The sequence below is a fragment of the Pseudoalteromonas sp. Angola-30 genome (assembly GCF_028599215.1).
Classification (GTDB): domain Bacteria; phylum Pseudomonadota; class Gammaproteobacteria; order Enterobacterales; family Alteromonadaceae; genus Pseudoalteromonas; species Pseudoalteromonas atlantica.
Window position 1 is genome coordinate 1 of record NZ_JAQREI010000024.1, and the last position, 50,953, is coordinate 50,953.

Sequence of the window (50,953 nt, forward strand, 5' to 3'; positions counted from 1 at the left end):
TAAGGGGCGTGAGCAGGACGCGGAAGCTTTGCTCGGTTTTTACTTATTCTTACAGGGATGTAAGTCATTAGAATAACGCAGGAGCAGTTATCGAGCCCACTAGGTTACAAACCTCGCGCCGCGATTTGATCGCCCCTAGATTGAACAAATCTCAATCCGCAAAGATCAACACGCCCTATACACGTAAATTTAAAACACCTAAACATACTGCTATCCGCTTAAAGCGCTATGGCATCTAGTTTATTTATGCACCCTAAGGAACCCTATGTTTGATTTAATAAGCAAACGCAGCGCTAATTTAAAAAATGATGTATTAGCCGGCTTAACCGCTGTGCTTACGCTCATTCCCGAAGCCGTTGCGTTTACCTTTGTAGCGGGAATTGACCCAATGATGGGGCTTTATGGCTCGTTTTTTGTTGGCTTTATTACCGCCGTGTTTGGCGGCCGCCCTGGTATGATTTCGGGTGCTGCTGGCTCTATGGCTGTAGTCACCACCGCCTTTATTATTATGTTTGGACTCGAGTACTTGCTGGCCGCCGTGGTATTAACCGGTGTGCTACAAGTAGTGTTTGGCGCTTTTAAAATGGGCAAATTTATTAGGCTGTTACCTCACCCTGTAATGCTTGGCTTTGTAAATGGCTTAGCTATTGTGATTGGTATGGCGCAATTTGGCCAATTTAAAGAAAACGTTCGCGTAGTTTACGATAAGCAACACGATATGTTTACCTACGCAGGCGATTGGATGCAACTAACCAGCCCTGCTATGCTTACCATGATGGGGCTAATTGCGCTAACCATGGCAATTGTGTATTTTTTACCGCGCTATACTAAAGCAATTCCTACCCCTCTTGCTGCAATAGCAGTATCTACAGCGCTGGTCACCTTTACGCCACTTGAGTCCAGAGTCTGCCAAGTTATTGCAAAAAGCCGGTGATTTGGTTGAGGTTAACATTGTTGAAGACCCTAAATACCCTGTAGCCAACGACGCTATGGCGTAACACGTCACTTAGGTAACTCACTAAAAAAGCTCAGAATTTCCCGAGCTTTTTATAAATATTGATGAAGGGCTATGAAGGTAGATAAATTAAAGTTTACTAGTCTTTTATTTTATATTAATGAGATCTATAAATTTAAAAGATAAACTGCTCGTTTTTTATCCCTAATACGTTATGGTATTTAAATAATAAATATACATAATAAAGTTAAGGAGCGGCCATGAATAACCCGCAATCAGATCATATCCCGCAAGAAGCCTTTGATTGGTACGACGAATACGCCCACGGTTTAATGGACAGACGTACATTTATGAAAAAACTTGGCGGTTTAGCTGCACTTGGGTTTTCAATGAGTGTACTTACATCAGCGCTATTGCCTAATTACGCGTTTGCAGAGCAAGTATCATTTAACGATGATGATATTAAAGCCACCTACGAAGAATTTGATTCGCCAAACGGGCATGGTAAAGGCAAAGGCTACTTAGCAGTACCTAGCAAAATTGAAGGTAAACTGCCGGTTGTATTAGTTATTCACGAAAACCGTGGTTTAAACCCATATATTAAAGATGTAGCAAGGCGCTTAGCCAAAAAAGGCTTTATTGCCTTTGCACCCGACGCACTCTTTGCGCTTGGTGGCTACCCGGGCAATGACGATGAAGGCCGCGCCATGCAAAAAACCATGGACAGAGCTAAAATTCAAAACGATTTTGTAGCTGGGGCTCACTTTTTAAAAAATCATTCTAATAGTAACGGCAAACTGGGAGCTGTAGGCTTTTGTTTTGGTGGTTATATTGTTAATTACTTAGCGGCGGTTGAGAGTGGCTTACTGAGCGCGGGCGTGCCCTTTTATGGCACACCTGCCAGTGAGTCACTGCACAAAAATATTAAAGCGCCTTTAATGATTCAATTAGGTGAGCTTGATAAACGCGTTAACGCTACATGGCCTGATTATGAAAAAAGCTTAAAAGCTAACAATGTTGAGTACATTATGCACATGTACGAAGGCGCTAATCATGGTTTCCATAACGACTCTACTGGGCGTTATGATGAGCAAAAAGCAGAACTTGCTTGGCAGCGTACCTTAGCGTTTTTTAATGAAAAACTAAGTTAATAATAAGGTAATGCCACCAGCTTAAAATGGGTGGCATTTTTTAAGTTAATTGAGCTCTGTAATGTGTAGAAGCTCACCAGATGGTCCCCATAAATAAATCACTTTACCCCACGGCTCTTGTTTTATCCCTTCAAAGCGAATATCAAAGTGAGTTAACTTACTAATAGTGTTAAAGGCTTCGTATATATTTAATACACACACTTGCAGCATTAAATTTTCAGCAAATTCTTGGTTGTAGTAACGTTGTAAAAACAAACTACATTCACCTGATGTTGCTATGCTTAAATCAGCTGATGCAGGCTCAACATTAAAGCCAAGCGCCTGATAAAAGTCGCACGATTGCTGATAATTTTTACACGGCACAAACACTCTAATATCATCAACTTGCATTATCAGTCCTTCATTAGTCAAGCACGCTTTTATCAATAATCCCTTTTGCAATAAGGGCTTTTAAAATACCGGCGCTTTTTTCTCTAAAGGCATCGCGAAGTAAGCGCACCGCCGGAGTGATTGACTGCCTACTTGGGCACACCAACCAAAGCTCTGTAGGCGTGGGTTTAAAGTTTGGCATAACACTTATGACATTACCGGCAAGTAATTCATTAGACATATCTAAGCACGATTTAACCGCCAGCCCCTTGCCCGACACACACCAGCGCCTTACTAAATCGCCATCGTTAGCCGCATGGCCACCGTGCAATTTTACTTTAAACTCTTCGCTGGCATCGCTAAATACCCATACATCTTTAATTATATCTTGCAGTTGATAAAACAGCCCTTTATGTTCTGTTAAATCATGTGGATGAGCAGGCGTGCCATGTGTATCAAGGTAGCTTTGTGCTGCGCATAAAATACGCGGTACATCGCAAATTTTAAAACCGTACATGCTGGCATCGTTAGGTTTACCATAACGCAGTGCAATGTCGACCGAGTCACGATAAAAGTCGATATTACTGTCGCTTATATTGGCGCGCAAGCTGAGCTGAGTGTGGGTTTGCATGAACTCGTCAAGCCAGGGGATCACAATGTTGCGCCCTAAATCAGAAGAAAGCGCAATACGCAGCTCGCCATCAATTATATCGTCATCGCTTTTAAGTGTATTTTTGGCTTGTTCAAGCATTGCCAATGCTTGCTGGCATTGCGGAATGTAACGCTCGCCGGCTGCAGAAAGCCTTAAATGGCGAGTGGTGCGTATAAATAGTTCAAAACCTAAAGCCTGCTCTACCCTTTTAACAGCAGCACTTGCTGTGGCGGTGCGCATATCTAAATTTGATGCTGCAGCAGTAATACTTTTAAACTCTGCCACTTTTAAAATTACCTGTAAGTCTTCTAAAAGCATTGTGTATTAATCCATTATCAACTTAATAATTTAATTATTATTTTTGGCAAAATTAAGCGCTTTAGGTTTGCTTACAGTGTATTGAGCAATCAAAAAGTGATTTATTGTCTATTTATATTTGACAATGCTTATCTATTGCGCGGTTTATCAATATAAAGGCAAATATTACACTGTACCCATCAGCTAGTCACTAACCACTATTTATTAAATTAGGACAATCTTTAGGGCGTTTATTAGTAAACCCAGCTTTTGGGCATTAATAGTATGTTTAAAAAGCAAATTTGTTTAAAGCAAGGACTCGCCCATCCAATTAACTAATATTATTTGATAAAGATTCAATCATTACCCTGTTTATTGCATAAAAATTCTCACCTATTATTCACCTCAACGCAAGCGAAGTCATTCAGGCTATTAAAATCGCTTTACTCTATTTTTTAGCATAACGGGTATCACAGTATGAAACGATTAAAAACCACCTTAGCAATAGCAACCCTGTCATTAGCCGCAAGTGCTTTTTCAAGCGCCTATGCAGCAGACGTTGGCCCCCTTGAAACGGTGACTACTTTTAATAAATATCGCGGCGCAGGTATAACTATAACACCCGCAGGGCGAATGATTGTAAGCATGCACCCGCTTGATGCACCAAAAACGCGAGTAATTGAAATTATGCCAAACGGTGCTCAACAACCTTTCCCTAACGAAGATTGGGCTGACGGCCCCGAGCTTGGCAAAGTAGGCCTTGCAGCCGTCATTGGCGTACATAGCGACAGCAAAGGTGTGGTGTGGATTTTAGACATGGGCAGCGAGCAAGTAGCCCCAAAACTAATTGCCTGGGACAGCGTTGCCAATACCTTAGTTAATACCATTGAATTAAATAAAGACGCTGTACTTGATAACTCGTTTTTACAAGACTTTGTTATTGATGAACGTAACGACAAAATTTACATTGCCGATATGTCTTTTGGTAACTTTATGGGCGCCACTAAACCTGCGTTTATTGTTGTTGATTTAAAAACCGGCGAATCAACGCGTGTACTTGAGGGCAATGCTAAGCTAATGCCAGAGGAGCGCAATATTGTCATCGAAGCCTCTCCTGTTGCATCTAAATCAGCAAAAGGTGAAACAACAAACCTACGTTTTGGCTTAAACCCAATTACCATTGATGATAAAAATGAATGGGTATACTTTGGCGCATTTACAGGCACAAGTGTTTACCGTATTCCGGCAAAAACGCTCGCTGATAGCACGTATTCAGATGCTAAAAAAGCAAAAAACATTGAAGTGTTTGGCCCTAAAAACCCAAGCGATGGCATGACCTACGCGCCAGGTGGCGGTATTTTAGTAACCGACCTTGAAAACAATGCCATTGGCTTAACGACTAAAGGCCACTACGAAATAATTGTTCAAGACAAACGATTATCATGGCCTGATAGCCTAGCAGTGAGCAATGGTTGGATTTATGTAACACAAGATCAGCTCCACCAGCACCCTGCATTTAGCCAAGGCTTTGGTAATGCAAAACCACCTTACGTATTAACGCGTTTTCGCTTTAATCAAAAATAATTAATTATTTTTATAAGCCAGCCATACCCGCTGGCTTTTTAGGAGTTAAGTTGTGCTACTGGATACCCCTATTTGTGACTTTGGCTGACAAGCACCCAACTTTACGTTAAAAACCCCGCAAGGCGAGCCTTTTACCTTAGCCGACAACCTAGGCGAAAATGCCTTGTTAATCATGTTTATTTGTAACCATTGCCCTTATGTGCAACGTATTGCAAGGCGCTTAAGCGAAGATACCGCGTTATTAATAAACGAAGGTATAAATGTGTTAGCTATTATGTCGAACGACTATAAAAGCGTCCCTGCTGACTCCCCAGCTAATATGGAAAAATTTGCTAAGCAGCACGGCTTTTTGTTTCCCTACCTTGTTAATGAAAACCAACGCGTAGGCAAACAGTATGGCGCGGTTTGCACGCCTGATTTTTTTGGTTTCAATAAACACGGGGCACTGCAATACCGTGGCCGCTTAGACGATGCAAAAATGAATGACGATGCACATCGCACTCCTGAGTTAGTTAATGCCATGCGCCAAATTGCGGCCACAGGCAAAGGTCCTGAGCAGCAAACACCCAGCATGGGCTGCTCTATAAAATGGAGTAATTCATTATGAGTACAGTACATTTAAAATTGGGCGTAACCGATTTATCGTTTCACCATGTAACGGCCTCTTTAGTGAGCCATGTTTTAACTGATATGGGCTTTAACGTTGAGCGTATTTATGCGCCGCATCAAGATAACTTTAAAAACCTTAAATCTGGTGAAGTAGATTTACTCGCCTCAGCATGGCTACCTTCAAGCCACGGTATTTATAAAGCCGATGTTGAACAAGTTATGCCACTCGTTGAGCTTGGCTTACATTATGAGCCTTATGCACACTGGGGCGTACCAGATTACGTACCGCAAAGTGCAGTGAACGAAATTAGTGATTTGTTAAAACCAGATGTGCTTTCAAAAATGCAAAAAACAATTCAGGGCATTAATGCCGGTGCTGGTATTACCCGTTTTTCTATTAATATGATGAAAGAATATGGGCTGACGAGCGCAGGATATGAGTTTTTAACCGGCACAGAGCATGACTGTTTTAGCGCGTTTGAAAACGCCGTCGCCACCCAAACCTGGTGCGTAGTGCCGTTATGGAAACCACAATTTTTGCATTACAAGCACACAATACGTGAGCTTAAAGAACCACAAGGATTACTTGGCGTTGTTGATAGAGCTGTTTTACTCCAACGAGAAGATAAACAAGCGCTGTTTAACCAAGCACAGTTAAACACCCTTGATAAATTACGCTTTTCAAATGAGATCATTGCCGAGCTTGACTATAAAGTATGCAAAAACTTACAACCACTCGATGACGTAACGCGTAATTGGCTTAATAACAATCCAATTAAAAAGTAATTTGTGCTTTGTTTTTTTTAAAAAGGCTCAATATAGACACTACTTGGCTAAAATAGCCACTTAACGGAGATAACCATGACCCATCCAATTATTAATGATTTAGAAAAACGTTATACAACTAAACGCTACACAACCAAGCGCATTCCTCAAGATGATCTAGATGTAATTTACGAAGCTATGCGTCTTTCTCCTTCATCGATTAACTCGCAGCCGTGGAAATTTATTGTTATTGAGTCAGACGAAGCTAAAGAGCGTATGCACTCTACGTTTGCTAATAAATTTCAATTTAATCAGCCGCATATTAAAACTGCATCACACGTTATTTTATTTGCTTACAACCCTAAATATAAACGTGATGACTACGCACAAGTCATTGATGCAGACATTAAAAATGGCCGTACTCAAAGTGAAAACCGCGAACAAGCGTTTGGCGCATTTGCTTTTGTTGATATGAATACCGATGAGCAAGGCAACAATGCAATGTGGACCAAAGCGCAAACTTACATTGCCCTGGGCAACACAATGCACGCCGCAGCACGCTTAGGCGTTGATTCAACACCTATGGAAGGTGTAGATGCACAGCTTATTGGTGAAGTGTTTGAACAAGAGCTCGATGGCTATATTTGTGATGTAGCGTTAGTACTTGGCTACCACGATGACACTGAAGATTATAACGCTAAGTTACCTAAATCTCGCTTAGCAAAAGAGCAAGTTATACAGGTTTTATAAAAACCTATTAAAAAAGCTTAGCGCTAATGAGTGCTAAGCTTTTATATTCATTTTATTTTTTAGCAATAGCTTGCAGTACCGACGCTAAGCCCGTGTGGTATGTGCCTTCAAACACTTCTCGCTTTAATTCTTCTAAATGTATAAAGCTAAGCTCGGTTAAGTCATCTTGTAAATCGCTTTTTGAGGTTTTAGTATCGACACTTGGGCCGCCTCCGGTATTATAATTTACTTGCTCAGGCGTATAGGCCTCAAGTAAAAACACCCCACCTGGCTTTAAACCTTTAACAGCGCGCTTATATACCGCTGAACGCACGGCACTTGGTAAAGGGCAATAAATAGACACTACTGCATCCCATTTTTCTTTTCCAAAATCAAACTTCGCTAAATCGGCGTGTACAAGCTCAATGTTTACGTTGTGCTCTTTGGCAAGCTTTGCCGCTTTTTCAAGCCCTACTTTTGAGCCATCAACCGCGGTAACGCTGTAACCCATTTTTGCTAAAAATACCGCATTTCGTCCCTCACCTTCGGCTAAGCTAATAACATTGCCTTTAGGTAATTGCTTATAGTGCTCGGCTAAAAAATCGTTTGGCTGTTTGCCATAAGCGTATTGCTGAGTGTTATACCTTTCATCCCACATAATAGCTCCCGGTATTATTTTGCGTATTCATAGCGTTGAATAAGCCTGCTTAATAATTCCACTAATAATATGTAGTGTAAATAGGTAACTAATTTTTTAATGTTATTAATATAATACTCAGCCATGCTCACGCACACTGCTAAGTGCTGGATTAAAAGGGGTGATTTTCAGAGCTAAATAAAAAAGCCAGTGACGAGGTCACCGGCCAAAAGAAGGCAATACGAAGGGAGTCGTACTGGCTGTTAAAACTTTTTCAGTATTCGTTATCTTAATAACGGCACATGAGATTCTAATGCCTGATAGTTCATCCATTGGTTTAATTGCTCTGGCCAGGTAATGGTTGGCTCGCAATATAAACCACGTAATATAGAAAAATAAATAGCGCTATCGAGCAAGCTTAATGACGTTTTACCATTTTTAATATTGAGCTGTTTTTCGGTGCCAATTAAAAATTCATTTACTTGTAAAACTATCTCAGGAGTTGATGCTATTAGGTTTACAAAGTTAAGCTCTGTCGATTGCTTGTTATCTTCCCACGCTATACGGCTAGATTCTGTTTTAAACTCTTTTAAATCCAATAATGGCCAGCGCGGCTAACCAATCTGCAATAAAGGCGCAAACGAGCCACCTTGCCACTCAATAGCCCCTTGCGTTGGCTTGTCTGATTCGCTAGAACCAGCAAGTTCAATAAACAGGCTAATAATTTCGTTACTTTCACTCATAACAGTGCCGTCATCTTTCTCAAGAATAGGTACCATTTTTTACCAATTAGTTTTGTTGGTGTTTCAGTGTCGTCGTAATCAAGTACAACGTCATCAAGCTTAATGCCTAATTTACCTGCTACATATTTAACACTCGCACAAAAAGGACAATGAGAGTAACTGTATAGTTTCATAATTAATTAAAGCCTAAAGCGGGTTAAGTACCTATGCCCGTAAGATACCCAAATAGTCAGCGCAGAAAAACCGCATTTAGGTTGAAACTTTATCTTGTAAAAATTGATAATCACGCTTTAATACCAGTCCGCATAATTAAGTGATCTATTTTGAGGATGGATAAACGTGATGATAGCAAGGCAAAAAATTCGCTATTTAGTCGTTCTAAATGAGAATTTTTTAACGCAGATAGCGACACGTTTAGCCCCTGAAAATGATTAAGCATTAATGCGGATTGGTATAAGTAGTAAATAACATAAAAAAACACGCCATAAAGGCGTGCTTAATTTACACATTATAGTTAGCGCCCTATTACGCCTTCAGCTAAAGGTTTAAATCTAAATATATAATAAGGTGCTTTATTTTGAGCATTGCCGTTATTAAGTTGTGCCGAAAGCGGCAATTGCGCAGCGCCGGTGTACATGTAACCCTCTGGTCCAATGCTTACACCATCTGGCCAAATCATGTTTTTATCGTACGTGTAATCACGGTACGTACGTGTTTTGGCATCAATAACGCCCACAGTACGCTCACCCACTATGGTTAAATATAAATTATCATCAGCATCAATACTTAAACCACCGTTTACTGGTTTTTGTGCGTATTGCTCTACTCGTTCGCCTAGTTGTTTATCGGTTAATTGCTCGTTAGCAATGTCGGCCATTTTAATACGGTAAACATACTTTTTATTAAGCGGAGCAAAGTAAAGCCATTGCTGCGCGTTATCAAGCACAATGCCATCGGCACCAATAAAGGCATTAAGTTGCTTTTGGTTATCAGTCCCTTCATCAATCATTATTGGCATTGTGTAATCGGGTAATGCACTTTCGTGACCTTGCAATACTCGCCGGCTCTTACCTGTTTTAGTATTAACGATAATAAGGGCGGCTTGCTTGCCATTTCCGCCATCCGCAATACCTTCATCAGCAATCACCAATGTATTGTATTTGCTCGATATAGCTAAATCATTAAGTTGAGATTGAGCAACCGATATAGGGCTAGGTAAATAAATAATTTTATTAAGCTTATTGTTTAGCGCATCCCATGCTATCAGCTTTGGCGTAATACGCGGCTGCGCCTGGCCTGAGTCGAGTATCCATACATTACCTCTGTCATCAGCCCTTACCCCTAATACCCAATTTAAATAGTTAGCGGGATTTTTTAAGCTGCCATCACTTTTATAAGGGGTTTGCATTTGCGCATTAGGAAATGGCACCACATCACCACTTTTTAAAAGCTCCCCCACTTTTACTTTTGGGTTATAAAAAGGGTGATAACTAAAAATAAAGCGCTTGTTTTGTGTATACGTAATACCGCCCACAGCACCGTCGGTTTGTGCGTAAACCTCAGCGGGTACCGTGTCATTTGCAAAAGCCGAGGCACTTATTAGCAAGGCTATAGCGCTTAGCCCTAATTTAGATTTATTTAAAAACATAATTTGCCCTACTTTTGCTTAATGTAATTAGCTGTGCCGTCTATCCAGTCTTGTCGAGCTGGGGCAAAAAAATCAATATCTACCGTATCTTGGGTAAAGTGAAATTCGTGCGGTACATTGGCCGGAATCACCATCATGTCACCCGCTTTCATAAGGTATTGTTTACCGCCAGAAAACACTTTAGCCTCGCCTGACATGATCCACGTCACTTGTTCATTCGGGTGTTTATGAAGCGGTACTTTGCCTCCTTTTTTAGCCACCCATTTTACAAACGTAGATTGCGTACCATGAAAATATTGGCGTGTTAAATATGGGCCCATTTGCTCTTTGGGCTGGCTGTCGAGATTAAGTAAAAAAGGGGCGTTGGTAATGTGCTGATTATAACTATCCATTATGCCCATTTGGGGTGCAGGCGTTATTTGCTGTTCAAGTTTACTCTGCGCTGCCCATACGCCACTGCTTGTTAAAGCAGTTGCTAATAAAAGCGTGTTAATTTTCATAGTTTCACCTAAATAATAAACTGTGTGCGGCTGCACTGACTATTTAGGTAAAGTTTACAGGCTGAGGATTTTTGAAAAAGCCGCCTAGGCAAGAAACATTTTCAAATAAAAACGAGTAATTAATTACTTATTACAAAATATAAACCCAGCAATAAAGCTGGGTTTTACTTAGGTAATGCTTAAAAAACCTTAACTGACCTTTAATTCTTGCATTTGTATGTACTGTACTAAGTCTTCAATCGTTACCACTGTCATGCTGTGTTTATTAGCATAATCACTTACCTGTGGTAAACGCGCCATGGTGCCATCAGGATTAGTGAGTTCACAAATAACCCCAAACGGTTTTAAACCAGCCAGCTGCATTAAATCAACAGATGCCTCGGTGTGGCCGCGGCGAACTAAAACCCCACCTGTTTGTGCTTTTAAGCCAAATACATGGCCTGGGCGCGATAAATCACTGGGTTTGGCGTTATCGGCTGTGGCAGCTTTAATCGTTGTTACTCGATCGGCGGCCGATACGCCGGTTGTAACACCGTGTTTAGCCTCTATTGTGACTGTGTAGGCTGTATTATTTTGGCTGGTGTTGTGAGTTACCATTTGCGGTAGCTCGAGCTGCTTAATACGCTCATCGCCCATACACAGGCACACAATACCGCTGCCTTCGCGGATCATTTCCGCCATTTGTTGGGTGGTTAAATGCTCGGCAGAAAAAACAAAATCACCTTCGTTTTCGCGGTTCTCGTCATCAACAACAAGTACGCCTTGGCCTTGCTGCAAAGCAGCAATGGCGTTTTCTACGCGGGTGTGGCTTTCGCCAAATTGGCTAAGTAAAGACTGAATCATTATTATATTCCACATAAAAATAAATAGATTCAGGACACTGAAAGGCATGGCAAAACACACAAACTAAATTGCGCACTTTTTGCCACTAAACAGCTTATACCAATCCGCTTAATTAAGTATTATTGCGAATTGGTATTAAACACGCAGCCACAGGCCACGTGTTTGCATACGCTACAAGCTATATTCTCTTTCATCCGGACTATAACCGTCGGCTCTGGCATCTCACCAGATCTGCTTGACCTTTATTTAATACATTAAAAAACGATTATTAAATAAAGCGCTCGCGGGCTCGTTTTATTCAAAAACTAATGAGTAAAACATACCGCCGGTGGGGACTTTCACCCCGCCCTGAGAATGTACCGTGAACTTATCTGTTCACGGCCTGCGCATTATACGCGTGTATTTATACGTTATTCAAAAATAAATGTTAAATAAGCTCAGTATTTAGTGAGGCATTGAGTACTTTACCTTGGTTAATATCGGCCGTGAGTGAGCATTTTGCGCCATTAACTAAGTTTAAATTTGGCTGCACATGGCCAATATCAGCATCTATTATTACCGGGAATAAGCACCCACCCAATGCCACATCTAGCGCATGGCGGTAATCAAATGCATCGTGATGACTTTGTGTTATTTCGCTGCGCCCTAAAATAAGGCCGTTAATATCATCAAATACACCGGCAAGTTTGAGCGACAGTAAAAATCGTGCCACGGTGGTAGGCGTAAGCTCTGAATTTTCTAGGTATAAAATTAGCCCTTCGTTCGCACTGTGTTTTTTAAAGTCGTGCAATGCTAAAAATGGCGAATCCAGCAATAATCCTACCGTATCAAGGCAGCCGCCAAATAAGCGCCCAGACATCTCTATTGTGCGCTCATCGGTGTAATTTAGGCACTGCCACTGGGTAGGCTCGCTTGGCGCTAGCAGTTCATCAGGGTTTTGTGCGTAATTGGGTTTATTTTTTTGATAATAAGCAGAAGGCCCTTGCTCAAATTTACTTCCCGACTCGTAGGTAATGGTTTCAAAAATTTGTAAGCTGTAGGGGTTTGTTTCATCTGGGTGAAGCTGCATTAGGTTGGCACTATGAAGTGTTGCCCATTGGCACTTAGCCGTAAGTGCACAGGCAATTGTGCTCACATCAGAAAAACCCACCAGCCATTTAGGTTTGGCCTCTTTTATGGCGTTAAAATCCAGTAGTGGCAAAATTTCCATTGCCAGCTCTCCGCCCATTGGCGGCATAATGGCGGTAACCTCATCGTCTAGCAAAAAGCCCATTAATTGCTTGGCATGCGCTTTTGCATCTAATTCATCACGGGGTTTATTTTGGCGTAAAAACTCCCCTTCTACTACCTCGTAGCCACGGTGTTTTAAACCGTCTATCACTCTATCTAATCGTGCATGGTATTTTTCTTTTAAGCCCGACGAAAGCGAGCAAATAGCAATTTTAGAGCCTACTTTTAAAGGCGCTGGATAAAGTATATTAGCCATGAATGTTCCTTTTAATAAAGTGATTCCACTGTGTAAAAGCCGTTATGCATTTACACATTACCTATATGAATGTACCTATATCAACACGCACACTCTTTATGCAATATGAATAAGCGTAGAGTGTGTTTAGCATTTATGCAGTCACCATTTTATTTATAAATTTTTTAACGAGTAATGGCATGCGCTTTTTTAGCAATCCAATTATGCCAATCCGTTTAACTCAGCTGTCTATTTTGAGGAGGGTGTTATATATGGGGTTTATGAGGATAAGTTGCTATTAGCTAGTTTTTAGGTATAAAAAAACCGATGCAATTGCATCGGTTTTTGCTTGTACATTACTGTGAGCTAAATATTAAAGATACTCAACGTCAATGATTTCATACTCAACGTCGCCTTTAGGCGTTTTAATGGTCACAGCATCATCTGTTTGTTTACCAATTAAACCGCGCGCAATCGGTGAGTTAACAGAAATTAAGTTATTTTTAATATCTGCTTCGTCATCACCCACAATACGGTAGGTTACTTCGGCATCTGTTTCTACATTTACAATAGTGACAGTAGTACCAAAAATAACTTTACCTGTATTAGGCATTTTAGTTACGTCAATAATTTGCACATTTGAAAGCTTAGCTTCAATTTCTTGAATACGGCCTTCACAAAAACCCTGTTGCTCACGCGCAGCGTGGTATTCAGCGTTTTCTTTTAAGTCACCATGTTCACGTGCAATCGCAATATCATTTACGATTTTAGGACGGGTAACTGTTTTTAATTCGTTAAGCTCTTCGCGCAGTAACTCTGCGCCACGAACTGTCATCGGAATTGATTGCATACTTTTCTCACTTAACACCAAGGCCTAGTGGCCTTGGTACATTTCCTTAGTTCAATCGCTGGTGTAGCTCTTGAACTGACGTCACTTTACTACGGTCGTCCGCTTGGTTAGCAGTACAGTTAGCAAATGCCGCGTTCAAGGTTGTCGTGTAGTTGGTTTTGTTTTGCAATGCACCACGACGCAACACCTTCGAATCTTCGATCGCTTGGCGACCTTCGGTGGTATTTACGATATAGCTGTACTCTTTATTCTTGATGTTATCAAGAATATGCGGGCGGCCTTCATATACTTTGTTTACACGGCGTACTTCAATACCGGCCTCTTTTAAAGCCTCTGCTGTGCCACCTGTTGCATCAATTTCAAAACCAAGATCTCTCATGGTTTTAGCAAGTTCTACAACACGAGACTTATCGCTGTTACGTACAGATAGTAACGCGCGACCACCGCGTGGTAAAGTGTTGCTTGCACCTAATTGTGCTTTTGCGAACGCTTCGGCGAAAGTATCGCCAACACCCATCACTTCACCTGTAGAACGCATCTCTGGGCCACGGATAGGATCCACACCTTGGAACTTAGCAAACGGTAAAACAACTTCTTTAACGCTGTAATACGGTGGAATTACTTCTTTAGTAATGCCTTGGCTTGCTAAAGACTGACCCGCCATACAACGCGCGGCTACTTTTGCAAGTGCAATACCGGTCGCTTTAGATACAAACGGTACAGTACGCGCCGCACGTGGATTCACTTCAATTAAGTACACTTTGCCATCTTTTACAGCAAATTGTGTATTCATTAAGCCCACTACGCCAAGCTCAAGTGCCATATCGGTTACTTGTTTACGCATAACATCTTGCACTTCTTGTGATAAAGAGTGTGCAGGTAATGAACATGCTGAGTCACCCGAGTGAACACCCGCTTGCTCAATGTGCTCCATAATACCGCCAATAATTACTTGCTCGCCGTCACAAATTGCATCAACGTCCACTTCGATTGCATTATCTAAGAAGTGATCAAGTAGTACTGGCGCTTCATTTGAAGCTTGTACCGCTTCGGTCATGTAACGACGTAAGTCTTGCTCATCGTAAACAATTTCCATTGCACGGCCACCCAGTACGTACGATGGACGCACAACCAGTGGGAAGCCAATTTCACCTGATTTAAGTAATGCTTCTTCAGTTGATGTAACTGTTGCGTTTTCTGGTTGTAGTAAATCAAGACGCTCTACTAACTGTTGGAAACGCTCACGGTCTTCTGCGCGGTCAATCGCATCTGGTGAAGTACCAATTACTGGCACACCATTCGCTTCAAGTTCACGTGCTAGTTTAAGTGGTGTTTGGCCACCGTACTGTACAATTACACCTTTTGGTTTTTCAACACGTACAATTTCTAGCACGTCTTCAAGTGTAATTGGTTCAAAGAATAGACGGTCAGAGGTATCGTAATCGGTAGAAACCGTTTCAGGGTTACAGTTAACCATGATGGTCTCATAGCCGTCTTCGCGTAGCGCAAGGGCTGCGTGTACACAACAGTAGTCAAACTCAATGCCTTGGCCGATACGGTTAGGACCGCCGCCAATAACCATGATTTTGTCTTTGTCTGACGGGTTCGCTTCACACTCTTCATCGTACGTTGAGTACATGTAAGCTGTGTCTGAGCTAAATTCGGCAGCACAGGTATCAACACGCTTGTACACAGGTACAATGTTTAACTGATGACGCTTTTTGCGAATTTCGGCTTCAGATACACCAGCAATTTCAGCAATACGTGGGTCGGCGAAGCCTTTACGCTTAAGTTTACGTAAAAACTCGGCATTTAAGCCGGCCATGCCACCTTCAGCAATTTTAGCTTCGTCTTTTAAAATGTCTTCTATTTGTACTAAGTACCAAGGGTCAACTTTGGTAAGTTCAAATACTTCTTCTACGCTCATCCCGTGGCGCATTGCATCGGCAATGTACCAAATACGCTCAGCGCCTGGCTCGCGTAGTTCACGGATGATTTTTTCGCGCGCTTTCGGGTCATCAAGTGCCACAATTGGGTTAAAGCCCGTTGCGCCTACTTCAAGACCGCGTAATGCTTTGTGTAACGATTCTTGCTGGTTACGACCAATCGCCATTACTTCGCCCACTGATTTCATTTGCGTTGTTAAGCGGTCGTTCGCGCCGGCAAATTTTTCAAAGTTAAAGCGAGGAATTTTTGTTACTACGTAGTCGATTGATGGCTCAAATGACGCTGGTGTTTTACCACCCGTAATGTCGTTTTGAAGTTCATCTAACGTGTAACCAATTGCTAACTTAGCGGCAATTTTAGCAATAGGGAAACCCGTTGCTTTAGATGCCAGTGCTGATGAGCGAGATACACGAGGGTTCATCTCAATGATAACCATACGGCCATCATCAGGGTTTACACCAAACTGTACGTTTGAACCACCGGTTTCAACACCAATTTCACGCAGTACCGCCATAGAGGCATTACGCATTAATTGGTATTCTTTGTCGGTTAGGGTTTGTGCTGGCGCAACGGTGATTGAATCACCAGTGTGTACACCCATTGGGTCAAAGTTTTCGATAGAACATACAATGATACAGTTGTCTTTTTTGTCGCGAACAACTTCCATTTCATATTCTTTCCAGCCAATCAGTGATTCATCAATCAACAACTCACTTGTTGGTGATAAATCTAGGCCGCGCTCACAGATTTCGTTAAATTCTTCCATGTTGTAAGCCACACCGCCACCGGTGCCACCCATAGTGAAAGAAGGACGAATAATACACGGAAAACCAATACGTGTTAGCGTATCGTGTGCTTCATCCATAGAGTGAGCAATTTCAGCACGTGGACATTCAAGGCCAATGTTTTTCATGGCTACGTCAAAGCGTTCACGGTTCTCTGCTTTGTCGATTGCATCGGCGGTTGCGCCAATTAGCTCAACGCCGTGTTTAGCCAGTACGCCGTGCTTATCTAAATCAAGTGCACAGTTTAATGCCGTTTGACCACCCATTGTTGGTAGTACTGCATCTGGCTTTTCTTTTTCAATAATTTTTTCTACCACTTCCCAATGAATAGGCTCGATGTACGTTGCATCGGCCATTTCCGGGTCAGTCATGATAGTCGCTGGGTTTGAGTTAACTAATATAACTCTAAAGCCTTCTTCTCTAAGTGCTTTACACGCTTGAGCACCAGAGTAATCAAATTCACAAGCTTGACCAATTACAATTGGGCCTGCGCCTAAGATAAGAATGCTTTTTAAATCGGTACGTTTTGGCATTATTACTCCAGTTAAATTAGTTATTACGCGCTTGCATCAGGTCGATGAAGTGGTCAAATAATGGGGCTGCATCGTGCGGGCCTGGGCTTGCTTCTGGGTGACCTTGGAAGCTAAACGCTGGCTTATCAGTACGATGAATACCTTGTAGTGTTCCATCAAATAACGATTTGTGCGTGGCACGTAAGTTACTTGGTAGTGTGTCTTCATCGGCAGCAAAACCGTGGTTTTGTGCGGTGATCATTACTACATCGCGGTCTAAGTCTTTTACTGGGTGGTTACCACCGTGGTGGCCAAATTTCATTTTGACTGTTTTAGCACCTGAGGCCAGTGCTAATAATTGATGCCCTAAACAAATACCAAAAATTGGTGTGTCGGTTTCTAAAAAGGTTTTAATTGCATCAATAGCGTAAGTACATGGCTCTGGATCGCCAGGACCATTAGATAAGAAGATACCATCTGGGTTTAAAGCAAGTACATCGGCGGCTGAGGTTTGCGCTGGTACAACGGTTAATTTACAACCGCGATCAACTAGCATACGTAAAATATTACGTTTAACACCGAAGTCGTAGGCTACTACATGAAACTTTTCATCATCGCTGCTAAGGGCTTTAAATCCTTGGCCTAATGTCCAGCTTGATTCGCGCCACTCAAAATTTTCCTTGGTTGAGACAACTTTTGCTAAATCCATACCTTTTAAACCTGGGAAGGTTTGCGCGGCTTGTAACGCTTTGTTTTCGTCTAACTCGTCACCGGCAATAATACAGCCGTTTTGTGCGCCTTTGTCGCGCAAAATACGGGTAAGCTTTCTGGTGTCGATGTCCGCAATACCTAAAATATTACGTTGTTTTAAGTAATCATCTAACGATTGCTCGTTACGAAAGTTACTTGCTAGCAGTGGCAAATCACGGATCACTAGGCCCTTAGCCCAAATTTGATTCGCTTCTTCGTCTTCGCTGTTGGTACCCGTATTGCCGATATGTGGGTACGTCAAAGTTACGATTTGTTCCGCGTATGATGGATCAGTCAAAATTTCTTGATAACCAGTCATAGACGTATTGAATACTACTTCACCGACTGACATGCCGTCAGCGCCGATTGCAGTACCGCGAAACACTGTGCCGTCTTCTAGGACTAACAGAGCGGATTTAGTCAAGTTAAACCTCCTAACAGTAAAAAACGGGAGTAAGCAAATGCTTAACACCCCGCCAATACCCAGAGGGATCGTCAAAACCAGATTTTTTTGTGAGCTTAAATTGTTTTACGCAGTCTTAAATGATGCCGATATAAAACGCTAAACCTTCAATCATTTTTCTTGCCTAAAACTCTTTTCATTCCCACTGAAACCCCTGGTTTTACTAGCCACTTGGGTATAATTGGAAACACGCATTTAGTAATTTTTGGCAAATTGGCTGCATTCTACATGAAGATGCTATTTAGGTCTAACGTTATTTAGATAAATACTACAAATAAGTCGCTTTAGGCAAAAATAGACCCAAACAGCTAAAAAAGTAACTAAACTACTTCAGATCTAGCACATCTTGCATATCATAAAGTCCTGCTGGTTTATTTTGTAACCACTGCGCAGCCCTTATAGCTCCTAATGCAAAGGTCATTCGCGAACTTGCTTTGTGGGTTAATTCAAGCCTTTCGCCCATAGTTGCGAAATAGGCGGTGTGTTCACCTACTATGTCCCCGCCTCTTAGTACTGAATAGCCAATTTCATTTTGCGATTTTGCGGTTTCTACTTGGCTGCGGTCGTATACCGCTACTTCATCGTGATCCCACCCTTTAGCCTGTGCAATAGATTCACCAATGGCTAATGCTGTGCCCGAGGGCGCATCTATTTTATGACGATGATGCGCTTCAAAAACTTCTATATCTAGGTCGTCACCAAATTTAGTGGCCGCTGTTTGCACTAGGTTAAGTAGCACATTAACGCCAACGCTGTAGTTACGCGCAAACACAATAGGAATATGTTTAGCAGCATTTTCTAATAATGCCATGTCTTCACTAGTTAAACCTGTGGTGCCTATAACCATAGGCAGTTTTTTATCGAGCGCTGTTTTTAAGTGATTGCGCATACCTGCTGGTAACGTAAAGTCGATAAGTACATCAACATCAGCAACCTTGCTCTCGTCGCTAAAGCTAATGGCTTTGTCGGCTGAACTGTTTACTTGATTTACATTAATACCCAATAACGATGAGCTGCTGCGAACATACGCACCACCAAGTTGTGCTTGCTCTTTAATTGTCGCGGCTTCTAATAGGGCTAAGCCCATTCTGCCGTTAGCACCAAAAACACCTATTCGATTCATTGTTATTGCCTTAATCTGATTTAGTTGGATCTGTTGTTGCTTACCCTGACTAATTTGCCGCCCTAAACTTGCTTTGAGCAATTATTAGCCGCATATAATCGCACACCGGTAGATATTATCTAAAAGTCATGCAATAGTCAGGTAAGCCCTTAATTAAATAATAATAACAATACCAGTTTACTTTAGCCATCTATACATTTAAACTTCTCTTTCGCGTCGATTTGGTCTTTGGCTTGCGGGCGCTGTGGTCATCTACTTTTTTATTAAAGAGTGATCTACTAAATTCAGCTAAAAGAGGAGTTTTGGCTGTGGTTATATTAACTGGTTATGAGGAATACAATGCAGCCAACATTTAATAAAAACAAAGCAATTCTATCTTTGCTTCCCCTTCTTACCTTTGTAGCCCTTTTTTTAGGCTCAGGTTTATATTTACAATCGCAAGGGGTTGATTACGCTTTTTACCAGCTCCCAGCGCCGGTTGCTATACTACCCGCTATTATGCTTGCCTTTATTTTAAACAAAGGCACTGTAAACCAATGTGTTGAAACCTTTATTAAAGGCGCAGGACACAACAATATTATTACCATGTGTTTAATTTATTTACTTGCTGGTGCATTTTCGGCAGTAGCAAGTGCCACCGGTGGTGTGGATGCGGTTGTAAACGCTGGCTTGTCACTTATTCCCCCGTCGCTGTTATTACCTGGGCTATTTTTAATTGCTGCGGTTGTCTCTACTGCAATGGGTACATCAATGGGTACCATTGGTGCTATAGGGCCAATTGCCTATGCGGTATCCGTTAAAACAGGCATCGACCCTGCGCTAATGGCCGGTACTATAGTATCGGGCGCAATGTTTGGTGATAACCTTTCTATTATTTCAGACACAACCATTGCGGCAACGCGTACGCAAGGCTGTGAAATGAAAGACAAGTTTAAAGAAAACTTAAAAATAGCGGTTCCTGCTGCCGTATTAACCATTGCTTTGCTGCTTTATTTAACACCTGCTCCACAAGCAGTAGAAACTAAAGATTTTGATTTATTATTAGTGCTGCCTTATGCCTTTATTTTAGTATTGGCTGTTGCCGGTATGAACGTGTTTGTGGTGCTATTTAGCGGTATTGTATTTGCTGCGCTAATGGGCTTTACCGGCAGTTACGAAGGCGCAAGCTTTGTAAAAGATATTTACAAAGGCTTTACCGATATGCAGGAAATATTTTTACTTTCTATGTTTATTGGTGGCTTATCTGAATTTATTCGTATTAACGGCGGCCTTGATTTTCTGGCACAAAAAATTCAAGCCATTACAAAAGTGATTGCCAAGTGGCACCGCAAAGTAGCTGATCAGCTTGGTATAGCTGCGTTGGTATTAACCAGCAACGTGTGTATAGCCAATAACACGGTATCAATTATTGTTGCAGGTCCTATTGCTAAAAAACTTGCTGATGATGGCGAAATAAGTGGTAAACGCTCTGCAAGTTTACTTGATATTTTTGCTTGTGTTACGCAAGGCTCACTGCCCTATGGTGCTCAAGCATTACTGTTAGGTGCTACGTTTAAAATTAGCCCGTGGGAAGTATCAACGTCATCTTACTACTGCTTTATTTTAGCCTTTACTGCCATTGCCGTTATTTGTTTGCGCCGCAATAAAGCCTAAACTTTGTGCAAAACCATATGTTGCAGCTTAATAAATAAGCTGCAACATATGTTAAAATAATAATCTACAAATCAATACCTTGTGCTATAATGCGCGCTTTCGCGTGTCACTAAAATTATAGTTAAATATAGATTATGAAATTTAAAAAAGTACTTCCCCTCGTTACCCTTACGTCAATCGCTTTATCATCTTCTGCCCTTGCTGCTAATTGGAGCAGTACCGCATTACATGTTAATAATGGCGACCAAAAAAACCCATTTACCAAGCAAGAATCAGACACTACTGTTTACTCGCTGCAACATGCATCGGGCTATGATTACGGTGATAACTTTTTCTTTATTGATTACAGCAAAGACGATACAACCGACGGCTACCAAGATAGCGACTTTTACGGCGAATGGTATTCAACGCTAAGCTTATCGGCTATTAGCGGTGAGAAAATTGGCGCTGGTGCATTATTAGATGTAGGCCTTACTGGCGGAATTAACGTTGCCGGCGATGCCAAAATGATGAAATACCTACCGGGTGTTAAATTAAGCTGGGATGTACCTGGGTTCAACTTTTTTCAAACACTTGTCACTGCCTATATTGATGACAGTGAAGGCGTAGCCAAAGGCGGTGCCCCTATTGAAACTAACAGCTGGATGTTTGATGTAGCCTTTGAATACCCGTTTACCGTAGGCTCGCAAAAATTTAGCTTTAAAGGACACGCTGAGTACATTGCAGAGCGCGAAGATGAGTTTGGTAACGACGTAGAAGCGTGGATACTTGCACAGCCTATTTTAGTATGGGATATGGGCCACGCGTTAGAAATGAAAGAAAACACCCTATTACTGGGTATGGAACTGCAATACTGGCATAACAAGCTAGGCACTGAGGTCACTGAATCGGTTCCACAAATACACGTTGAGTGGACTTTTTAAGCCCAGACAGTGTAAAACAGAGTCAACATTACTTTTAAACGGAGCACTTAAACAGTGCTCTTTTTTTTGCCATGAAAACTATTTAATTGAACAGCCTTTAATACTTAGTTATTGTCTTACTTTAATTAAAGCCGTGTGCTTGCCTTTAATAGGAGTAAGGAAATGCCAGCGATTAAAGTTATTTGTTTGTCTGCATTATTAGCCTTTACTAATAATGCATTTTCCAGTAGTACAGAACCCTCTAAAACCCTCTCTTACGATGCACTTTTAACAAATTACCAGTATGATTTTAAAGTAAATTATTTTGATATTCCATCACAAAAGCAATCGCTAAAAATGGCGTATATTTATTTAAAACCCACGCAAAAAAATATGCCAACAGTGACGCTAATGCACGGTAAAAACTTTAATGCCGACTACTGGAGCCCCACAGCCCGTTACTTACAGTCGCTTGGATTTGGGGTGCTGATCCCCGATCAAATTGGTTTTGGTAAATCTTCAAAGCCCACTAACTATCAATATTCATTTGCGGCGCTTGCGCATCATACACATGCATTAATGGACTCGCTAAAACTTGAAAAGTCGATTGTTGTTGGCCACTCTATGGGGGGAATGCTAGCGAGCCGTTTTGCATTAATGTACCCAGATACAACCACTAAACTGATTTTGCTTAATCCAATAGGGCTTGAAAACTACTTACACTATGTAAAATACAAAGACACCAACTTTTTTTATAAAAATGAGCTTAACAAAACGCCCGAAGGTGTTAAAAAGTACCAGCAAAAAAACTATTACGATGGTCAATGGAATACCCAGTATTCAGCATTAACCGACTTTATTACAGGGCAAATACAAGGCCCAGATAAAGAGCAAATTGCCTGGGTTAACGCTAAAACCTACGATATGATTTTTACCCAACCGGTGATCACTGAATTTAAAGACTTAACCGTGCCCGTTAAATTAATTATTGGTACACGTGACAGAACAGGCCCTGGCCGAAACTGGAAAAAAGACGGGATAGATTATCAGCTGGGGCGTTACGACAAATTAGGAAAACACGCTGCTGCGCTTATTCCTGATGCGCAACTGTTTGAACTTGATAATTTAGGTCATTTACCGCAAGTAGAAGATTTTGAGCGATTTAAGGCAGTGTTTAAACAAGCACTAAGTGAGTAATAGCTTGATACTTAATAAAATAAAGCCCCTGTAAGTAAACTGCTTACAGGGGCTTTTTATATAAAACTAATTTACAGCGTACATTGCGGGTTTTTACCCTGCGATTTAGCCGTACTTTGCTCGCTAAGAGCTTCGCTCATTTGTGCTTGTAAATTATTAATTCGATTGCTCGGTGCAGGGTGAGTAGATAAAAACTCAGGTGTGCTACCACTGCCTGCTGCGCTCATATTTTGCCAAAGCGTGACCGACTCTTGCGGGTTAAAGCCAGCCTGCGCCATTAAATCTAAACCAATGGTATCGGCCTCTGATTCGTGTGAACGGCTAAACGGTAAAACTACGCCGTACTGCGCCCCTAAGCCTAAACCTTGCATAATTTCGTTGCGGTATTGTACATTGCCCATTTCGAGCGCAGCGCTGCCTAATTGCATACCGGTATCTAAAATTGAGCTTTGCGATACACGCTCATTTGAATGCTCTGCTATAACGTGGCCCACTTCGTGCCCTAGTACGGTTGCAAGCTGATCTTGATTGGTGGCTATTTTTAATAACCCTGTATGAACACCTATGTAGCCACCAGGTAATGCAAAAGCATTTGCCGACTCATCTTCAAATACTACGACTTCCCAATTTTGTGAGGCGTATTCTTTTGGTAAAACAGCCACGACCTTTTCAGCAATACAATTTACATACGCATTGGTTTTTGCATCTTTATTGATTTGCTGTGACTCCTTCATTTGAGCAAAACTTGCGGTGCCCATTTCACTCATTTGTTGATCTGAATACAGCGCAATTTGAGTACGCCCCGTAGGCGATGTTTTACAGCCGGCTAAAACTGCAGTTGCGAGTAAGGCAAGGGCTAGCTTTTTCATGGTGTTTCCTTCAAGTCTTTAATTTTTATTAGTTGTAGAATAGCAAACACGGTGCCAGTTTAGAATCTTTGCTCTTTATTACGCCGCTTTTTATTTTTAATAAATAAATGACCTTGCCAGACAAACTAAGTTTATACCCTTGCATAGCCCTGTTACACTATAAGCCTTGTTTTTAGTGAATGTTGAGTGACTACATGGACGCCTCGGCCTCGTCTTTTAATACCCGAATTTTGTTACCCTTGTTAGCCAGTATTGTTGCTATTACGCCGCTGGCTATAGACATGTACTTACCGGCCATGTTGGTTATTGCGAACGATTTACAAACCACTATGCCAAATGTACAAATTTCGCTAAGTATTTATTTGGCTGGCTACTCGCTAGGCATGTTATTTTTTGGCCCTATTGCCGATCAACTCGGACGACGAAAACTAGCCCGGATTGGCTTAACCTTATTTGGTGCAAGCTCATTTGCGCTGGCTTTTACCAACGAAATACACACCTTTTGGGTACTTAGAGCCGTGCAAGCATTCACCGGCGCGGCAGCTACGGTGGTTGTGCCTGGCGTAATTAGGCATATTTATCAAAAAAACACCGCTAAAGGCATGTCGTATGTATCTATGATTATGATGGTAGCGCCTTTAGTTGCCCCTTCTGTGGGCTCGTTTATTTTAGGGTTCTCGGTATGGTCAACCATATTTTTGGTTCTTGCTGCCTATAGCTTTTTAATTTTAGCGTTTGTACAAGTGTATTTAATTGATATCCCCATTCATAAAAATGAGAAAAAAGGCCTAGCCTTGTTTTTCGACAGCTATAAAACGGTACTTAGTAATAAAGATGCACGTGCAGACATATTAAGCTCTATGTTTGTCTCGTTTGGCTTTTTTTGCTTTTTAACCTCAGTGCCTTTTGTATACCTAGATTTATATAATGTGTCTGAGCAATTATTTGGTATTTTATTCGCATTTAATGTCATGGCACTTATGTGTGGTAACTTTTTAAATACCCGAATTGTACCAAGAATTGGCTCTCGAAAAATGCTGTACATAGGGCTTGTATGTGGCTTTGCCTCTGGGCTGGCACTGCTTACGTTTAGCTTGTTGCAGCTTTCTTTATATTACATTGTAGCGGCCATTGCGCCTTTAATGATGAGCCTAGGGGTAACAGCAAGCAATGCTGATTCATTAATATTAATGAAGTTTGAAAAAAACACCGGTACCGCCACCGCTGTTATTGGAACGCTGCGCTTTGGCAGTGGCGCGCTCGTTGGCCCATTGCTTGCGGTGGTGCATGCAAAAAGTGCAGTGCCGTTTTCAAGCTTAATGTTTAGCGCCGTGCTATTAACTATGCTGGTGCAGTTAATCCACTATAAAATAGACAAAAAAAATGCCTCATTATGAGGCATTTTTTATAAACAGTGACTAATTAAGCGTCTGCTGCTTTAGATACCATAACCATTGCAGGGCGTAATAAACGACCATTTAATGTGTATCCTTTTTGCATTACTGCAAGTACCGTGTTTGGTGAAACATCGTTACTTGGTTGGATAGACATTGCTTGGTGGAATTCTGGATTGAATTGCTCACCCTGTGGGTTAACAATTTCAACGCCAAACTTTGCAACCGCATCGTTAAAGCTTTTAACTGTCATATCAATACCTTCAAGCAATGGCTTTAGGGTTTCGTTTTCTTTATCAGAAAACTCAATAGCACGCTCTAGGTTATCGATTACTGGAAGTAATTCGTTAGCAAACTTTTCCAGTGCAAATTTATGTGCTTTTTCTACATCTTGTGCAGCACGACGACGAATGTTATCTACATCTGCGGCGGCGCGTACAACGCTGTCTTTTTGATCCGCAATGGTTTGCTTTGCGGTTTCAAGCTCTGCGTATAGCATTGCAATTTCAGCTTCAGGGCTTTGCTCTTGGTCTGCTTCGTGTTGCTCTGCGGCTTCTACTGCTGCTTCAACATCAGCTTCCATTTGAGCTACTTCTTCGTTTAATTCTACTTCTTGCTCTGGGTTTTGTGTCTGCTCAGACATAAAATACGTGCTCCAATTCTTTACAACTGCGGTAATTATGGGGATTGAATAAAAAGATTCAAGAGTTAGATGGCTCTAATAATTTAAATTCTTGGATTAATTGTTCAATTTGCGCCGATTTAGGGCAAATTACGCAAAAGCGGCTTTGATACTCTTGATTTTGAAAGTACGGCACACTAATTACTATCAGCTCATTGCACTCTGTAAACGGTAAGTTTTCAGTGTTTAAAACTGATACCCCGTTTTTAAATGCGAGTTTATCTTCGACAAAATTTAAAAATGAAACGCCAATATTTAAGCTTTGTTCGCAATCGACCTTTTTATATAAATAGTTTTCGCCTACTACAATACTGTTATCTGATCCAAGCTTATGACTAAGCTGGCGCGTCCACTGTGTCAGTGAGTCATGGCAATTACGCGGTGCGGTGTTTGCCATTGCTTGCATTCTGTACAAACCTTCCATTAAGGTTTGTTGGCTAAATACTGTGTTTAACCAAGTTGCAAATTGATAACGCACGGCATCTGAGGAATCATCAGGTTTGTTGATACAAATATTGTGGCTTTGCCCTGCTCTATCTATTAGCAGTACAAGCCAATCGTTAGAATCAAACTCAAGTACTTCTACTCTAAACACTTGTTGCGAGCTTGCTTGTGGTAAGCCTACACAACAACATACTTGATACTTTTTACTTAATCCATGGGCCAGCTCCACAAGTTGTGCTTGTTTTGGCTGCCAGTAATTAGCTATTTCAGCTAACGGAAAAAACTCATCAAACCAATAATCAAACCCTTGGTTTGTAGGCACACGCCCTGCCGATGTATGAGGGGAATATAACAAGCCTACTTTTTCAAGTCGCGCCATAGCATTTCGTACCGTGGCAGAACAAACCGCCATGCCTTTTTGCTTCGCTATTTTTGTTGATGGAACGGGTAACCCTTCACCATTACAATAGAGGCTCATCACTGCTGAAAAAATTTGTTGATCTCGCGGGTTTATATTCATGTTATCTACATCTTGTTGCATGAAAGAGATATCGGGGCAGTTAAAACAAATTCAAGCCTAAAGCACGCTTTAAGTGAATATGTTGTTGCATGCATTACAATAAAACACTGCTGCAACTATTTTTAAGCATTAAGTATAAAAATTAAAGGGGTAATTTAATCTGTTGAGCCAATAATCAGCTCTTAGGTGAGCTTGGCAATATACAGGCGTAATTGAATCATTATCATATTGGTAAATCTGTGTTTTCAAACACTTCTGTTTTGAGTTACCCTACAAAAATATTATTACTTTTTATTGCAGCCGTTATGCACTCACCGTTTAAAACTATTGGCCTTATAGGTAAACCAAACCACCCTAAAGCTGCGGCTACGTTACAGCGTTTACATACTTTTTTATCGGCTCTTGGCTTTACCGTGATTGTAGAAAAGCGCACCGGTGGGCAGTTATCGGATGTCCCTGATACTCATCAAGTTGACCTTGTTAGCTTAGGCGAGCAAGCCGACCTTGCTATTGTTGTAGGGGGCGATGGCAATATGCTTGGTGCTGCACGCGTACTGGCACGTTTTGATGTAGCTGTAATAGGCGTAAACAGAGGTAATTTAGGGTTTTTAACCGATTTAAACCCAGAAGGCTTTGAAGGTAGCCTAGAGCAAGTGTTAAGCGGCGAATATTTAGAAGAAAAACGCTTTTTGCTCGAGGTAGAAGTATATCGCCATAACGAACTTAAAAGTGCGAATTCAGCCGTTAACGAAGCAGTGCTACATGCCGACAAAGTTGCCCACATGATTGAGTTTGAAGCTTTTATTAATAACGACTTTGTGTTTTCTCAGCGCTCTGACGGTTTAATTGTATCAACCCCTACAGGCTCTACAGCTTATTCTTTATCGGGTGGCGGGCCCATTTTAACACCTGAGCTTAATGCAATTTCGTTAGTGCCTATGTTTCCGCATACATTATCAAGCAGACCCTTAGTGGTTGATGCCGATAACGAGGTACGCTTAAAGTTAAGCCTTGAGAACACCGACAGCTTACAAGTCAGTTGCGACAGCCATGTAGTGCTTGCCGTTTTACCCGGCGATGAAGTGGTTATTAAAAAAGCCGACAGAAAACTGCGCTTAATTCACCCAAAAAACTACTCTTACTACAACGTTTTACGTACTAAACTTAATTGGGGCAGCCGTTTATACTAATTTTATTGCCAAGCGTAGTGCTTTAGCGCAAAATACAAGACAAATAAAAATTAATCAAACTAGGAATATCTAGCAATGACTTATGTTGTTATCTTTGCTTTGTTATTACTTATCACTTTGCTTGGCGCTTATATTAGAGTTGAAAACAATAGAAAAAAAGCGTTAGAAACCAAGAAAAAACAATTTAACGAACGTGTTGCCCAAGTAAACACTCGCCTCAAAACCAAGCTAAACAATTTATTAGAAGCCAAAATAATAAGACCTAAGTATGTAGCGCAAATTCAGGCTATTGTGACCAATTTTTTTGTGGTTCAGCCCCATACTGATGAAAACCTACAGCATTTAGAAGATATTAGCGACAGCTTAGTGAGCACGCTTTCGATTGAGTTTCAAAAAGCACTGCAAAGTGAAAACGCCCAAGCGCTTCAAGATAATATACAGTACTTTGTGAGTGAGTTACCCCAGCAAGGCATACTATATAATAAAGCGTTTTATCATGAGATTTTACCCTCATTGATTGTACAAATTAAAACTGACACACCTGTAAACCCAAGCGAAAGCCTTGAAAATACTGACGAAACCTCTTCTGATGAAAGTACTGACTCTGATAGTCAGTTTTCTCAAAATGCGAGCGTTGCTTAAAAAGTAAAAAAATTAATTTGCAAAAAACCTAAACACTGTATAAATTAACAGTTAATTCACTGGATGGATGAACAGTATGTTAATTGGTTTAGAAATTAAAAATTTTGCAATTGTAAGTAACTTAAGCACAGAGTGGCATAACGGCATGACGGCGATCACGGGTGAAACCGGCGCGGGTAAATCGATTGCCATTGATGCACTTTCACTGTGTTTAGGCGAGCGCGCTGAAGCGTCGGCGGTTCGCCCTGGCACAGATAAAGCAGAAGTGTGCGCACAGTTTGATTTAACTGCCCTTCCTCTTGCTAAAGCATTTTTAGAACAACACATGCTAACGAGTAACGACAACGAATGCCTACTTAGACGCGTTGTATGTAAAAATGGCCGCAGCAAAAGCTATATAAATGGCAGCGCTGTTACAGCAGCTCAACTTAAAGAGCTGGGACAGTATTTAATTTCTATACACGGACAGCACGCTCATCAGCACCTTTTAAAAGCTGAACACCAGCTGCAATTGCTAGACGCCTACGCAGGCCATAATCAGCTTGTAAAAGCGGTTAGCCAAAGCTTTAAATTATATGCAAACCTGCAAAAAGAATTTAAACAGCTTGAGCAACAGCAATTACAACAAGCCGCTCAAAAACAATTACTCGAATACCAAGTTGCCGAATTAGATGAGTTTGCCTTACAAGACGGCGAGTTTGAACAAATAGAAGCCGAACATTACAAGCTAAGTAATAGCCAAACCATTTTAGAAGCCTGCCAGCGCGAACTTCAACATTTATACGAAAGTGATGAGCAAAATGCCTGTTCGATGCTACAACACAGCGCTCAGCAATTTGCCGAGCTTGCAAATTATGACGAAAGCTTAGCAAGTGTAGCTGCATTATTAGATGAAGCCGCAGTGCAAGTTGAAGAAGCAAGCAGAGAAGTAAGAAACTACGCAGAGCAAGCCGACTTAGACCCTGCAAGATTAACAGAAGTAGAAGCGCGCTTAAGTGGCGCGATGGACTTAGCCCGTAAGCATCATATAAAGCCTCAAGAGCTGGTTGAGTTTCATCAAGGTTTAACACAAGAGCTAGAATCAATTAGTAACAATAGCTCACGTTTGGCGCAATTAGACGATGAAATAACTAATGCGCTAAGTGCATACCAGCACGCCAGTGATCAGCTAAGCGAAAGTCGCCATAAATATGCTAATACATTAAATCAATTAATTAGTGAAAGCATGGCTAATTTATCAATGGAAAATGGGGTCTTTGAAATTCAGCTTACCCAAGAAGCTGAGCGCCAACCCAATGCATTAGGTTTTGATAGCGTCTCGTTTTTGGTCTCTACTAACCCTGGGCAGCCATTACAACCTTTAGCTAAAGTTGCCTCGGGTGGTGAGCTGTCGCGTATTAGCCTTGCCATACAGGTGATCATTGCCCAAAAAGTGACAACGCCAACGCTTATTTTTGACGAAGTGGATGTAGGTATATCAGGTCCTACCGCCTCCTCTGTAGGGAAGTTACTACGCCAACTAGGAAAATCAACACAGGTTATTTGTGTAACCCATTTACCCCAGGTTGCAAGTAGTGCGCATCAGCAGTTTTTTGTAGCAAAAGAAATAGCACAAGGCGAGACCTTTACTCAAATGCTCAGCCTAAATAAAGATGGCCGTATTAATGAAATTGCACGCTTACTTGGTGGCGATAATATAAGTAAAACCGCTAAAGCAAATGCTAAAGAGCTTATTATGGCGCACGCCTAAGTTATACTTTTGCTACAACAGTGGAGAGACGTTTTAAATGCAAAGCATGCTGATAAATTTTTGCCATGTTACTGGGTGGCTACTTATTGTTTTAAGCTTTTTGCTTATTGGGTTTAGTAAGTTTAAGCACGCAGAATTTAAGCTAAAACTCTTTAGCTTTTTAAAACTTATATTGGTTTATCAAGTAACGGTGAGTGTTTGGCAGTGGTTTATTATTGGCAACATAGTGGCTAATAACCAATGGTTACTTTTATTAGCACAGATACTGTGCAGTGCAATGTGCTATTTAAGTTTACAGCGGCGAAAAAGTAAAAGCCGCCCCAACCTTGATAGTTTTTCTATGGATTAACTAACACAAGCGTTAAGAGCAAGTTCTATTTTTACCTTGCTCTTTTGCTTTGTATAATCGCTCGTCGGCAAGCTTTATGTCTTGGGCTATGGTTGTATCTAACTGGCTTTGCACAAGCCCCATACTTATAGTTAATACCACCGATTTCCCACTCATGCGCACTGGATTTTTTTGTAATTCTGCATGAATTTTTTCTGCAATACTTTGCCCCTGCTCTTTGTCGCTGTTTGGTAGTGCAATTAAAAACTCTTCACCGCCCCACCGAGAAGCAATACCTTGCTTTGGCATGCTCTTTTTTAAAATATTGGCAAGTTGGGTTAACGCTTCATCACCAAAGTCGTGACCGTAGTTATCATTAATGTTTTTGAAATTATCAACATCAGCTAGCAAAATTACATACGGCTGCTTAGTTTTTTTATGAAGATGTTTAAGCTCAGCAAGTTCTTTCATCATAAAACGTCTGTTAGGTAAATCAGTTAAATGATCTATTGTGGCAAGGCGCTCATTTTTTTGACTCAGCGCGACTATTTTTTCATTGTATTTTTCGCGTGAGCGCTCATAAAAACCAGTTAATAAAGCAACAATAATAAAAGAAATGACCACCCTCAGTGGAAGTGCTTCAGGCTGATAATCATAAATATTAAAGTTATCTGTAATAATAAAGCCGGCGATCACGGCAAATAAAAAGGCAACAATATCAAATGTTCCTTTTTTAAGGCCTCTAATAGAGTAAGTCACCGGTGATACAATAAATATCCAAATTGGCCCAGTACCTTCAGCTCCGCCCGAGATCACTAAATACAGCATTAAACAGTAAAGGTTATATAAAATGGTGGTCGCTGATTTTTCGACTGCGCGGTAAAGGCTAAAAGCCCACGCATAAAAACCAGCTGAAACTAGCAGCATAATACCAAGCACTACATCAGCATTAGATAATGCATTGCACGCCATAGCGAAGGTAGCTATAAATCCGATGGTCGAAAAAAAGCGAACAATTAGCTTTCTTTCTCTGTTGTCTGAGTATGCATTCATATTATTATTTTTTATTTGCAAGCGAGCTTTAAAAGCTCATTTTCCGAGGATTTAAAAAAGAAGTTAGCAGCAAGTTTGTACTGAAATAGTACTTTAAGCAAGATTTACACGTTAATTATTGGTTAATGACAATTTTTTAATACTTTTTCATTTGAAAAAAAGCAAAAAAAAGCAAGCCAGTTGGCTTGCCTTTATTATATTTAAAACTTAACGAGATAATTAAACCTCTAAATAATCCATAATACCTTCAGCAGCGTTACGCCCTTCAAAAATAGCCGTTACCACTAAATCAGAGCCTCGCACTATATCGCCACCTGCAAATATTTTCGGATTAGTTGTTTGATGAGTAAATTCACCTTGCTCTGGTGCGTTAATGCCGCCCCAGTGGTTAATTTCTACATCATACTTTTCTAACCAGTCCATTTTGTGTGGTTTAAAGCCAAACGCCATAATAACCTGGTCTGCCTCAAGTACGTGCTCAGAGCCTGGTACAACTTCTGCTCGGCTACGGCCGTTTTCATCAGGCTCACCCAGTTGTGTTTTAACCATTTTAACGCCTGCAACATGGCCATTATCATCAAGTACAATACCCGTTGGCTGTACATTAAAGGTAAAGTTTACACCTTCTTCTTTAGCGTTTTTAACTTCACGCTTAGAGCCTGGCATATTTTCTTCATCACGACGATAAGCACAAGTTACTTTAGCTGCATTTTGGCGAATAGACGTTCGCACACAGTCCATCGCGGTATCACCACCGCCAAGTACCACAACCTTTTGATTGGCCATATCAATGCACGCTTGGTTTTTTTCATCGTAACCCATAACGCGATTTGTGTTACCAATTAAAAATGGCAGTGCATCGTGTACGCCTGGCGCGTCTTCGTTTTCAAGACCAGCACGCATACTCTGATACGTACCTACACCTAAAAATACCGCGTCGTAGTCAGCTAAAATTTCGTCCATAGTGATATCTACACCCACTTCAACGTTTAGCTTAAATTCCACACCCATTTCGGTGAAAATTTCACGGCGCTTTTGCATTACTTCTTTTTCAAGTTTAAAAGAAGGGATACCAAAAGTAAGTAATCCACCAATTTCTGGGTGACGGTCAAAAACCACTGGCTTTACACCGTTACGTACTAAAATATCTGCGCACCCTAAACCAGCCGGACCCGCACCAATAATAGCTACTTTTTTATCCGTCCATGTCACGTATGACATGTCTGGTTTCCAGCCCATTTTAAATGCGGTATCGGTAATGTATTTTTCAATATTACCTATCGTTACTGCGCCAAACTCTTCATCAAGCGTACATGAACCTTCACACAGTCTGTCTTGTGGACATACGCGTCCACACACTTCAGGCAAGCTATTTGTACGATGAGAAAGCTCAGCCGCTTCTAAAATACGGCCAGTTCTAATTAATTTTAACCACTGCGGAATGTAGTTATGCACTGGGCATTTCCATTCACAGTAAGGGTTACCACAATCTAAACAACGGTCAGCTTGTGAATTTACCTGATTCTCAGAAAAGGGTTCGTAAATTTCCACGAAAGATTTTTTACGCGACGAGATTGGTTTTTTGCGCGGATCAACACGCTGCACGTCTATAAATTGATATACATTTTCGCTCATACTGCCCCCTTATTGCGCTTGAACACGAAGTTCTGCGCTACTGCGAGCGCGGTGCCCGAGTAAACTTTTTACATCACTTGATTTTGGTTTAACTAGTTTGAACATAGGTAAGTACAGTTCAAAATTAGCTAAAATGGTTTCTGCTCTACATGAACCCGTAAGCTCTAAATGCTCGGCAATTAGGCCACGTAAATGCTCTTGGTGCGAACTTAAATCATCAAGTGTTACTACTTCTACAAGCTCTGGATTAATGCGTTTTTCAAAGTCACTTCGCTCATCTAAAATATAAGCAAAACCACCTGTCATACCCGCACCAAAGTTAACGCCTACATTACCTAGCACGCATACAACGCCACCAGTCATGTATTCACAGCCGTTATCACCTACGCCTTCAACAACGGCTTGCACGCCAGAGTTACGCACTGCAAAACGCTCACCAGCACAGCCTGCGGCAAATAACTTACCACCCGTAGCACCGTACAAACATGTGTTACCAGCAATAGTCGCTTTATGACTTTCAAACGATGATCCCAGTGGTGGGCGTATAACAAGCTTACCACCAGCCATGCCTTTACCCACGTAGTCGTTTGCATCGCCAATAAGGGTCATTTCAAGGCCACCGGCATTCCAAACACCAAATGATTGCCCTGCTGTACCATGTAGCTCAATAGATACTGGATCTGCAGCCATACCTTGGTTGCCATGCTTAGAGGCTATGTAACCCGACAGCATTGCGCCCACTGAACGGTCTGTATTACATATGCGGCTCACGAGCGAAATACCCGATGAGGTATCAATCGCTTGTTGCGCTTTACCTAGTAACGTTTCGTTAAGTTCACCTAAATAATGCGAGCTATTTGGTGCGCTGCAAAATAAGGTTTCGCCCGTTGGGTTATTTGGCTGAGCAATTACAGACGATAAATCTATTTTCTTTTGCTTCGCTGTTTTACCTTCAATCGCTTCTAATAAGTCTAAACGACCAATTAAGTCAGTTAGATTAGCAACACCTAAGCTTGCCATAATTTCACGTGCTTCTTGAGCTATAAACTTAAAGTAGTTCATCGCCATTTCTGGTAAGCCGTGGTAATGCTTTTGACGAAGTGTTTCATCTTGCGTTGCAACACCGGTCGCACAGTTATTTAAATGACAAATACGTAAGTATTTACAACCTAGCGCCACCATTGGGCCTGTACCAAAGCCAAAGCTCTCTGCACCTAAAATAGCGGCTTTAATGATATCTAAACCCGTTTTTAAACCACCATCTGTTTGCAGGCGAATACGGTGACGAAGACCATTTTCAACAAGCGCTTGCTGGGTTTCTGCAAGGCCAAGCTCCCACGGGCTACCCGCGTATTTAACTGACGTTAATGGGCTTGCACCGGTACCACCATCGTAACCTGAGATAGTAATTAAGTCGGCGTACGCTTTAGCTACACCTGTGGCAATTGTGCCTACACCCGGCTCAGATACTAACTTCACCGATATCATCGCTTCTGGGTTTACTTGTTTTAAATCGAATATTAGCTGGGCTAAATCTTCAATTGAGTAAATATCGTGATGCGGTGGTGGTGAAATTAATGTTACACCGGGTACCGAATAACGAAGTTTTGCAATATACGGCGTTACTTTTTCGCCTGGTAGTTGTCCGCCTTCGCCTGGTTTAGCACCCTGCGCCACTTTAATTTGAATTACATCAGCATTACGAAGGTAGTGCGGCGTTACACCAAAACGACCCGAGGCAACTTGTTTAATACGTGAGTTTTTCTCGGTGTTGTAGCGCAGCTTATCTTCGCCGCCTTCACCTGAATTTGAACACCCGCCTAAGCGGTTCATTGCAATGGCAAGCGCTTCATGCGCCTCTGGCGAAAGTGCACCAATACTCATAGCTGCAGAGTCAAAGCGCTGGTATAAAAATTCAGCCGGCTCAACATCATCAATGCTAATGCCTTTTTCAGGTAGTTTAAGCGCTAACATATCGCGCAGCGTTGCAATAGGACGGTTATTAACTAAATCAGCATAGGCTGCGTAGTCTTTATAATCGCCTGAACGTACGGCTTTTTGTAGCGTTTGAATAACATCTGGGTTGTAAGCGTGGTATTCACCACCGTGAACGTATTTTAATAAACCGCCATGGCTCAGTAATTTACGCTTACTAAAAGCAAGTTTATGTAGCTTTTGCTGATCAATATCAAAATCGCTAAAACAGGCGCCTTTAATACGACTTGCCACACCTTTAAAGCACATGTCTACCATAGCATCAGATAGACCAACCGCTTCAAAAAGCATTGAACAACGGTACGATGCAATTGTGCTTATGCCCATCTTAGACATAATTTTGTACAAGCCTTTATTAATGGCTTTTCGGTACGAAAGCGTCACTTCGCAGTACGATTTATCAATCACTTTACTGTCGCTCATCGCAACCAATGACTCGTATGCAAGGTATGGGTAAATTGCGGTTGCACCAAAACCAAGTAATACGGCAAATTGGTGTGCATCGCGTACGCTACCCGTTTCAATAATAATATTAGATTCACAACGTAAGTTATTATCTACTAAACGTTTTTGTACAGCACCTACCGCCATAGCAACAGGAATTGGTAATTGGGTTTCGCTGAAGTTACGGTCAGATAAAATAAGCATTACACAGCCGGCTGCTGCTTTTTCTTGTGCGGCGTCGCAAATACGTGCAACCGCTTTTTCTAAACCTTCCTCTGCTGTGTATGTAATATCAATTTTACAGTAGCTATAATGCTCGTCATCGGCATTTAGTAGCTGCTGCATGTCTGCATACATTAAAATTGGCGTATCAAACTGTAGGCGCTTAGCGTGGCCTGTGGTTTCATTAAATACGTTTTGCTCACTACCAATACACGTTGCCAGTGACATTACGTGGTTTTCACGCAGCGGGTCGATTGGCGGGTTAGTCACTTGTGCAAACTTTTGGCGGAAGTAATCGTACAATGAACGATGCCCTTCGCTAAGTACTGCAAATGGCGTGTCATCACCCATAGAGCCAGTTGCTTCTTGGCCATTTTCACCCATTACGCGAATAACACTATCGAGCTCTTCGTTAGTGTAACCAAACATTTTTTGGTATTTAACAAGTGTTTCGTCATCAAATGAGCGATTACCCGCATCTTGCTCGGTAAGCTCTTCAAACGGGGTTAAACGTTTAACGTTTTCTTCAAGCCATGACTTATAAGGATGACGCGATTTTAAATCTTGGTCGATTTCGTCTGAGTGCCAAATTTTGCCTAATTTAGTATCAATTACTAACAGCTCACCAGGCCCTACACGGCCTTTTTCGACCACTTCATCTGCAGTGTAATCCCAAATCCCTACCTCAGAGGCAAGTGTAATAAAGCCATCTTGAGTAATAACATAGCGCGCTGGACGCAGGCCATTTCTGTCAAGGTTACAGGCTGCAAAACGCCCATCAGACATAACAATGCCCGCAGGGCCATCCCACGGCTCCATGTGCATAGAGTTAAAGTCGTAAAATGCGCGTAAGTCATCATCCATAGCACGGTTTTTCTGCCATGCAGGTGGCACAAGCATACGCATAGCACGGAATAAATCCATGCCACCGGCTAAAAACAGCTCCAGCATGTTATCTAAGCTTGAAGAGTCAGAGCCGGTTTCGTTTACAAATGGCGCTGCACTTTGTAAATCAGGAATAAGTGGCGATGAAAACTTATACGAACGTGCACGAGCCCATTGGCGGTTACCTTCAATGGTATTAATTTCACCATTATGCGCTAAATACCTAAATGGTTGTGCTAAAGGCCAACGCGGCTGAGTATTAGTAGAAAAACGCTGATGGAATACACAAATAGCGCTGGTCATACGAATATCAGCTAAGTCTAAATAAAAGTTAGGCAAATCTGCAGGCATCATAAGGCCTTTATAGATAGTCACTAACCCCGATAAACTCGCAATATAAAACGACTCATCCTCTGCTAAACGCTTTTCTGCACGGCGACGTGCTACATATAAACGTCGCTCTAAATCTTTAGAACGCCATCCTTCAGGCGCACTAACAAAAATTTGCTCAAAACCAGGTAATTGCTGTGTAGCAATTGGCCCTAGCATTGAAGGGTCAGTAGGCACTTCACGCCAACCGAGTATTTTAAGTGTTTCTTGTTCTAATTCTTCACATAAAACCTGTTTTGCAGCTTGTGCTAAAACGGGATCTGAATTTAAGAAAACCATGCCTACGGCGTAATTTTTACCTAAGTGCCAATTATGCTCACTCGCAATAGCACGGAAAAAACTGTCAGGTTTTTGTAGTAATAAACCACAGCCGTCACCTGTTTTACCATCGGCAGAAATACCACCGCGGTGCTGCATGCGATCAAGTCCAGTAATAGCTGTACGAATAAGCCGATGACTAGCTTGACCATTTACTTGGGCTATTAAGCCAAAGCCACAATTATCTTTTTCTAATGTTGAGTCGTATAACATAGACCCCTCCCTTGCTGCACTGTTAACGTGAATGAACTGCTCGACGATTTGCTAACAGACGCACAAAACTAGCCTCTATAGTAAATAGAGTCAATATTATTTTGAATACATATTCACATTCTTGAATATTTCTCACTTCAAGGCAAGATTTCTTTTTCACCCATAAGTTTTAACAATTAGCGCTTATTTGCGCGTTATTTTTTCATGACACTGGTGTCAATTTTAACATTTTGTAAAAACAAAGGCGTTAAAGCAATACCCTTTACGTAAACGTAAAGCACCAAAGCAATGAATAAATATTCACTAATTTCCCACAGGTTCAGTTAACATTTAGATAGTTTAATGCGTTTTAAATAAATTAGAGGTTTAGGATCACGCTTTTTTAGCGTTCATTAGTATAGTTATTAATTGTGGTGTCGTTTTTAGTGCAGATGTAGTGAATTTTTATTTAATGCCAATTCGCTTGATTGAGCGAACTATTGTAAGGCTGGAAAAACGTGTTGATAGCTGGGCAAAAAACTCGCTATTTGGTTGTTCTAAAATAACTTTTTAGCGCAGATAGCGACACATTTAGCCCCGTAAATTGATTACGTCTTATTGCGCATTGATATAAAACTCATATTTTAATTAAAATTCGAGCTTATATAAGTAGCTTTGTTGCTTACTTATCCTGACTAGGAGCACCTAAACGAGGAGCGAGGGCTGAGTTTGCAAACTATTGAGCACAAATTAATGGTTTTCATCACCCACTGATGGGCTGACCAAGAGATTAAGACGTAATAAAGTTATATAGGCACAAAAAAGCCACGTAAAACGTGGCTTTAATAATCTAGCAAAGTAGCAATTACTCTGCGTCAGCTTCTTTATACTTAGCTGCAGTTTCAGTGATCAGTGGCTGTAATTCACCACGTTGAAACATTTCAATGATAATGTCACAACCACCTACTAATTCGCCCTCAACCCAAAGCTGTGGGAAAGTAGGCCAATTTGCGTATGCTGGTAACTCAGCGCGAATATCTGGATTAAGTAAAATATCAACATAGGCAAATGGTTCGCCACATGACATTAGAGCTTGTGACGCTTGTGAAGAAAAACCACAATTTGGTAATTTAGGCGACCCTTTCATGTAAAGGATAATTGGGTTTTCTGAAATCTGCTGTTTAATTTTATCAATGGTTTCCATCTACAACCTCAAAATGACGATAGCTTGATATACCTAGGGCTTGAAAATAAATCATTGTGGCCACAGATATATAACTTAAAATGGGCAAATAAAGCCGCAATTGAAATAGTCTTTAGCAATAGCATTGCTGTTTGCTTAAACTTGAGTAAAATACTCAACAATTATAGTAACACTATATTTTCGTTTGGTATAGGTAAGTGGTCTGTTCTATCAGGCATTACGTACTATCAAGCGAGTTATCAACCAAAAGAAGATGGAGATAAAAAAATGGCATTTGAACTACCGTCACTACCATATGCAATTGATGCACTTGAGCCTCATATTTCACAAGAAACTCTTGAGTATCACCACGGTAAGCACCACAACACTTACGTTGTTAAATTAAACGGTTTAATTCCAGGTACTGAATTTGAAAACAAATCTTTAGAAGAGATTGTTTGTTCATCTGAAGGTGGCGTATTTAACAACGCTGCACAAATTTGGAACCACACTTTCTACTGGAACTGTCTATCTCCAAATGGCGGCGGCGAGCCAACAGGTGCTATCGCTGACGCTATTAACGCTAAATGGGGCTCTTTTGACGCGTTTAAAGATGCATTAAACGACAAAGCGGTTAATAACTTTGGTTCTAGCTGGACATGGTTAGTTAAACTAGCTGACGGTTCATTAGATATCGTAAACACGTCTAACGCAGCAACGCCGCTTACAGACGAAGGTGTTACACCAATCCTAACTGTGGATTTATGGGAACACGCTTACTACATTGATTACCGTAACGTTCGTCCTGATTACCTTAAAGGTTTTTGGGCGCTTGTTAACTGGGAATTCGCGAACGCTAACTTCGCTTAATTAGCTATTATACGCTGATTTAAAAAGACGCCTCGGCGTCTTTTTTTATGCCTTTATAAAATTCAAACCGCCTTTATACGCGCGAAATTGCTAATTTAGCCACATGATCTTTTTTCACTTAAATTTTTAATTTTATTGCACAAAAATATCAATCTCTGACTAAACTTTAAAAAGTAAGCACCTTTTTAAAGCGGGTTTCGGAGGTTATTATGACTATTTTTGAGCACTACCAAGCACGATACGAAGCAGCACAAGAAGAAGAATACAGCATTAGCGAATTTCTAGAAATTTGTAAAAATGACAAATCTGCTTATGCCAGCGCCCCTGAGCGTTTACTTATGGCAATAGGCGAGCCGCAAATGGTTGATACTGCAACCGATGCACGTTTAAGCCGGTTATTTTCTAATAGAGTGGTTGCACGCTACCCTGCCTTTGCAGACTTTTACGGCATGGAAGATGCCATAGAACAAATTGTCTCCTACCTAAAGCATGCGGCTCAAGGCCTCGAAGAATGCAAACAAGTCCTTTATTTACTCGGCCCTGTTGGGGGAGGTAAATCTTCAATTGCAGAAAAACTAAAATATTTAATGCAACAAGTGCCTATCTATTCAATTAAAGGCTCTCCGGTAAACGATCACCCTCTCAGTTTGTTTGACCCAGTAGAAGATGCCAGCGTTCTCGAAAAAGAATACGGTATTAAACCACGTTATTTAAAAACGATTATGTCGCCATGGGCTGGTAAAAGATTAAAAGAATTTAACGGCGATATTAGCCAGTTTAGAGTCGTCAAACGCTACCCCTCTATTTTAAATCAAATAGGTATAGCCAAAACCGAACCCGGTGATGAAAATAATCAAGATATTTCAGCATTGGTGGGCAAAGTAGATATTCGCCAGCTTGAGCACTTTGCTCAAAACGACCCCGATGCCTACGCTTACTCAGGCTCTTTATGTTTAGCAAACCAAGGTTTAATGGAGTTTGTAGAAATGTTTAAAGCCCCTATCAAGGTGCTGCATCCACTCCTTACCGCAACGCAAGAGGGTAACTACAACGGTACCGAAGGTATTAGCGCTCTGCCCTTTAACGGCATGATTTTAGCCCACTCAAATGAGTCAGAATGGCAAACATTCAAAAATAATAAAAACAATGAAGCGTTTTTAGATCGTGTTTATATTGTAAAGGTCCCTTATTGCCTGCGCGTGACCGAAGAAATAAAAATTTACGACAAACTTATTCAACATAGTGAACTTGCCAGCGCACCGTGTGCACCAGGTACGCTTAAAGCGTTAGCGCAATTTACTACCTTATCTCGATTAAAGGAGCCTGAAAACTCTAGTATTTACTCAAAAATGCGGGTCTATGATGGTGAAACCCTAAAAGATACCGACCCTAAAGCAAAGTCTTACCAGGAGTATCGTGATTACGCAGGGGTAGATGAAGGCATGACCGGCCTTTCCACTCGTTTTGCTTTTAAGATTTTATCGCGCGTATTTAATTTTGATACCACCGAGGTTGCAGCTAATCCGGTGCATTTATTTTATGTTTTGGAGCAACAAATAGAGCGTGAACAATTTAGCGCCGAAGTGGAAGAGCGCTATTTAAGTTTTTTAAAAGGCTATTTAATTCCGCAATATGTTGAGTTTATTGGTAAAGAGTTACAAACCGCGTATTTAGAGTCATACTCTGAATATGGCCAAAATATTTTTGACCGCTATGTGATTTATGCTGATTTTTGGATACAAGATCAAGAATACAGAGACCCAGATACAGGACAGTTATTTGACCGCGCCTCGTTAAATGCAGAACTTGAAAAAATAGAAAAACCCGCCGGCATTTCTAATCCCAAAGATTTTAGGAACGAAATAGTTAACTTTGTATTACGTGCACGCGCTCACAATAATGGTAAAAACCCGTTATGGACAAGCTACGAAAAACTACGCACTGTGATTGAGAAAAAAATGTTCTCAAATACCGAAGATCTACTCCCTGTTATTTCCTTTAATACAAAAACCTCCGCTGAGGATCAACAAAAACACGAGGACTTTGTTAACCGCATGGTTGAAAAAGGCTACACGCAAAAACAAGTGCGTTTACTTTCTGAGTGGTATTTACGGGTTAGAAAATCGCAGTAACCTTCATGTAGTTTAGGGGGAACAGTATGGCGCATTTTATAGATAGACGCTTAAATGGTAAAAACAAAAGCACGCTTAATCGTCAGCGCTTTATTAGGCGCTATAAAAAGCAAATAAAAGAAGCAGTGTCTGATGCGGTTAATAAACGCAGCGTTACCGACTCAAGTTCAGGGGAGAGTATATCTATCCCGCAACGAGATATTAGCGAGCCCATTTTTCACCAAGGTAAAGGGGGCGACAGAGAACAAATTCACCCTGGCAACGATCAATTTTCAACAGGTGACAAAATTGAGCGCCCTAAAGGCGGCCAAGGTGGTGGCGCAGGCGATGGCGATGCAAGTGATTCAGGCGAAGGCCAAGATGACTTTGTGTTTTCTATTTCTAAGGATGAATACCTTGATTTACTCTTTGAAGACCTAGAGCTGCCCAACTTACAAGAAAACCAGCTAGATAAGCTTGTACAAATGAAAACTCATCGGGCTGGTTTTTGTAGCGATGGTATGCCCAGTAATATTGATATAGTACGCTCATTACAGGGCTCACTCGCCAGAAGAGTCGCCATGAGCGCGGGTAAAAAAAGGCGCCTAGCAGAGCTTGAAGGCCAACTTGCGATGGAGCGTGAGCAAGCCGACAGCGACCAAGCCATCATTGCGTTATTACAAGAGGAAATTGAGCAACTTAAACAGCAAATAAAAGCCGTACCATTTATTGATAATTACGACTTACGTTTTCGTAATTATGAAAAACGCCCCCACCCCACCAGCAAAGCCGTTATGTTTTGTATTATGGATGTATCGGGCTCGATGGATCAGGCCACAAAAGACATGGCAAAACGTTTTTATATTTTGCTGTATCAATTTTTGACCCGAAGTTATAAAGACATTGAGGTGGTGTATATACGCCACCACACACAAGCTAAAGAGGTCGACGAACAAGAGTTTTTTTATTCTCAAGAAACTGGCGGCACTATTGTCTCCAGTGCCCTTAAATTAATGAACGAAATAATAAAAGAGCGCTATGATTCAGAGCAATGGAATATATACGCAGCGCAAGCATCCGATGGCGATAACTGGGCAGACGATACCCCACACTGCGGTGAAATATTACGTAATAAGCTACTTAATGCGGTACGCTACTTTGCCTATATAGAAATTACCACGCGTGCGCACCAAAGCTTGTGGCGCGAATACCAAAACATCGCCCAAACCCATAGCAACTTTGCAATACAACATATTCAAAGTGTTGAAGACATTTACCCTATGTTTAGGGAGCTATTTAAAAAAAATCGTCAACAACAAGGGGCTGCTTAGCCTAAGCGAGGTTTACTATGAGCACTGAACGAATTAGCGATGGCCCAGATTGGACCTTTGAGCTGCTTGAGCAATACCAAACTGAAATAGCCCGTGTTGCAGCGCATTATCGCTTAGACACTTACCCTAACCAAATTGAGGTAATAACAGCTGAGCAAATGATGGATGCTTATTCAAGCGTTGGCATGCCTATAGGCTACAGCCATTGGTCATATGGTAAAAAATTTATACAAACCGAACAAAATTATAAGCGTGGGCAAATGGGGCTGGCTTACGAAATTGTGATTAATTCAAACCCCTGTATTGCTTATTTAATGGAAGAAAACACACTCCCTATGCAGGCACTGGTTATGGCGCATGCCTGTTATGGCCATAACTCATTTTTTAAAGGAAACTACTTATTTAAAACATGGACTGACGCCGACTCCATCATAGATTACTTAGTGTTTGCTAAAAATTACATTAGCCGCTGCGAAGAAAAATACGGTATTACACAAGTAGAAAGCTTAATTGATTCGTGTCACGCATTGATGAATTACGGCGTAGATAGGTATAAACGCCCGCAGCAAATTTCCCTTTTTGAAGAGCAAAAACGCCAAAAAGAGCGTGAAGACTACATGCAATCTCAAGTAAACGAGCTATGGCGCACTATCCCCGCTCAACAGCAAGAAGCTAAAAAGCAAGAGAGGCATTTTCCGCAAGAACCGCAAGAAAACATTTTATACTTTATTGAGAAAAACGCGCCTTTATTAGAGTCTTGGCAGCGAGAAATAATACGTATTGTGCGAAAGATATCGCAATATTTTTATCCGCAAAAACAAACCCAAGTGATGAACGAAGGCTGGGCCACCTTTTGGCACTATACCATTTTGAACCACTTATATGATGAAGGTAAACTAACCGACTCCTTTATGATGGAGTTTTTGCAAAGCCATACCAACGTGGTTTATCAGCCACCTTATAACAGCAATTACTATTCAGGTATAAACCCGTATGCATTGGGTTTTAATATGATGGTGGATATTCGCCGTATTTGCGAAAACCCAACAGATGAAGATAGACGCTGGTTTCCTGAATATGCAGGCACTAATTGGCTAGACACACTGCATTTTGCGATGGAAAACTTTAAAGATGAAAGCTTCATAAGCCAATTTTTATCACCTAAGTTGATTCGTGATTTTAAGCTATTTACTATTGTCGATCACAGCAGTAATCCACATCTAGAGGTAGGCGCAATACATGATGATAGCGGTTATCAGGCTGTACGCGAAGCGCTTTCAGCACAATATAACTTGAGTAATCACGAACCTAATATTCAAGTATATAATGTAGATGTTAGAGGCGATCGTTCTTTAACGTTGCGTTATGTTCCTCACAATAACATCCCCCTTGCTGACTCGCATAAAGAAGTGCTAAAACACCTGTACAGGTTATGGGGATTCAAGGTTCAATTAGAGCAAGAGACCAGTACAGGCGATGTGTCTACTCTTGGCCAATGCCCAGCAGATGATACTCGCCATACTACAGAGTAAATAAAACGCCTGATAAAAACGGCACTTTAACCAAGCCCTTGTTAAGTATTGACTGCCAAAGCTTGCAGCGCAATTAGGTGCATCCTTGGTTACTTTAATTTAGCAGTAATATTACCGCTGCCTTAATTTTAGCAGCGCATAAAAAATGACGCTTATGCGTCATTTTTTATATCCTCAAAATCGGTTACTCTGTTACGGCCATGCTCTTTTGAGTGATACAGGGCTTTGTCAGCGGCTTCAATCCACCGCTCATGTTTTGCAAAGTCAGGGCTATTTCCTGCAAAACCAACACTCACAGTCATCTCTATTTTTGTGTTTTTATAAACAAAAGGGTTGGCTTCTATTAACGCTCTTATGCGCTCGGCAAAAGTTGCTGCGCCTTGCTTGTCGGTATCGAGTAAAGTAACAACAAACTCCTCCCCACCATAACGCCCTGCTATATCGGTTTCGCGAAGCGTCGTTCGTAGCAGTTCTGAAAGGTGGCGTAGCGCTTCATCGCCACAACTATGGCCATGCTCATCATTAATTTTTTTAAAATGATCGATATCAAACATCAATAATGTGCTGCTGCCACCGCTGCGCTTAACACGTAAAAACTCTTGGTGCAGTGTGCTTTCCCAATGCCCACGGTTAAACAGTTGCGTTAAGCTGTCGGTTTGGCTTACTTGCTCTAAACGCTTATTTAAATCTTCTAATTCTTTTTTATTGACCGCCACATCGGTAACATCATAAATAATGATACAAATATGACTGACCTCACCCAGTGTATTGGTAAGTGGAATAAAGGTCGCATTTTGGTACATGTAATCTGCTTTACCGGTAATAGGGCGGTAGTTTTTAAAACGAAAGATGTAAGGTTGCTGCTCCCAGATAGTAAAAGAGCGGTTTTTAAGTACAAATACAGACTCTGACTTGCTTCTAAACCATTTCTCATCAATCGAAGGAAATAAATCAAATAGGTCTTTGTCTTTTACAGCACTTGGTAATAGCCCAGAATGGTTTTCCATAAAGCCATTCCACACACACACTTTATAATTTCTATCCAGTACAACCAGGCCCACATCAACCGTGTTAAACATATCCATTAACCAATGGATCTCATTCATTTCTAAATCAGCGGCCATAACTTAGTCTTCTAATAGGTAAGCAACTTTGTATTTCAAAGTTTTAAGTGAATCTTCGGTAAATAACAGCATAAGATCGCAGTTAATATCGTGGTTTTCGATGCCGTAGCTTATTTCTATCGCTAAGGTTCTTTGCCAACGAGATTTATTTGATTTAACCAATTCAGATACGTCGCGATGTTGGCCAAGTACAATGGGATGACCTTGGCTAAAAGACATATCTAGCTGTTTAGAAAGCCCCGTTAAAATTGAGCCTATTAAAATATTACTAATATCCATAAGTAGCTCAAGCTCAACTTTGTCGTTAAGCTCACCGTCGTAATTCATCAGTGACGCAATTTCTTTAAAGCTTGAGTCGTTTAATAAAAGTAATGCCTCGCCCGATACGCCACCACCAATAAAGCCTTGGCACACCCCTGATGTGGCAGCATTATTGTCAATTGACTGCAGCGCCATATCCAGTTCATTAACTTCAAGCACATTCACATTCGGAATTGGCAGCTCTACAAACACATTCAAAAGCCGTGCAAGCAAATCACCTGCTTGGCCCATAGCAACATTTGTAAGCTCTTGGTATATATCGCGCACATCTGGGTCTACTTGTTCACCTAAAGAATGAGCAAGACGCTCGCGCATGGCTTTATCTTTAATGCCATGATGTTCGATAATATCGGCAAGTTTTTCAGGTGAGCAAGGTTTTTGGATAAAATCAATGGCGCCTAATTCAAGTACGCGTTGGTGCGCATTTGGCTGAATATCGCCAGATACAACCACGGTTAGGATATTAAGGCCTTGCTCTTTCATGGCCATAAGGACTTCGTAACCGTCCATTTCAGGCATGTTTAAATCAAGAAAAAGGATTTCGGGCTCGATTATTTTTAGTTTTTTGATGCAATCAACACCATCTTGAGCAAACTCTACTTTAATATCCCAGTCATCTGGTAAAGAGCGGGCTAGCTGGCGCCTCGCTAATTTTGAGTCGTCACATATTAATACGGATGTTGACATACTATCTCTCTATTATTTAACCCAATGTTGTCAATAGGCCTTATGACTTTTTTAAAGATACATTTTGTAACTACATGTTAATAAAAGTTCTTGCAGTTTACAATTTATATATCACAGAACTTATTATTACTTTTACAGTGATATTTAATCGCTTGGTCAGTGATATTGAGTATAATACACTCAAACCTATTGCGTTAATTTAAAAGGAAATAACCTATGGTACGCTCTCTTATTTTTGCACTAAGCACACTGGCTTTAAGCTCAGTTGGGCATGCATCACAGTACCCAGAAAACACGCTTGATGCGGGTAAGGTCTCTGCTCAGGGTAAGCCTGTCACTTTGTTAGGTAAAGGTGTAAGTGTAGGTGATAATGCGCCAAATTTTAAAGTGGTTGATGGTGGTTTTGCCCCTGTAAATCTTAATGATTATAAAGGGCAAGCTGTATTAATCAGCGTGGTGCCGAGTTTAGATACTGGCATTTGTAGCTTACAAACTAAACATTTTAATGAAAAAGTAGCGACGCAATTTCCTGCTATCGCAATACTGACCATCAGTGCCGATTTACCTTTTGCTCAAAAACGCTTTTGTAATGCTGAAAACATCGACAAAGTAACAGCTCTTTCTGACTCTGTATGGCGAGACTTTGGCCAAAAATATGGCTTAATTATAAAAGATATGGGGCTACTAACTCGCGCTGTGCTTATTTTAGATAAAAGCCATACAGTGATATACAAACAGCTCGTGTCTAATTTATCTACCGAGCCAAACTACGACCCAGTAATAGAAAAGCTAAAAACATTATAGGTAACAGGGCGTGTTGACCTTTGGTGGTTTAATTTTAAATTGTTAAAAGCTACTAAATACAAAAAAACCGCCCGAGGGCGGTTTTTTAATACCTAAGCTGTGTTTAGATTATATTAACCTAAAAGCTCTGCTAGTTGCTGGCTTACTGTTTCAACAGCTTGCGTACCATCAATTTTATGGTACTGCGTGTTACCTGCTTGCGCTTCAGCTTGGTAGTAATCAACCAATGGCATAGTTTGCTCATGGTAAATAGCTAAACGTTTACGAACTGTTTCTTCCGTGTCATCTGCACGAATAATAAGCTCTTCGCCTGTTTCATCGTCTTTACCTTCCACTTTTGGTGGGTTGTAAACAACGTGATAAACACGGCCAGAGCCAGGATGTACGCGACGTCCACCCATACGCTCAACAATTACTTCATCAGCAACGTCAAACTCAATAACGTGATCAACCACAACGCCATTTTCTTTCATTGCATCTGCTTGTGGAATGGTACGTGGGAAGCCATCAAGTAAAAAGCCTTGTTCGCAGTCTGGTTTAGCAATACGCTCTTTCACTAAACCAATGATGATATCGTCAGAAATTAACTGACCTGCATCCATTACTTTTTTCGCTTCTAAGCCAAGTGGTGTACCTTCTTTAATGGCTGCACGAAGCATATCACCGGTAGAAATTTGTGGAATACCGTATTTGTCCATTAAAAACTGAGCTTGAGTACCTTTACCAGCACCTGGCGCGCCCAAAAGAATAATGCGCATATCATTGTCCCCTAGTATGGATATTTATTTTAAAGCCTGAATTCTTCCACAAGCGCTGCAGATACTCAAGCAACTTATACTAATTGCCTACTTTAGAGCGCATAAAAAAAGGAAGCATACGCTTCCTTTATAATTATGGTTATATTTTAGGCTCTTTTAGCAATTAAAAGAGCCTGTTAGCCTTACTTATTTAAATCAAGCATTAACTTGTTTAAACGTGTTACGAACCCGGTAGGATCTTTTAAAGTACCGCGTTCAGCAAGTAAAGCTTGGTCTAGTAATACATGAGACCACTGTGCAAACTTATCTTCGTCTTGCTCATCGTTTAAGTGCTTAACTAACTGATGCTCAGGGTTAAGCTCAAACACTGGCTTAGCCTCTGGTACAGGTTGCCCTACTGACTCCATAAGCTTTTGCATTTGCGAGCTCATGTCGTTCTCATCGCTAACAACACAGGCAGGAGAGTCTGTTAAGCGATGCGTAAAGCGTACTTCTTTAACTTCTTCGCCTAGCGCTGTTTTAATGCGCTCAATTAAGCCTTCTACTTCTTTTTCAGACTCTTCTTGCGCTTTTTTTGTTTCTTCGTCGTCAAGCTTACCTAAATCAAGGTCGCCACGGGTAATTGACTGGAATGATTTTTCGTTAAACTCAGTTAAGTGGCTCATCATCCACTCATCAACACGGTCACTTAGTAATAATACTTCGATGCCTTTTTTGCGGAAGATTTCTAAGTGCGGCGAGTTTTTAGCCGCTGTAAACGAATCAGCAACCACGTAGTAAATTTTATCTTGCTCATCGTTCATACGCTCAATGTATTGCTCAAGCGATACATCTTGTGTTTCTGAGTCGGTATGCGTAGATGAGAAGCGTAACAATTTAGCAATGGCTTCTTTATTCGCTGTATCTTCTGCTGGGCCTTCTTTGATTACTTGGCCAAACTCGTTCCAAAATGTTTGGTAGTCTTCGGCTTTGTTTTTAGCCATACGCTCTAGCATTTTTAAGATACGAGACGTACACCCTTTACGAATCGCTTGCGTTACTTTGTTATCTTGTAAAATTTCGCGCGATACATTTAGCGGTAAATCGTTTGAATCAAGCAAGCCTTTTACAAAGCGCAGGTAGCTTGGCATAAACTGCTCAGCGTCATCCATAATAAAGACACGTTGAACATACAGTTTTAAGCCACTTTGGCGCTCACGGTTCCATAAATCGAACGGCGCTTTTTTAGGGATATACAATAAGCTTGTGTACTCAGTTTTACCTTCTACTTTATTGTGCGCCCAGTTTAGCGGCTCTTCCCAATCATGGCTTACATGCTTGTAAAACTCTTTGTATTCTTCATCAGAAACCTCTGACTTATCACGTGTCCATAAAGCGGTTGCACGGTTAATGCTTTCCCATTCACCTGGAACTGCTGGGATTTTTTCGCCGTCTTCGCCTTCAGACTCAGGCACTTCTGCTTTATACATTTGTACAGGCGTAGAAATATGATCTGAGTATTTAGTAACGATGCTACGTAAACGGTATTCATCCGCGTATTCTTTTTCTTCTTCACGCAGGTGTAAAATGATATCCGTACCACGGCCTTCTTTTTCAATTTCTTGTAACGTGTACTCACCTTCACCTTGTGACTGCCACTCGTACGCTTGTGTTTCACCCGCTTTACGCGTGCGCACTGTCACTTCATCAGCCACAATAAATGCCGAGTAAAAACCAACACCAAATTGACCAATTAATTGCGAGTCTTTACTTTGGTCACCGGTTAAGTTTTTGAAAAACTCAGCAGTACCCGACTTAGCAATAGTTCCTAAAGAGCTAATCACTTCTTCACGCGTCATACCAATACCATTGTCAGATATGGTAATTGTGTTCGCTTCTTTATCTGCGCTAATACGTACACGTAAATCGGCATCACCTTGGTAAAGGTCGCCATTTGAAAGCGCTAAAAAGCGTAGCTTATCGGCGGCATCTGATGCATTTGATACAAGCTCACGTAAAAATATTTCTTTATTCGAATATAACGAATGAATCATTAAGTTTAATAGCTTGCCCGTATCTGAACCAAACTCATGTTTTTCAATGTTTTTTTCTTGTGTCATGGTCTTGCCTTTTTCCGTTTTGGTACACAAATTGGTACTCATTTAGATTTT

General features: G+C 41.1%; 42 protein-coding genes, 2 pseudogenes and 1 riboswitch. Of the genes and pseudogenes, 19 read left to right on the forward strand and 25 right to left on the reverse strand.

Annotated elements, in window-relative coordinates:
• Positions 1–265: 265 nt before the first annotated feature.
• A pseudogene (locus tag PSH54_RS19280) lies at positions 266–880 on the forward strand (SulP family inorganic anion transporter); the annotation flags it as partial.
• A gap of 335 nt (positions 881–1,215) precedes the next feature.
• Complete coding sequence (locus tag PSH54_RS19285) at positions 1,216–2,106, forward strand: dienelactone hydrolase family protein (RefSeq protein WP_273606890.1); 891 nt, start codon at positions 1,216–1,218, stop codon at positions 2,104–2,106.
• A 45-nt stretch (positions 2,107–2,151) separates the two neighbouring features.
• On the opposite strand, the gene PSH54_RS19290 is transcribed toward PSH54_RS19285, so the two are convergent.
• Positions 2,152–2,496: a lactoylglutathione lyase gene (locus PSH54_RS19290; protein WP_273606891.1), complete on the reverse strand. Its 345-nt coding sequence runs from the start codon at positions 2,494–2,496 to the stop codon at positions 2,152–2,154.
• A 13-nt stretch (positions 2,497–2,509) separates the two neighbouring features.
• Positions 2,510–3,445: a LysR family transcriptional regulator gene (locus tag PSH54_RS19295; protein WP_024033395.1), complete on the reverse strand. Its 936-nt coding sequence runs from the start codon at positions 3,443–3,445 to the stop codon at positions 2,510–2,512.
• Between the two features lie 456 nt (positions 3,446–3,901).
• Between PSH54_RS19295 and PSH54_RS19300 the strand changes: the two genes are divergently transcribed.
• From PSH54_RS19300 to PSH54_RS19315, 4 genes and pseudogenes are all read left to right on the forward strand, one after another.
• A complete protein-coding gene (locus tag PSH54_RS19300; protein ID WP_273606892.1) occupies positions 3,902–5,008 on the forward strand; it encodes an L-dopachrome tautomerase-related protein in 1,107 nt (368 codons plus the stop codon).
• Between the two features lie 100 nt (positions 5,009–5,108).
• Positions 5,109–5,615 (forward strand): annotated as a pseudogene (locus PSH54_RS19305) (thioredoxin family protein); the annotation flags it as partial.
• A complete protein-coding gene (locus PSH54_RS19310) occupies positions 5,612–6,403 on the forward strand; it encodes a glycine betaine ABC transporter substrate-binding protein (protein WP_273606893.1) in 792 nt (263 codons plus the stop codon). The pseudogene PSH54_RS19305 and the gene PSH54_RS19310, both read left to right, overlap by 4 nt.
• A 75-nt stretch (positions 6,404–6,478) precedes the next feature.
• Positions 6,479–7,132: a nitroreductase family protein gene (locus PSH54_RS19315; protein ID WP_054983121.1), complete on the forward strand. Its 654-nt coding sequence runs from the start codon at positions 6,479–6,481 to the stop codon at positions 7,130–7,132.
• Between the two features lie 52 nt (positions 7,133–7,184).
• On the opposite strand, the gene PSH54_RS19320 is transcribed toward PSH54_RS19315, so the two are convergent.
• The 12 genes from PSH54_RS19320 to dapB all read right to left on the reverse strand — a co-directional run bounded on the left by PSH54_RS19320 (position 7,185) and on the right by dapB (position 19,377).
• Positions 7,185–7,769 carry a class I SAM-dependent methyltransferase gene (locus PSH54_RS19320; protein ID WP_256850251.1) on the reverse strand — a complete coding sequence of 195 codons (585 nt, stop codon included), beginning with the start codon at positions 7,767–7,769 and terminating at the stop codon, positions 7,185–7,187.
• 263 nt (positions 7,770–8,032) lie between these two features.
• A complete protein-coding gene (locus tag PSH54_RS19325; RefSeq protein WP_273606894.1) occupies positions 8,033–8,347 on the reverse strand; it encodes a hypothetical protein in 315 nt (104 codons plus the stop codon).
• Between the two features lie 15 nt (positions 8,348–8,362).
• A complete protein-coding gene (locus tag PSH54_RS19330) occupies positions 8,363–8,491 on the reverse strand; it encodes a hypothetical protein (RefSeq protein WP_273606895.1) in 129 nt (42 codons plus the stop codon).
• Positions 8,488–8,664: a hypothetical protein gene (locus tag PSH54_RS19335; RefSeq protein ID WP_273606896.1), complete on the reverse strand. Its 177-nt coding sequence runs from the start codon at positions 8,662–8,664 to the stop codon at positions 8,488–8,490. The genes PSH54_RS19330 and PSH54_RS19335 overlap by 4 nt, the downstream gene beginning before the upstream one ends.
• 341 nt (positions 8,665–9,005) lie before the next feature.
• Positions 9,006–10,139 (reverse strand): L-dopachrome tautomerase-related protein, encoded by a 1,134-nt coding sequence (locus PSH54_RS19340; protein ID WP_029774289.1) that lies wholly within the window; start codon positions 10,137–10,139, stop codon positions 9,006–9,008.
• An 8-nt stretch (positions 10,140–10,147) separates the two neighbouring features.
• Positions 10,148–10,639, reverse strand: a complete 492-nt coding sequence (locus PSH54_RS19345) for a cupin domain-containing protein (protein ID WP_029774290.1) — start codon at positions 10,637–10,639, stop codon at positions 10,148–10,150.
• 189 nt (positions 10,640–10,828) lie between these two features.
• Complete coding sequence (gene ribB, locus PSH54_RS19350) at positions 10,829–11,482, reverse strand: 3,4-dihydroxy-2-butanone-4-phosphate synthase (RefSeq protein WP_004588090.1); 654 nt, start codon at positions 11,480–11,482, stop codon at positions 10,829–10,831.
• A 178-nt stretch (positions 11,483–11,660) separates the two neighbouring features.
• Positions 11,661–11,842: riboswitch (FMN riboswitch) on the reverse strand.
• Positions 11,843–11,909: 67 nt separating this feature from the next.
• Positions 11,910–12,968, reverse strand: a complete 1,059-nt coding sequence (locus tag PSH54_RS19355) for a S66 family peptidase (RefSeq protein ID WP_273606897.1) — start codon at positions 12,966–12,968, stop codon at positions 11,910–11,912.
• A gap of 352 nt (positions 12,969–13,320) precedes the next feature.
• On the reverse strand, positions 13,321–13,797 hold the full coding sequence (greA, locus tag PSH54_RS19360; RefSeq protein ID WP_004588092.1) for a transcription elongation factor GreA: 477 nt from the start codon (positions 13,795–13,797) through the stop codon (positions 13,321–13,323).
• 46 nt (positions 13,798–13,843) lie between these two features.
• Positions 13,844–17,062 carry a carbamoyl-phosphate synthase large subunit gene (carB, locus tag PSH54_RS19365; RefSeq protein WP_273586789.1) on the reverse strand — a complete coding sequence of 1,073 codons (3,219 nt, stop codon included), beginning with the start codon at positions 17,060–17,062 and terminating at the stop codon, positions 13,844–13,846.
• A 16-nt stretch (positions 17,063–17,078) separates the two neighbouring features.
• Entirely contained in the window at positions 17,079–18,215 is a 1,137-nt protein-coding gene (carA, locus tag PSH54_RS19370; RefSeq protein ID WP_273606898.1) for a glutamine-hydrolyzing carbamoyl-phosphate synthase small subunit, read from the reverse strand.
• A 364-nt stretch (positions 18,216–18,579) separates the two neighbouring features.
• Complete coding sequence (dapB, locus tag PSH54_RS19375; protein WP_121637640.1) at positions 18,580–19,377, reverse strand: 4-hydroxy-tetrahydrodipicolinate reductase; 798 nt, start codon at positions 19,375–19,377, stop codon at positions 18,580–18,582.
• Positions 19,378–19,716: 339 nt separating this feature from the next.
• Between dapB and PSH54_RS19380 the strand changes: the two genes are divergently transcribed.
• The 3 genes from PSH54_RS19380 (at position 19,717) to PSH54_RS19390 (ending at position 23,129) form a co-directional block, all read left to right on the forward strand.
• Complete coding sequence (locus tag PSH54_RS19380) at positions 19,717–21,030, forward strand: Na+/H+ antiporter NhaC family protein (protein ID WP_004588096.1); 1,314 nt, start codon at positions 19,717–19,719, stop codon at positions 21,028–21,030.
• A gap of 134 nt (positions 21,031–21,164) precedes the next feature.
• Positions 21,165–21,953, forward strand: coding sequence for a hypothetical protein (locus tag PSH54_RS19385; protein WP_064385180.1), 789 nt, complete (start codon positions 21,165–21,167; stop codon positions 21,951–21,953).
• 162 nt (positions 21,954–22,115) lie between these two features.
• Positions 22,116–23,129: an alpha/beta fold hydrolase gene (locus PSH54_RS19390; protein WP_273606899.1), complete on the forward strand. Its 1,014-nt coding sequence runs from the start codon at positions 22,116–22,118 to the stop codon at positions 23,127–23,129.
• Positions 23,130–23,200: 71 nt separating this feature from the next.
• On the opposite strand, the gene PSH54_RS19395 is transcribed toward PSH54_RS19390, so the two are convergent.
• Complete coding sequence (locus tag PSH54_RS19395; protein ID WP_273606900.1) at positions 23,201–23,998, reverse strand: M48 family metallopeptidase; 798 nt, start codon at positions 23,996–23,998, stop codon at positions 23,201–23,203.
• A 194-nt stretch (positions 23,999–24,192) separates the two neighbouring features.
• Between PSH54_RS19395 and PSH54_RS19400 the strand changes: the two genes are divergently transcribed.
• Entirely contained in the window at positions 24,193–25,395 is a 1,203-nt protein-coding gene (locus PSH54_RS19400; protein ID WP_273606901.1) for a Bcr/CflA family multidrug efflux MFS transporter, read from the forward strand.
• Between the two features lie 25 nt (positions 25,396–25,420).
• Here the strand turns inward: PSH54_RS19400 and grpE are convergent, their stop codons facing one another.
• A complete protein-coding gene (grpE, locus tag PSH54_RS19405; RefSeq protein ID WP_054983111.1) occupies positions 25,421–26,035 on the reverse strand; it encodes a nucleotide exchange factor GrpE in 615 nt (204 codons plus the stop codon).
• A gap of 58 nt (positions 26,036–26,093) precedes the next feature.
• Positions 26,094–27,059 (reverse strand): HrcA family transcriptional regulator, encoded by a 966-nt coding sequence (locus tag PSH54_RS19410; protein WP_031289855.1) that lies wholly within the window; start codon positions 27,057–27,059, stop codon positions 26,094–26,096.
• Positions 27,060–27,343: 284 nt separating this feature from the next.
• Here PSH54_RS19410 and nadK point away from each other — a divergent pair, with 284 nt between their 5' ends.
• The 4 genes from nadK (at position 27,344) to PSH54_RS19430 (ending at position 30,969) form a co-directional block, all read left to right on the forward strand.
• On the forward strand, positions 27,344–28,228 hold the full coding sequence (nadK, locus tag PSH54_RS19415) for an NAD(+) kinase (RefSeq protein WP_004588103.1): 885 nt from the start codon (positions 27,344–27,346) through the stop codon (positions 28,226–28,228).
• Between the two features lie 75 nt (positions 28,229–28,303).
• A complete protein-coding gene (locus PSH54_RS19420; protein WP_273606902.1) occupies positions 28,304–28,870 on the forward strand; it encodes a hypothetical protein in 567 nt (188 codons plus the stop codon).
• A gap of 76 nt (positions 28,871–28,946) precedes the next feature.
• Complete coding sequence (gene recN, locus PSH54_RS19425; protein WP_024033375.1) at positions 28,947–30,620, forward strand: DNA repair protein RecN; 1,674 nt, start codon at positions 28,947–28,949, stop codon at positions 30,618–30,620.
• Between the two features lie 37 nt (positions 30,621–30,657).
• A complete protein-coding gene (locus tag PSH54_RS19430) occupies positions 30,658–30,969 on the forward strand; it encodes a hypothetical protein (protein ID WP_273606903.1) in 312 nt (103 codons plus the stop codon).
• Positions 30,970–30,981: 12 nt separating this feature from the next.
• Here the strand turns inward: PSH54_RS19430 and PSH54_RS19435 are convergent, their stop codons facing one another.
• From PSH54_RS19435 to PSH54_RS19450, 4 genes are all read right to left on the reverse strand, one after another.
• Positions 30,982–32,001, reverse strand: coding sequence for a GGDEF domain-containing protein (locus tag PSH54_RS19435; RefSeq protein WP_273606904.1), 1,020 nt, complete (start codon positions 31,999–32,001; stop codon positions 30,982–30,984).
• Positions 32,002–32,220: 219 nt separating this feature from the next.
• A complete protein-coding gene (locus PSH54_RS19440; RefSeq protein WP_004588108.1) occupies positions 32,221–33,636 on the reverse strand; it encodes an FAD-dependent oxidoreductase in 1,416 nt (471 codons plus the stop codon).
• Positions 33,637–33,645: 9 nt separating this feature from the next.
• Entirely contained in the window at positions 33,646–38,103 is a 4,458-nt protein-coding gene (gene gltB / locus PSH54_RS19445) for a glutamate synthase large subunit (protein ID WP_273606905.1), read from the reverse strand.
• Positions 38,104–38,947: 844 nt separating this feature from the next.
• Positions 38,948–39,286: a Grx4 family monothiol glutaredoxin gene (locus PSH54_RS19450; protein ID WP_004588110.1), complete on the reverse strand. Its 339-nt coding sequence runs from the start codon at positions 39,284–39,286 to the stop codon at positions 38,948–38,950.
• A 267-nt stretch (positions 39,287–39,553) separates the two neighbouring features.
• On the opposite strand from PSH54_RS19450, the gene PSH54_RS19455 reads away from it, so the two are divergent.
• The 4 genes from PSH54_RS19455 (at position 39,554) to PSH54_RS19470 (ending at position 45,109) form a co-directional block, all read left to right on the forward strand.
• Positions 39,554–40,135 carry a Fe-Mn family superoxide dismutase gene (locus PSH54_RS19455; protein WP_004588111.1) on the forward strand — a complete coding sequence of 194 codons (582 nt, stop codon included), beginning with the start codon at positions 39,554–39,556 and terminating at the stop codon, positions 40,133–40,135.
• A 209-nt stretch (positions 40,136–40,344) separates the two neighbouring features.
• Positions 40,345–42,267 (forward strand): PrkA family serine protein kinase, encoded by a 1,923-nt coding sequence (locus tag PSH54_RS19460; RefSeq protein WP_024033371.1) that lies wholly within the window; start codon positions 40,345–40,347, stop codon positions 42,265–42,267.
• Positions 42,268–42,293: 26 nt separating this feature from the next.
• Entirely contained in the window at positions 42,294–43,577 is a 1,284-nt protein-coding gene (locus PSH54_RS19465; RefSeq protein WP_273606906.1) for a YeaH/YhbH family protein, read from the forward strand.
• Positions 43,578–43,594: 17 nt separating this feature from the next.
• Positions 43,595–45,109, forward strand: coding sequence for a SpoVR family protein (locus PSH54_RS19470; RefSeq protein WP_273606907.1), 1,515 nt, complete (start codon positions 43,595–43,597; stop codon positions 45,107–45,109).
• 152 nt (positions 45,110–45,261) lie between these two features.
• Here PSH54_RS19470 and PSH54_RS19475 read toward each other — a convergent pair whose 3' ends face one another.
• Both PSH54_RS19475 and PSH54_RS19480 read right to left on the reverse strand, forming a co-directional pair.
• Positions 45,262–46,233, reverse strand: a complete 972-nt coding sequence (locus PSH54_RS19475; protein WP_004588115.1) for a sensor domain-containing diguanylate cyclase — start codon at positions 46,231–46,233, stop codon at positions 45,262–45,264.
• 3 nt (positions 46,234–46,236) lie between these two features.
• Positions 46,237–47,241: a response regulator gene (locus tag PSH54_RS19480; protein WP_004588116.1), complete on the reverse strand. Its 1,005-nt coding sequence runs from the start codon at positions 47,239–47,241 to the stop codon at positions 46,237–46,239.
• 216 nt (positions 47,242–47,457) lie between these two features.
• Here PSH54_RS19480 and tpx point away from each other — a divergent pair, with 216 nt between their 5' ends.
• Positions 47,458–48,045, forward strand: a complete 588-nt coding sequence (tpx, locus tag PSH54_RS19485) for a thiol peroxidase (protein WP_004588117.1) — start codon at positions 47,458–47,460, stop codon at positions 48,043–48,045.
• A gap of 113 nt (positions 48,046–48,158) precedes the next feature.
• On the opposite strand, the gene adk is transcribed toward tpx, so the two are convergent.
• Together adk and htpG are read right to left on the reverse strand one after the other, a co-directional pair.
• Positions 48,159–48,803, reverse strand: a complete 645-nt coding sequence (gene adk, locus PSH54_RS19490) for an adenylate kinase (protein WP_004588118.1) — start codon at positions 48,801–48,803, stop codon at positions 48,159–48,161.
• A 182-nt stretch (positions 48,804–48,985) separates the two neighbouring features.
• Positions 48,986–50,902, reverse strand: coding sequence for a molecular chaperone HtpG (gene htpG / locus PSH54_RS19495; RefSeq protein ID WP_273606908.1), 1,917 nt, complete (start codon positions 50,900–50,902; stop codon positions 48,986–48,988).
• Between the last annotated feature and the right edge of the window lie 51 nt (positions 50,903–50,953).

Bases quoted from the DNA above. Each gene is read 5' to 3' on its own strand.
- PSH54_RS19355 (WP_273606897.1), bottom strand. From the start codon at position 12,968: ATGGCTAATATACTTTATCCAGCGCCTTTAAAAGTAGGCTCTAAAATT.
- ribB (WP_004588090.1), bottom strand. From the start codon at position 11,482: ATGATTCAGTCTTTACTTAGCCAATTTGGCGAAAGCCACACCCGCGTA.
- PSH54_RS19335 (WP_273606896.1), bottom strand. From the start codon at position 8,664: ATGAAACTATACAGTTACTCTCATTGTCCTTTTTGTGCGAGTGTTAAA.
- grpE (WP_054983111.1), bottom strand. From the start codon at position 26,035: ATGTCTGAGCAGACACAAAACCCAGAGCAAGAAGTAGAATTAAACGAA.
- PSH54_RS19455 (WP_004588111.1), top strand. From the start codon at position 39,554: ATGGCATTTGAACTACCGTCACTACCATATGCAATTGATGCACTTGAG.
- PSH54_RS19475 (WP_004588115.1), bottom strand. From the start codon at position 46,233: ATGGCCGCTGATTTAGAAATGAATGAGATCCATTGGTTAATGGATATG.
- recN (WP_024033375.1), top strand. From the start codon at position 28,947: ATGTTAATTGGTTTAGAAATTAAAAATTTTGCAATTGTAAGTAACTTA.
- PSH54_RS19310 (WP_273606893.1), top strand. From the start codon at position 5,612: ATGAGTACAGTACATTTAAAATTGGGCGTAACCGATTTATCGTTTCAC.
- greA (WP_004588092.1), bottom strand. From the start codon at position 13,797: ATGCAATCAATTCCGATGACAGTTCGTGGCGCAGAGTTACTGCGCGAA.
- PSH54_RS19385 (WP_064385180.1), top strand. From the start codon at position 21,165: ATGAAATTTAAAAAAGTACTTCCCCTCGTTACCCTTACGTCAATCGCT.
- PSH54_RS19330 (WP_273606895.1), bottom strand. From the start codon at position 8,491: ATGAGTGAAAGTAACGAAATTATTAGCCTGTTTATTGAACTTGCTGGT.
- PSH54_RS19435 (WP_273606904.1), bottom strand. From the start codon at position 32,001: ATGAATGCATACTCAGACAACAGAGAAAGAAAGCTAATTGTTCGCTTT.
- PSH54_RS19470 (WP_273606907.1), top strand. From the start codon at position 43,595: ATGAGCACTGAACGAATTAGCGATGGCCCAGATTGGACCTTTGAGCTG.
- PSH54_RS19300 (WP_273606892.1), top strand. From the start codon at position 3,902: ATGAAACGATTAAAAACCACCTTAGCAATAGCAACCCTGTCATTAGCC.
- PSH54_RS19420 (WP_273606902.1), top strand. From the start codon at position 28,304: ATGACTTATGTTGTTATCTTTGCTTTGTTATTACTTATCACTTTGCTT.
- PSH54_RS19345 (WP_029774290.1), bottom strand. From the start codon at position 10,639: ATGAAAATTAACACGCTTTTATTAGCAACTGCTTTAACAAGCAGTGGC.
- PSH54_RS19285 (WP_273606890.1), top strand. From the start codon at position 1,216: ATGAATAACCCGCAATCAGATCATATCCCGCAAGAAGCCTTTGATTGG.
- gltB (WP_273606905.1), bottom strand. From the start codon at position 38,103: ATGTTATACGACTCAACATTAGAAAAAGATAATTGTGGCTTTGGCTTA.
- PSH54_RS19380 (WP_004588096.1), top strand. From the start codon at position 19,717: ATGCAGCCAACATTTAATAAAAACAAAGCAATTCTATCTTTGCTTCCC.
- PSH54_RS19340 (WP_029774289.1), bottom strand. From the start codon at position 10,139: ATGTTTTTAAATAAATCTAAATTAGGGCTAAGCGCTATAGCCTTGCTA.
- PSH54_RS19295 (WP_024033395.1), bottom strand. From the start codon at position 3,445: ATGCTTTTAGAAGACTTACAGGTAATTTTAAAAGTGGCAGAGTTTAAA.
- nadK (WP_004588103.1), top strand. From the start codon at position 27,344: ATGCACTCACCGTTTAAAACTATTGGCCTTATAGGTAAACCAAACCAC.
- PSH54_RS19465 (WP_273606906.1), top strand. From the start codon at position 42,294: ATGGCGCATTTTATAGATAGACGCTTAAATGGTAAAAACAAAAGCACG.
- PSH54_RS19440 (WP_004588108.1), bottom strand. From the start codon at position 33,636: ATGAGCGAAAATGTATATCAATTTATAGACGTGCAGCGTGTTGATCCG.
- PSH54_RS19450 (WP_004588110.1), bottom strand. From the start codon at position 39,286: ATGGAAACCATTGATAAAATTAAACAGCAGATTTCAGAAAACCCAATT.
- htpG (WP_273606908.1), bottom strand. From the start codon at position 50,902: ATGACACAAGAAAAAAACATTGAAAAACATGAGTTTGGTTCAGATACG.
- PSH54_RS19410 (WP_031289855.1), bottom strand. From the start codon at position 27,059: ATGCAACAAGATGTAGATAACATGAATATAAACCCGCGAGATCAACAA.
- PSH54_RS19400 (WP_273606901.1), top strand. From the start codon at position 24,193: ATGGACGCCTCGGCCTCGTCTTTTAATACCCGAATTTTGTTACCCTTG.
- PSH54_RS19460 (WP_024033371.1), top strand. From the start codon at position 40,345: ATGACTATTTTTGAGCACTACCAAGCACGATACGAAGCAGCACAAGAA.
- PSH54_RS19480 (WP_004588116.1), bottom strand. From the start codon at position 47,241: ATGTCAACATCCGTATTAATATGTGACGACTCAAAATTAGCGAGGCGC.
- carB (WP_273586789.1), bottom strand. From the start codon at position 17,062: ATGCCAAAACGTACCGATTTAAAAAGCATTCTTATCTTAGGCGCAGGC.
- PSH54_RS19290 (WP_273606891.1), bottom strand. From the start codon at position 2,496: ATGCAAGTTGATGATATTAGAGTGTTTGTGCCGTGTAAAAATTATCAG.
- PSH54_RS19315 (WP_054983121.1), top strand. From the start codon at position 6,479: ATGACCCATCCAATTATTAATGATTTAGAAAAACGTTATACAACTAAA.
- PSH54_RS19430 (WP_273606903.1), top strand. From the start codon at position 30,658: ATGCAAAGCATGCTGATAAATTTTTGCCATGTTACTGGGTGGCTACTT.
- PSH54_RS19395 (WP_273606900.1), bottom strand. From the start codon at position 23,998: ATGAAAAAGCTAGCCCTTGCCTTACTCGCAACTGCAGTTTTAGCCGGC.
- PSH54_RS19320 (WP_256850251.1), bottom strand. From the start codon at position 7,769: ATGTGGGATGAAAGGTATAACACTCAGCAATACGCTTATGGCAAACAG.
- PSH54_RS19390 (WP_273606899.1), top strand. From the start codon at position 22,116: ATGCCAGCGATTAAAGTTATTTGTTTGTCTGCATTATTAGCCTTTACT.
- dapB (WP_121637640.1), bottom strand. From the start codon at position 19,377: ATGAATCGAATAGGTGTTTTTGGTGCTAACGGCAGAATGGGCTTAGCC.
- adk (WP_004588118.1), bottom strand. From the start codon at position 48,803: ATGCGCATTATTCTTTTGGGCGCGCCAGGTGCTGGTAAAGGTACTCAA.
- tpx (WP_004588117.1), top strand. From the start codon at position 47,458: ATGGTACGCTCTCTTATTTTTGCACTAAGCACACTGGCTTTAAGCTCA.